Origin of the sequence: Streptomyces sp. NPDC090499 (assembly GCF_044769305.1) — a bacterium.
Classification (GTDB): domain Bacteria; phylum Actinomycetota; class Actinomycetes; order Streptomycetales; family Streptomycetaceae; genus Streptomyces.
Genome location: NZ_JBIVXP010000004.1, coordinates 444,154 through 500,234, shown reverse-complemented (window position 1 = coordinate 500,234; position 56,081 = coordinate 444,154). Strand labels below are relative to the sequence as shown.

The window sequence follows — 56,081 nt, the reverse complement described above, 5'->3', positions numbered from 1 at the left end:
CGCGACGAAGCCGAAGAACACCGAGAACATGATCATGTCGCCGAGGAGGAAGACCCACAGTCCGGCCTCGCCGGGGATGTGGCGGTCGCCCTGGGGCGCCGGGTGTTCGGTCCGGGCCGCCGTGGCGGTCATACCGCGGGTTCCAGGCCGGCCGGGGCCCGGTCGTCGTCCACCCGGTTCGCGGCCCGCACCATCAGGGGTGTCATGACGAGGAACCAGGCGCCGAAGGCGCCGGCCGCGACCCAGAACGAGAGGATGCCGTTCCAGGCGAAGGGGCCGGTCTTGAAGAAGGTCAGCAGGATGCTCGGCAGGAAGAGGAAGGCCATCCAGAAGTTCAGGTACGCGGCCCAGCGCGGCAGGAGCGGCGTGGGGCGCTTGTCGGCCAGGATCGCCACTCCGACCGCGACGGCCTGCCCGACGGCCGGGAAGGCGTTCATGACCAGGGTGATCCAGGCCGTGTCGTTGAGCGCCATCGTGATGTCGGGCGAGCGGTCCGGCCGGTAGGCCGTCGCGGTGAAGATCAGGACCGGTACGAAGATCGCGGCCACGTTGGCGGCACCGCAGACGAGTTGGGTGGCGGCCAGCGGCGCCAGCCGCGGGTCGATACGCCGGATCAGGCTCGACAGCGCCGCGACGAAGGGTGCGGTCGTCACCGCGCCGACGAGCATGACCACGAGCCCGGCACGGATCGAGTTGGCGTGGTCCGTGTAGAAGGCCGCGACCCGCCCCGCCGACCAGTTCGGCGCCATCGGCGGTATCCAGTGGGCGATCAGCAGGGCGGCGAAGAACAGCGCGATGAACAGGTAACCGAAGCTCGCGCAGGCGGTCAGGATTCGGCGGGACATGGGGGAATCTCCTGGTTCCGGAAGGGACGGGTACGGAGCGGGCTTCGCTGCTCGGACCTGAGGACGGGAGGATCAGAGGGTGGGAGTCCTGGTGGCGTCAGGCCGGTGCGCTCAGGTACGGGAACACGGCGCGCAGCGTCCCGGTGGCGTGGCCGGCGTCCAGGCCCATGGGGACGGGAGCGTTCAGCACGATCTCGAACATCGCCTCGGGCGTGGACTCGGTGAGCCCTCTGCCGTTGCGGGCCTCCGCACCGAAACAGGCTTCGGTGCCCACCTGGTAGCGCAGGACGTCCGGGAAGATGACGTCCCGCGTCGCGGCGCCGTAGCCCTGCGGGTCGGAGTGCGTGTCGTTGGCGGACACGAGACCCGCGACCTTCCGGCGTACGAGGTCTCCGTAGTTGTCGAGGTCAGCATGTGGATCAGTGGCGTTGTAGTCGTCGAAGCCGGCCTCGGTGACGTCGAACAACGTGCTGACGAGCGGTTTCGCGCACCGGTTGATCTGCAGCCAGCCGCCGTGGTGGTCGTCAAGGGCGGTGGTGGCCCACAGACCGATCGTCCCCGATCCGACGAGCTCGTCCGGAAGTTCGAGGACGAGGGCGGTGACGTTGGTGCCGGCGAACAGGTTCGAAGCCTGCTGCGGGTCGAACGCGGAGAGGTCCACCGCCGCACCGTTCCGCAGTGCGGTCAGGACCGCCGTGACGACGGTGCCGTCGAGGTAGAACGGGTCTCCGGCCCGGCCGACGAAGACGTTGACGCCGTCCGCCGTGGTGACGATCTCCTGCGTCCTGCCGGTCGCCACGAGGGCTCCCGAGGCGTTGCGGTCGGCGGCCTCGGCACCGGTGAGCCGGTCGAGCACCCATGCCTGCCGGCCGTCCGGTTCGGGGGCGAGGAATCTGAACCGGAACGTCAGATCCTGCACCGCGTCGTCGTCGGTGTCGATGTGGAACTCGTACAGCGCCTCGGGGTGGAAGCCCTTGTCGGCCGACACCGGGTTGGTGTTCATGACGAGGACCGTGCCGGTCCGTCCCCTGAACAGGTAGACATCGCTGATGTCCAGGCGGGGGTCCTGTTTCGCGGCAGCTGAATCCTGGTGGTGGGACATCGATCGGCCTTCCGTGAGGGCTGGGCAGGACAGGGCACGGCGATGCCTTGCCGACCCGGCAGTTGTTGTGTGTGCAGCAATCGAGAGGTCCGGTTCTGCGAACCCGGGGAAGCTGCTGCGGTACCGGCCGCCTCGATCGGTCGAGGGCGGCTCGTGGCGCGGTGTCCGTTCAGGGCCTGCGCCGAGGCGGTTGCCGCTTGACGCGGCCGCCGTTGACCCACTTGCCGCCTGAGCGCTCCGGCTCGACGATCGCCGCGCTCAGGTGCTCAAGGTCGTCGCCAGGCAGCGTGTTACCGCTGCCGAGCCGGGCAACCCGAGGTCGAAGTGGGTCACGTCGAACATCCTGGCCCAGGCCTGTCATGCGTCGCCAATGCCTGTCCGGGGGTCCGGCATGCCGGTTCGGCATCAGCCCTGCTGGTGCGAGGGGTGGCCGACGAGGTCACGGACAGATCAGGGAGCGACGTCCCGGTTGCGCCAGCTGAGCGAATAGGCGGCTCGGCGAGCGCGCATCAACTCTCCCAGCGGCCGATGCTCGGGTGCCGCGATCCACGGGTTGAAGCTGCTCTTCTCGACGGTCTCGGCCAGTGCCTCGTCCGGTGCTTGCCGAGGCAGGCGCAGTCGCCCCACGGTGAGCCACGGCGCGTCCCAGCGGACGGAGGAGTCTTCGATCGGCGTACGACTCTCGTCCTCGAAGAACTGGGCCTGGAAAAGGAACTCCAGGTCGTCGTCCGCGAGTCGCGTATGGATGTCGGCGGCCAGGTCCTTTCGGGCCGCCTTGTTGATCTTCGTTGAGGCGGCGCACAGCTTCAACCGGGCCGCGTAGTCGCCGAACGTGACGGGCATGATGCTGAAGAAGTCATGCGTGGCGAATCCGCTGAACGGCTTCGCCATGTCCCGGAAGTTCGCGACAGCGCTGCGGGTGAGCTGCGGCTTGGTTGCAGCCTTGCGCAGCGCGGCGCCGGGCGTACTCGTGGAGAGATCGACGATTCCGACGATGTCCGCGCTGCCGCCGACCTTCAGGGTCTCCTGACTGACCAGGGTGAAGTTCTGCTCGACAGCGACGGACGACGGCGTCGAGGCCCCGAGCACCTTGATCGCGAAACCACGGATATCAGGAGCCCGGTCGACGGAGAAATTCCCGTTGGACAGCCGAACATGTGCCTCAAGGACCGCAGGGGCGGCAAAGATTCCTTGCCTCGCATATTCAGGAAGGTCCTCTTCCACCGCGAGGACGGCCCTCAGGGCGGCCACTTGATTGCGGTGCAGCGCCCTCCCATGGCCTTGTTTTTTCAGGCGCTTACGCTGCAGTTCGTCGAAAACGTGCGCCTGTTCCACGTGCTGGGTGCTCTCGTCGGGCAGAAAGACTTCGTGCCATTGAGTGCTCGGCATGTGAATACCTTCTCGATGTTCGGGCCCTCTGTCGGACAGAAGACGGTTTACAGCCCGGCGCCGGTGTCCGCGCGCATGGAATTCAGCCCCGCCGTACGGGCGTTCGGGGTTGTGGTGTGTTCGCACGGACGACACCGGTACGAGGCAAGCCGCAGACCGTCGACACCGTGCACGTTCAGGTCCGGGGCGACGACAGCAAGCTCGTCCGTCCCGATCCGGCAGGTGCCGACAAACCTTCTCTGTCAGCTCACGTTCCTTCTGCCGATGAGCTTTGCGGGCCGCGGCTCGTCGCGCCAATGCCGATTAACCGAACCGTCATGCCGATCGGGCATCGGGACAGGACAGTGCGGTTCTGCTCGCCTGTGCGCGTGTCTCTATGCCGAACCGAGCGCCGCGATCACGATCCTGGCGAACTGGTCGATGGACGGCATCTTCCGGTTCTTGGCGTACGCCAGCGCCACCATGCGCGGGGCGACCCCTGCGAGCTGGACGTAGCGGATGTCGGGGCGACGGTAGAAACCGGCGAGGCCGGCCGGGACGACGATGAACCCGGTGCCGGACGCGACGGCTTCCAGGCTCTCCTCGATCGAGGTGGGCCGTTCGGTTTCCGGACGGTTGCGTGCCGCTGCCGCGTCGAAGTCGGTGCCGCGCCACTCCGGGACGTCGGCGGAGTCCTGCAGCAGGCGGTACGGCGTCAGCTCCGTGATGTGGACGGTCTGCGCCTGCGCCAGCGGATGTTCGTCGGAGAGCGCCGCGACCCGGGACTCGGGGAACAGAGGGACGATCTCGAAGGTGTCGACCGGCAGCGGCAGCCGGACGAAGCAGACATCGACGCGACCGTCGAGCAGATAGTCGACCTGGTCGGTGGGCGCCGTGTGCAGCACCTGCACATTGACCTCCGGCGCCAGCGCCCGGAACTGCCGGACGATCGGCGTGACTATGACCCCTGGCATGAAGCCGATGGTGAAGTGGTGTCCTTCACGGCTGGCGAGACGGACTCGCCGCTGCAGAGCCAGCGATGCCGCGAGCAGCGGCCGCGCGTCCTCCAGCAGCTGACCGCCGGCACGCGTGAGCGCCGTACCCAGCGGGCCGCGCTGGAGCAGCGACGCTCCGAGATCGTCCTCAAGAGCACGGATCTGTCGGCTCAGTGCGGGCTGCGTCATCTTCAGTCGTTCGGCGCCACGCACAAAACTGAGCTCTTCGGCAACCGTCACGAAATAGCGGAGACGCCGGAGGTCGATATCCATGGCGCCATGTTAGCCACGCCGCTTTTCCTGTCGAACTGCGATCCGGAAAAGCGTCTTGGGCTTTGGCGATGCCCAACCGGCATGACTTCTGCGCGAATCGGCATTGGCACCACCAGGCATCCATGACCATGATTGACCGGCATAAAGCGGCCCCCCGTCGGCGGATGGTTGCCCCGCCGTGCACGCAGCCATGCACGCAGCCCTGCCCGCATTCTCCGCCGCGCGCCGACGGTGCCGACCTGAAGGAGAACGGGCTCCCGTGCCGCTTCTGCCTGCGGTGAACCACGGCAGGCAGCCGGAATTCGGAACCGGCGTGCAAGAAATTCCGCTCCACCTCGGCGCAACAATCGGCAAACCCCCGACTTCTATGGTCCGGCCGCCCCTCGGTGAATCCACTGCGAGCCGATGTATTCCGGGAGGCGGGGCTGGGCGATTCGGCTCGGATCACCTGAGCCTGGTGGTCCGTCGCAGCGCCGCCTGAAGCAGACGATCCACCAGGTCGCCGTACCCGATGCCACTGGCCTGCCACATCTGCGGGTACATCGAGACGGGGGTGAAGCCGGGCATGGTGTTGATCTCGTTGATCACGAATTGCCCCTCCTCGGTGAGGAAGAAGTCCGCACGGACCAGCCCCTCGCAGGAGGCCGCCTCGAACGCCCTGAGGGCCAGTCGGCGCACCTCACCGGTCTGGCTCTCGGTCAGCGCCGCGGGCACCACTCCGGGGGTGGATGCGAGGTACTTCGCCTCGAAGTCGTAGTACGCGCGTGCCTCGGGCGCCGGGATCTCGGCCGGCACGCTGGCCCGCGGCCCCTCGGGGAACTCGAGCACGCCGCACTCGATCTCGCGGCCCCGCACGAGGGCCTCCACGATGATCTTCGCGTCATGCCGGTGCGCCTCCGCGATCGCGTCCTCAAGGCCCGGCGGCCCGTCGACCCTGGTGATGCCGATCGAGGAACCGGCGCGCGCCGGTTTCACGAACAGCGGCCAGCCGTACGCACCGGCGAAGCGGCTGATCCTCGCGCGGGCACCCGCCGCGTCGGACCGCCACTCACGGGGTCTGACCACCAGGTACGGCCCGACCGCCAGGCCGAACGAGCTGAATATCCGCTTCATGTACTCCTTGTCCTGGCCGACCGCCGAGGCGAGGACGCCCGCTCCGACGTAGGGGATGCCGGACAGCTCCAGCAGACCCTGCACGGTGCCGTCCTCGCCGTACGGTCCGTGCAGTACGGGGAAGACCACGTCCACTTCCCCGAGGACCTTGGGCTCCGTGCCGCGTTCGCTGCGGACGACGGTCCGGTCGGTCGGGTCGACGGAGACGACGATGTTGCCCCGGTCCGCATCCGTGAGCTGCTCGACCGTGGGCTGCCGTCCGTCGGCCATCGCCATGCGCCCGGGATCGTCCGCCGTCAGGATCCAGCGCCCGTCCCGGGTGATGCCGACCGGCAGGACGTCGTACTTCGTCCGGTCGATGGCCCGCAGCACGGCCCCCGCGGTCACGACGGAAATGCCGTGCTCCGAGCTCCGGCCACCGAAGAGGAGCACCACCAGCGGCCTGCGGCGCGATCCGGACGGAGGGGAGGTGGATGGTTCGGTCATGGTTTCTGCCTCCTTCGCTGTGCGGCGCCGGCCTTCCGCTCGGAGGGCCGGCGCCGCACACGGGTGGACCGAGGTCCTCGGTTGTCCGGTCAGCCGGCCAGCGAGGACCGGGAGACGGGGAAGTCGAAATAGGTGGACGGGTAGGGCTCGGCCGCGAAGGTGAAGTGCCACCATTCCTCGGCGAGGTTCACGAATCCGAGCGACTCGAGCTCGTTCTTGAGCAGCAGTCTGTTGCTGTGCTGGACTCCCACGATGCGCGGGTCGAGCGTGTGCGCGAGCGTGTCGAAGCAGTCGTACCCGGTGCCCATGTCGATCGAGTTGTCCGGGAATCTCTCCGCCGCGGGCGCGTAGCACGGCTCCAGCTTTTCCCCGGGAACGTAGGGACGCGTCGGGTGGACCGGCAGCTTCACGAGTGTGAGGTCGATCGTGCTGCCACGGCTGTGCCCCGACTTCGCCGCGATGTACCCGTCGGCGAAGAGGTCGGCCTTGTCCACCTGCGGGTAGAACTCGTCCTTCATCTTCAGGTCGGTCAGGTCCTGGGCCCACTCGACGAACTGGTCCACCGCGCGCTGCGGCCGGTAGCAGTCGTACACCTTCAGCGTGTAGCCCTGCGTCAGGAAGTAGCGCTCGGCCTTCGCCAGGGCCTGTGCCGTCGGCGCGGTGACGATGCACAGCGGTTCGGTGTAGCCGTTGATCGGCGTGCCGATGAAATTGTGGGGCGTGGCGTAACGGATCTCCTGCAGAATCGCGGGGGCCACGTCGTGGAGCGCCACGAAATCGGCGGGTGCCTTGCTTTCCGCGTCGGCGGCCTGGGCGGTGGCGGACGCGCTCGTCACCGTGACAAGGACGGCCGCCAGAAATGCCAGCAGCGTGGGGACACGCGTACGCGCATTGTCGATTATCACTATGCCCTACCCTTACTTGATACATGGGCGGAGAATTTCCCCAGGCCCGCGAACGGCGTCAGTGAGAGCGCCATGACGAAAATACCGAAGACCAAGGTGCAGTGCAGGAGACCGTATTCGCCGACGAGCAGACCCGTGACCAGTACCGGAATGCACATCGACGTATAAGTGATGGTGTAGACGGCGGCCATCAGGCCCGCCCGTTCCGTCGCGAGGACGTTCGCCGTCACCAGACGGACGCCGCCCTGGAACGCGGGGCCGAATCCCGCACCGGCCACCGCGGTCCCCACGTACAGGGCCGTGGAGGAGTCGCGGTGCGCGGCCAGCAGCGTGACGGCCACGCCCGTCGTCAGGAGCAGGGAGCCGCCCAAGGCCGTTCGGCCGGCGTCGGCATGCCGGGTCAGCAGCACGGCAGGGACCGCACTGGCGGTCAGCAGCGACACGATCAGGCCGTCGGCGGCCGACGATGCCGATCCTGTGATGCCCTCGACCAGATCGGGCCCGAGGGACAGATAGAAACCGCCCAGGGCCCAGACGGCCACGAACACGGGGGCGGTGACGAGGAGGGCTCGACGACTCGACCGGGGCGCGCGGATCCGTGGTCGCAGTGAAGGCCAGGCTCCCGGCCTCGGCGACCTCGACTCCGGAAGGAAGGCCAGACCGAGCGTCTGCACGGCCAGCGCACCGAACAACAGCATGTACACGCTGCCGAGGTGAGCCGGGATCAGGTCCATGAGCAGGCTCGTGCCGATCGTCCCCAACGCCATGCCGACGAGCGGAGCGATGCTGACGAACAGGGGGCCCCACCGTCTGGTCACGTCGAGCAGGGCAGCACCCAGTGCACTCGTCGCGGCACCCGTGGCCAGCCCCTGGAGCGTCCGGGCGAGGATCAGCGAGGTCACGCCGCCGGCCTGCAGGAAAAGCAGCATGGACAGTGCTTCGAGGGCGAGGGCGGCGCCGATGACCGGCCGTCGGCCGACATGGTCGGAGAGCGCGCCGACGGTCAGGAGCGCGACCAGGACGCTCAGGCAGTACACGCCGTAGACCACGGTGACCGTGCCGGAGGAGAGGTGCCAACTCGCCCGGTAGACGGGGTAGAGCGGAGTGGGCGCACTGGAGGCGACAAGGAAGGTGATGAGGACGGTGGACAGGAAGACAGCCGACCTCCGGCGGGTGACCGCGTCGTCGGCCCACCCGCTGGGCGGCCCGGCCCTTGCCTCGGACTTGGCATGAAGCTCTTCGAGCATCGTTGTTCGGCTCTCTCTACGGGAAGGGCGGAGTGGCTCACGCGAGCGGCACCCGCGGGGCGCACGTCACTTGGCCTGTCGGCGCATCGGGGAGTCATCGCCATGGCTCCGACGCGGCAGGCGACTCGGCAGGCATCGACGCGGCCTCCCGCCGAGGGGGACCGGGGGAGGCCGACGGGGAACCACGCTAGGGGTCGGGCTGGTGCGCGCACGGCCGCTGGAGCGCATCGGGTACCGACGGGACCTCGGGAGGGGCCGAACGGACACTCCGGCACGGCAGCTGCGGCGGACGGTGCGTCGGCAAGCTGGTGACATGCCGATCCGGCATCAGAACGGCCCTGGTCGGTATGGGCGGAATCGGCTGGACCCGACCGAGAATCGGCCTGCGGGTCGGGTCTGCCTCTGTCGCCCGGCGGCCCGCCGATGTCCGAGAAGGCCGGCCTTCGCCAACGCCTCCAGGCCCAGGTCCGGGCGTTGCAACCCCGGAGGACGAACACCGAACATGACTGACCTCAGCGTCGCCCAAGGTCCCGTCGGCCTCGTGGAAGAGGAGGACGTCACCTATCCGGTGAGCATCGTGCTCACCCTTCAGCGCGAGCAGACGGCGTCCCTGCTCCGCACCATGCGCAGCCAGCATGTGCTGCCCGCCCAGACGCACACCTGGGGCTCCGAACGGGCTTACGGCGCCCTGCTGCACGAGGCCGGCACTCGCCTCGCCGTCCTGGACGTACCCGGTTCGCAGTGGAGCGACGGTCTCGTGCAACGCGTGCGCGCGCTGAGCAACATCTCGTCCGTAGTGGTGCTCACGCCTGATCACACGGACTCGGTGGGGCTTCTGCTGGCGGGTGCCGCCAACGTCCTCCCCCGCGACGCGCCGCCCAGGGAACTCGCCAGCAGAATCGCCGCCGAGCGGCGATGGCTTGACATGCGGCGCTCGCCGCGGCGCCGGACCGCGGACGCGCCACCGTTTCGCGCTGTCCGCCCCCAGCAGCACTCCCAGCAGGTGCTGTTCGACATCCTCTGTTCCGCCTCGCGGCCCTGGTGCTGCCACGACCTGCGCCTCCTGCTCGGCACAGCAGGGGAACCGATGAGCCGCCGAGCGCTGCAGGGCAGAGTCGTACGGCTCAACGAGCGGCTCGCGCGTGACGGGCTGTCGGTCGACTGCACGACCCAATGGGGGCGCACGACGTTCCTGGGCCTCGTCGAGGAGGCCCGGGGAAAGCCTGGGCAGCGGGAGCGCGGCAGGCATCGCAGATGAACAGACCTACGGAGAGACGAACATGGACGAGCGAGCCGCGACACCTGGCGACGATGCGGAACGGGAGGAGCCGAAGGAACCGGAGGAATCCCAGGAGGCCGTGCGGGCCGCGCTTCTGAACGCCTGGACAGCGGGCTGGACGGCAGGGGGTGGCACGAGTGTGGCCGGCGGCCCCCGTCGGAGACTTCGGGGGGTTCCTCCGCAGGGCGGCTTACCGGGTGCCTGAGCACGTCTCCGGCAAGCCGCCCCCGCCGATGGGTCAGGCGGGGATGTTCCACCGCTGGTTGACGACGCCGGCGCAGGTGGAGATCCGGAGCTGGGTGAGCGCGGTGGCGTAGTCGGCGGTGCCGTCGAGGCACTTGCCGGACTGCGGGTTGTAGATCGTGCCGTCGGCACGCGCCTGCCAGTCCTGGCCGCCGGAGCCGTCGCAGTCGTACAGCTCCACTACGGTGCCGTCGGCCGTGCCCCCGTCCTTGACGGCCATGCACTTGCTCTCGGCCGTGATCGTGCCGTTGAGGTTCAGCGTCCACTGCTGCGAGTTCGTGTCGTTGCACCAGTACAGCTGGACCGGGTTGCCGTTCGCGGTGTTCCCCAAACGGCTGTCCACGCACATCCCGGCGGAGTTGCCGATGGGACCCGTCGGGTTCTTCTCGTTGGTCAACGAGAACCCGCTGTTCGGCGTCAGCACCGCGTAGGACAGGTCCGAGCAGCCGAGGTCGGACGACTTCACCGTGGTCGCCACGCTCGAGTTGGCCTCCGTGGCGGCCGTCCAGCCGCCGCCGTAGGAGGTCTGGTACTTGAGTCCCGTCGTCTGGAACACCGCGCCCTTGGTCTCCGCGCAGTACTGGCCCTCGCCGGTCGTGGGGTCGTAGTGCGTGTAGACCTCCATCATGTCCCAGCCGCCGCCGGAATTGCTCAGCTTGCCGGTGTTCGCGCTCTTGAAGAAGGTCTCCCAGTCGTGCGTGTCGTAGTTGTAGAGGTACGAAGTCCATTCGTTGGTGGCCGCATTGGTCTGAACGTCCTGGACCGAGTACGACGGCCGGCCGTTCACCTTCTTCGTGTAGGTGTCCAGGAAAGCGGAGTCGACGACCACGTACTTTCCCCAGCCCGGACTTGCCGCACACCAGTCCCACGCTCCGACCCAGATCGTGCCCCCGGAGTAGATCGTGGTCATCTCGATGCAGGTGGCGTTGCTCGGGTCCAGGGTCGGCGCATAGACGGTGTCGTCGCCGGTGACCGGGGTCGAGAGATTCACGCTGTGCGTGGCCTGCGCGCCGTGCACGGTCCCGCCGGTGGGAAAGACACCCCAGTAGGCGTGGTATTTCCCGGTCCAGGAGGACAGGGCGCCGGCGGTTGAATCCGTTGCGGACGGGGCGTCCTTGGCGACAGCGCCCGAACTGACGTGCCCGGAGGCGTTGAGTTCGTAGAACCGCCGGGAGACCTCGGCGGGCAGTCCCTTGCGAAGCGCCGCCCCCGTCATACCGGGGACCACGCGCTCGCTGTGCCGGGCACCGGGTGCGGGTGAGCCGGAGTCCGGACGAGCGGAAGCCGCCGCGTCGGAAGGCCGGGCGGAGGCCGCCGCTTCGGAAGCAGGTGTCCCGGCGGTCAGCGCCAGCACGGCGACGACCCCCACCAGGGCAGAGCTCAGCTTGTGTATGCGCACTCCGGCTCCAAGTCCGCGAGGAGAAGCAGGGGGTTCGCCCCCTGCCGGGGCAGATTTCGGCATGTTGGCGACGTCACGGCTTCACATCGTCGTCGTCCGGTCTCCGCGACGACGGCAGCCCAGTGGCGACCGTGCCCGTTCGTACCCGTCGCAGTGCCCCCACCACTGCGCAGGTGAGACAGATAACGGCAATCAACCGCGCTGGACAGCGCGCATCCCGCCCAATTGCCAACGACGCTCCCCGCCTTAGGCGTCAGAAATTCGGCACCGGAAATATCGAAGAACAGCGGGGCCGTCAACTGGCTCATGCCGGATCGACATGGAAAGAAGCAGAATTGGCATTAGCCCTCCGCCGATACAGCCGCCATAGTCGATTCTGCGAAGCGCCACCGGCCGCACCACATACGGTTTCCGTGTCCCTGCGGACCACGCCGCTTCCTCTGCCGATTCGGCTCGACAACCCGAGAGGAAAAACACCACATGAAGTCCACCGCTCGAATCAAAGCGCTGGCCACTGCCGGGCTCGTGAGTGGCGCGGTCGTGGCCTCGCTGGCCGTGACGAACGCGAGCGCCGTCACGCCCCGGGCGAACGGCCACGCCGTCGCCTCGCAGGCGGCGCACCGCGCGAAGCCGACGGTGGTCCTGGTCCACGGGGCGTTCGCCGACTCCTCCAGCTGGAGCAGCGAGATCGGCTACCTGCGACGCCACGGCTACCCGGTTCTCGCGGTCGACACCCCGCTGCGCGGCCTGGCCTTCGACAGCGCCTATGTCGAGGCTCAGCTCAAGACCGTCAAGGGCCCCGTGGTGCTGGTCGGCCACTCCTACGCGGGAGAGGTCGTCAGCCAGGTCGCCGCGAAGACGTCGAAGGTCAAGGCCCTCGTGTACGTGGCGGCTCTCATCCCCAAGGCCGGAGAAACCGCCGGCTCCCTGATCGGACAGTTCCCCGGGTCGCAGCTCGTTTCGGAGAACTTCCGCACCGTTCCCCTGCCCGGCGGCGACACCGACGTGTACCTGAAGGCCGACAAGTACGGGACCGTCTACGGAAACGGGCTGTCGAAGTCCGCCATCCGCACCGCCTCGGTGACCCAGGAACCGGTCGCCCTCTCCGCGTTCACCGACAAGGCCACCGTCAATCCGCCGGCGAGGACACCGAAGTGGGCGGTCATCGCGACCGCGGACCACGCCGTGCCGACGGCCGCCCAGAAGTTCGAGGCCGACCGAGTGGGCGCCCACATCGTCTACACCCGCTCCGGCCACGACGTTCCCTCGATCAGCCCGGGAGCGGTCGACCGCGCCATCGTCGCCGCCGCCGACTCCGTGCACTGATCAACCCCTGTAGCGGGGCGCCCGTTTGATCGACGCGGGGCTTCCGACGGCCATGTCACGGCCTTCCTCGCCGCGGTACAGGCACTGACGACGACTCTCTACTGCCGCGCCGGACAGTGCAGGACTCGCGACCGCAGGCGGCACAACGGACGGCTCCCGCAGGCCCGATGCCTGCGGGAGCCCTCCCCTTCTCTCAGCGGTGACCTCGTCCCCTTGCCGGGCAGCATGGACGGGCAAGAAGCGCCTGCGTTTCCTCGCCGACGTCACCGGTGACGTCGGCGTCGGCATCGTTCGACCCGGCGTTCGATAGAGGCATGTCGGGGCAGCGGCAGGTCAGCCCTGGCAGCCGCATCCCGATGCGGCCTTAACCACGACCACCGTGGTCGAGGCCGCCGTGGTCGAGGGGTCGCCGGCCTGCTCGTCCGAGGTACAGCACGCGGAGACCCCGCGGCACGAACCCGCTGTCGTAGCCGAACCGCTCTCTTCCGCAGCGCCGGACGGCTTGACCGCGCGGACGACGGCGGAGTGCAGGCCGTCGGCGACCGGATGCGTCGGGGTGATCTCGACCTCCGTGAAGCCGACGGCCTCCAGTCCCGCCCGGTACTCGGCGAAGGACAGGGCCCCGGCGATGCAGCCGACGTAGTCCCCGCGCTCGGCCCGCTGTCCGGGGGTGAGGGTGTCGTCGGCGACGACGTCCGAGACACCGATACGACCGCCGGGCCGCAGCACGCGGAAGGTCTCGGCGAAGACGGCGGGCTTGTCGACGGACAGGTTGATCACGCAGTTGGAGACGACCACGTCGATCGTGCTCGCGGGGAGCGGGATCGCCTCGATGGCGCCCTTGAGGAACTCCACGTTCGTCGCGCCCGCCCGCGCCGCGTTGGCCAGGGCCAGCGCGAGCATCTCCTCGGTCATGTCCAGCCCGTACGCCTTCCCCGTCGGACCGACCCGGCGGGCGGAGAGCAGGACGTCGATGCCGCCGCCGGAGCCGAGGTCCAGGACCCGTTCGCCCTCCCGGAGTTCGGCCACGGCGGTCGGGTTGCCGCAGCCCAGGGACGCGGCGACCGCCTCGGCGGGCAGGGCCGCCCGCTCGTCGGCGGCGTAGCGGGCGGCGCCGAAGTTCACGTCCGCCTCGACCGGCTGCGGCCCGCAACAGGCGCTGCCGCCGCCCTCGGTGACCTGCACGGCCGCGGCGGCGTACCGCTGCCGGACCGTTTCGCGCAGGTCGGTCGGCTGCTCGCTCATGGCATCACTCCCGGGTGAGACGGGGCACAGCGGCGCCCCGCAACGTCCTGTATCGATGTCCGTCGATACAACCTTGCGCCCTGCATCGAAGAACGTCAACATAGAGGCATGTCGAATCAAGAGCTTGAGGTGCTGGGCCAGGACACGGCCTGCTGCCCGGGGCTGACCGCCTCGCCGCTGGACGAGGACCAGGCGGCCGACCTGGCGAAGGTGTTCAAGGCCCTCGGGGATCCGGTCCGGCTCCGTCTGCTGTCGATGATCGCCTCCTCGCGCGGGGAGGGTGGCGAGGTCTGCGTCTGTGAGCTGACCCCGGCCTTCGACCTGTCCCAGCCGACCATCTCCCACCACCTCAAGCTCCTCCGGCAGGCCGGACTCATCGACTGCGAGCGCCGCGGCACCTGGGTCTACTACTGGGTACTCCCGAAGGCTCTCGACCGACTTTCCGCCTTCCTCACGACCCCGGCGACTCCGGCGACTCCGGCGGCCCCGGCGACCGCGAAGACTCCGGCGTGATGGGTGCCTCCCTGGGGCGCCGCGCCCTGGCCGAGGCCGTCGGCACCGCCGCCCTGGTCGCGGTCGTGGTCGGCTCGGGCATCCAGGCCACCGAACTGTCCCGGGACGCCGGCGTCCAACTGCTCGCCAACTCCCTGGCCACCGTCCTCGGACTCGGCGTCCTCATCGCGCTGCTCGGTCCCGTCTCGGGCGCCCACTTCAACCCCGTCGTCACGCTCGCGGCCTGGTTCACCGGTCGGCGCACCGACGACGAGGGGCTCAGCGGGCGGGACGTCGCCGCGTACGTCCCCGCCCAGATCGCGGGAGCGATCGCGGGCGCGGTCCTGGCCGACGCCATGTTCGGCAAACCGCTGGTGCGCTGGTCGACACACGACCGCTCGGCCGGTCACCTGCTGCTGGGCGAGACCGTGGCCACCACCGGCCTCGTCCTCCTGGTCTTCGGCCTGGCCCAAACCGCCCGCGCCCGCTTCGCCCCGGTGCTGGTGGCGTCGTACATCGGCGCCGCGTACTGGTTCACGTCGTCGACGTCGTTCGCGAACCCGGCGGTGACGATCGGCCGCACCTTCACCGACACCTTCGCCAGCATCGCACCCGGCTCGATCGCCCCGTTCACGGCCGCACAGGCCGGCGGCGCGGTACTCGGCCTGGCGCTCGTGGCAGCGGTCTTCGGCCGCCCTGCCCCCGCTGGGCCCCACACCCCAACGGTTCAGGGCGAGTCCGAACTCACCACCCCCACCCTCCCCTGACCCACCACCCAGGAAGACATCACCATGACCAGCGCTCCCGCCGCCGACCGCCCCTCCGTCCTCTTCGTCTGCGTCCACAACGCGGGCCGCTCCCAGATGGCCGCCGCCTTCCTCACGCACCTCGCCGGAGACGCGGTGGAGGTCCGCTCGGCCGGCTCCGCCCCGGCGGACGCGGTCAACCCCGCCGTCGTCGAGGCGATGAGCGAGGCAGGCATCGACATCTCCGCCGAGACCCCCAAGGTCCTGACCACGGCGGCCGTCCAGGCATCGGACGTGGTGATCACGATGGGCTGCGGCGACACCTGCCCCGTCTTCCCCGGCAAGACCTACCTGGACTGGAAGTTGGACGACCCGGACGGGCAGGGCGTCGACGCCGTACGCCCCATCCGCGACGAGATCGAACACCGCATCCGCACCCTGCTCGCCGACCTCGGTGCGCAGGCCAGGGCCTGACACACGCAGCGGCGGCCCCAGGAGCGTGCCGGACGGTGCTGAACAGGGGATGCAACCAGAGCTGGGGGGATGCAACCAGAGCTGGGGGGATGCAACCAGAACTGGAACCAGAGATCCGCTCGTCTCAGATGGTCAGCGACGTTCGCCGGTGTGGGACCAGTGGTGGCCGCGTACACGGGAGTGCGCTCCTCGCGCCCCCTGTCGGGGCGTCCGCGGGCTACTTGTCCTCGCCGTTCCCCCGGCCGCTGTTCGTCTTGCTGCTGCTCCCGGACGTGCTGTTGCCGGAGGCGCCGCTGTTGCCCCCCGTGCCGTTGGCGGATTTCGCGGCACCCTTGCCGGACCTGCCCGTCCCTGTCGACGCGCTCGGTGCGGCCGTCGCCCCGGCCAGTTGCTCCGAGCAGTAGGCGGCGACCTTTTCCTCGCCTCCGGCGGCCGCGATGAGCCGCTGCCAGGCTGTCGAGTCCAGCGCCTTGCCGTTGCCCTGAACCTTCTCGTAGGCGCGACAGTGGGATTCGATGTCCTGAGCAGTGGGGGGCCGACCCGTCGGGCGAGCGCTGCCGGAGGACGGTGACGAGGCCGCATCGCCCGGCCGGTTCGGGGCAACCGCGGACGGACGGGTGGTGCCCGGACCGTCACCGGTGCTGTCGGTGGAGGAGCCTGCGGAACCGATGGCCGCGACCGCGACGCCACCCAGGGTGAGGCTGGCGAACACGACGCCGAGCGTCATCTTCACCGGGCGCCGGGCCCGCCGCTGCTCCGCCGGCCGCCAGTCGTCCCGGCGCCGGGTACGTGCTCGGTGCGCGCCCCCGGCATGCGCGGCCCGGAAGGCGGCCACGGCCCGCTGCTCGGCCTCGGGGGCGAGACCGTCGGCCCGGATGGCGGCGGCGAGGACCGTCTCCAGCGCGTCGGCGTCATGCACGTTCGCGGGGCCGGGCAGGGCACCACCGGACTGTGCAGGTCGACGGCCCGGTACTCCTTCGCCGCTCAGCCGCTCGCCCATGTCCGTCTTCCGTTCCTGTCCGACCGTTGCGATTTCGTACGGTGTGCTGGGCCTCATGCCTTTGGGGTGGCCGCTGCCGGCATCGTCGTTCATGTCGACTCCCCCAGCGTGCGGGACGTCCCGTCCGTCACACTCTCTGCCGCCTCACCGCCGATGCCCAGCTGAGCGGCGAGGCGTTTCAGGCCCCGGTGGGCGGCCGTGCGCACCGCTCCCGGACGCTTGCCCAGGGCCCGTGCGGCGGCCGGACCGTCCAGGCCGACGACCACCCGTAGGAGCACGGCCTCGGCCTGGTCCTGTGGCAGTCCACGGACCAGTTCCAGGGCCCACTGGGTGGAGAGGGACTCAAGGGCCAGCTCCGGGGTGTTGTGCGGGCCGGCCAGGTCCAGTACGTCCTGGTCGGTCCAGTCCGCCTGGGGGCGTACCCTCCGGCGACGCAGATGGTCCAGCGCCCGGTGCCGGGCGATGGTGGCGGTCCAGCCCCGGAAGCCGGCCCCGTCGCCTCTGAAACGTCCGATGTCGCGTGCTATCTCCAGCCACGCGTCGGACGCCACGTCCTCCGCTTCATCACCGACGATGCCGCGGAGGTAGCCGAGCAGGCCCGGCTGCACGATCCGGTAGGCGACCGCGAAGGCGGCCTCGTCGCCCTCCTGGGCCCGCGCGACCGCAGCGCCCAGTTCCCCGTCGTACTCCTGTACGCGCCGGGGTTGCCGTACCTGGCCCAAGATTGCCCTCGTTCGCACCGATCACAGCCGAGTCCACGTCTTCCGCCGTGCTCCGGTCGCATCGACGGCCCCATGGTAACCAGCGCGCATCCTCACAGAAGTGTCACAACGTCCCGGGAGCCTCCCCACGTCGTCGCCGCCGGATCCGGTGTGCGGATGGCGGAGCCCGACCGGCTCCGACCAGGCCGGGTGACGTTTCCCTCGGGCCCTGCGCTGGGGGAGTAGCCGGGCGCAAAACCGTGCGGGCCGGCCCGCCGCCGACACCGCGGCCCGCTCCCCTGACCCCTCTCCGTGCCGTTCAGGTCTCCCCCCGTGAGCGGTACGGAAAGGGATGGGGTGGCCGGAATCCCGACCGCTGTGCGGGATTCCGGCCGCCCCGCGTGACCGTCCGGCGGCCTGACCGTCAACCGGCGCCACCCGTCCGCGTGATGCTTTGCCTCCCCCGTGCGCTCCTCCTGGCATGAGTGCGTACCTCCGTCTGCGAGCAGTGCCCGCCCCGGCGCTGCGCAACAGCCCGACCTGGCTGGAACAGCTCTTCGCAAGCGACTCGGAGACCGTCCCTCGCCGGGCCGGCCGGCCCGGCGAGGGGGTGCTGGACAAGCGCTGCCTGGACCAGGAGCGCCTCTACGCCGGTGCTCTCCCGCACGGTCCCGACGTGGTGCTCGGTGGCCGCCCCGTGTTCCGCGCCGACCGGCACAGACCGCCGCTGCTGGTGCTGACGGCCGCCCAGACCCGCCGGGTGGCCGGGTTCCTGACGGCGGCCGACTTCGACGCCCTGTGGGACACCGCCCGGGACACCCTGCTGCCTCGCTACGGCGGCGAGAGCGCGGAGCCCGAGACACGGCGGGTGTGTGCCGAGGCGCACAGGGAACTGACGGCGTTCTACGCGCACACGGCCGGGCACGGGGACGCGGTGGTGAAGTGGCTGGCCGAGGCGTGAAGGGCGGCCGTCCCCGGCGGGACACGTGAGTGTCCGAAGGGGGACGTGTGGCTGTCCGAGGTGGGAGGTGTAACAGTTTCGGCCTCTCGCGCTCTTTCCATGCAGGCGACCAGGTCGGTCGTCGGCCAGGGCAAGGGCGGGGCTCGTGCAGGTGACGGACGAAGGCGGCGGAGCGTACGGCGATGGGTCGTACGCCGACGAGTCGTACGGCGGCGAATCGTACGGCGATGCCCGGTACGGGCGTGCCCACAGCCACGCGAGCGGTGGCAGCACTGCCACCACCATCACGAAGGCCGGCGTGCCGGAGCCCTGGGGCACCGACACGCCGCTCCCCCGGACCGGGCCGGACCAGTTCGCCACGGCGGAGTGGGACTCTCCGCACGGTGACGTCATCACCGTGCTGCCCCCGGACCAGGGCACGCCGGAGGACGATTCGGTGCGGCCCGTCTTCGTGGACGCCTCGGGGCGCCGTCAGCGCCGCGTGCGGCGCGCCGCACGTCTGCTGGTGATTCCTGCCGTCGGCTATGTCGTCCTGCTGATCAGCACGGTCCTGGGCGGTCCCACCATCAGCTCCCCGTTCGTGCCGCTGCCGGACCCGACGCACCCGGCCGCGCCCCACGCGACCGCCCCCGGCTCCGGCTCCTCGTCCGGCAAGGGCCACGCGGCGGGGACCGCGGGCTCCGGCGCCGGGCACGGCAGTTCCCGCGGCACGGCGCCGGGGGCCACCTCCGGTGCGGCAGGCCGCCCGACCACCTTGGCCTCAGCTGCGGCCACGGCCGGGCCCACGGCGACGCCGACCGGCACCGCCTCCCCGACCGCCACGACCACCGCTACTCCCAGCGCCACCCCCACCACCGCACACTCCGCCAAGGGGCGCTCCATCGCCTCGTCCCACAAGCCCGTGAAGTGAGCCAAGGCCCTGACATGACCGATCGCCGGCGCCGCATCGCTCCGCCCCGCTTCCGCGCTCGTACCCGTATCCGTACGCGTCAGATCACCCCCCGCACGCACTGGCTGCTGCTGTGCGTGTTCGTGGTGACCCTTTCGACGGCCCTGCTGCTGCAGGGCTACACCCACCACATGTTCGGGATCACCTCGGACGACGAGACCGGTCCCCGCGGCCGGAACGACGCCGTGCCCACGCAGGTGTCCGACGGCGGCCCCGTGATCGCCGACGCCGCCGGCTCCCCGCACACCGCCCGTCCGAAGACCCGCACCATCGCCCTCACCTTCGACGACGGCCCCGACCCCACCTGGACGCCGCGCATCCTCGACGTGCTGCGCCGCAACCACGTCCACGCGACCTTCTTCGTCGTCGGCACCGAGGTCGTGGACCACCCCGAACTGGTCCGGCGGATCGTCGCCGACGGCCACCAGATCGGCATCCACACCTTCACCCACCCCGACCTGTCCCGCCTCGCCCCGTGGCAGCGCTCGCTGGAACTGCGCGAGAGCCAGCTCGCGGTGGCCGGCGCGGCCGGCGTCACCACCGCGCTGCTCAGACCCCCGTACTCGTCCGGGAACGACGCGCTGACCAACGCCGACTGGACTGTCCTGAAGCAGGCCGACGCGGCAGGCTACGTCACGGTCCTCTCCACCCAGGACGCCGAGGACTGGCAGCGCCCCGGCACGAACCGCATCCTCGCGAACGCGACCCCGCACGGCCGCGCCGGACAGATCCTGCTCATGCACGACAGCGGCGGCGACCGCGCCCAGACCGTCGCCGCGCTGAACACCCTGATACCCCGGCTCAAGACGCAGGGCTACCGGTTCGCGACGGTCGGCGCCGCGGTCGGCATGGCCGGCCCCGTCCAGCCCGCCGGGCTGGGCGACCGCCTCCAGGGAATGGCCCTCATCGGCCTCTTGCAGGGGGGCGACTGGGTGGTACGGCTGCTGGGCTGGCTGATGTACGCGGCCGGGGCGCTCAGCGTGCTGCGCGCGGCGGTCGTGCTGGCCGCGGCCCACCGCCACCGGCGGCAGCGCACAGGGCGCCGCGGCAGGGCCTGGGGGCCTGCGGTGACCGAACGGGTCAGCGTGATCGTCCCCGCCTACAACGAGAGCGCCGGAATCGAGGCGGCCGTGCGCTCACTGCTCGCCTCGGACCATCCGGTCGAGATCATCGTGGTGGACGACGGCTCGACCGACGGCACCGCCGATCTGGTGGAGTCGCTCCGGCTGCCCCGGGTGCGGGTGATCCGGCAGCCGAACGCGGGAAAGCCCGCCGCGCTCAACACGGGACTCGCCGCGGCCACCTGCGACCTGGTGGTCATGGTCGACGGCGACACGGTCTTCGAACCCGACGCCGTCCGCATGATCGTGCAGCCCTTCGCCGACCCCCGGGTGGGTGCCGTCTCCGGCAACGCGAAGGTCGTCAACCGCGGCGGTCTGCTGGGCCGTTGGCAGCACATCGAGTACGTGGTCGGCTTCAACCTCGACCGTCGCCTGTTCGACCTCGCCGAATGCATGCCGACCGTGCCCGGCGCCGTCGGTGCCTTCCGCCGCCGGGCACTGCTCGCCCTCGGCGGTGTCAGCGACGTCACCCTCGCCGAGGACACCGACCTCACCATGGCGCTGTGCCGCGCCGGCTGGCGCGTGGTCTACGAGGAGCGCGCGGTGGCCTGGACCGAGGCACCCGCCTCCCTGAACGCCCTGTGGCGGCAGCGCTACCGCTGGTGCTACGGCACCCTTCAGGCGATGTGGAAACACCGAGGCGCACTCGCGCAGCGCGGCGCCGCCGGCAAGCTCGGCCGGCGCGGCCTGGGCTACCTCCTCCTCTTCCAGGTCCTGCTGCCCCTGCTCGCCCCCGTCGTCGACGTCTTCGCCGTCTACGGCCTGCTCTTCCTCGACCCACTGCGGATCACCGCCCTGTGGCTCGCCTTCCTGCTCCTGCAACTGCTGATGGGCCTGTACGCGTTCCGCCTGGACGGCGAGCGGCCCGGCCCGCTGTGGAGCCTGCCGCTGCAGCAGTTCGTGTACCGCCAGCTCATGTACCTGGTGGTCATCCAGTCCGTCTTCACCGCCGTATCCGGCTCACGACTGCGGTGGCAGCGCATGGAGCGTTACGGCAGCCTCCGGGCCCCGGCGGGCGGACAGACCCCCGCCCCGGAGCCGGTACCGCACGAGTCCGTCCAGCAGCCGACGTCCTACGAGGCCCGTCCACCGGCCCAGACCGGCGCTGTTCACGGGTTCACACCCGGAGAACGGCACAGCCGGCAGTGAAGCGTGCGCTCCCGCCCCGGCCCGGCGCCCCCCTCAAGGACACGATGGTCCACGCCGGCCAGCCCTCCGAGAGGGCGGCGATGATCGACCGGCACTCCGACGACAAACGCCAACGGGAGGTCGCCGCAGGGCTGGACGACATGGTGCGCTCCGAGCGTGCGAAGCACCACAACGCCGGCGGCCCGCGCCACCAGCAGGAGCCGTCAGCGGCCCCATGGCGCACAAGCGGCGCGCCACCCGCCCACCGGTCCGAACAACAAAGAACCCCCGGGTCCACGACCTGGGGGTTTCCACTGGAGCGGCTGACGAGAATCGAACTCGCGCTCTCAGCTTGCGAAGCGACGGCGCTTGGGGAGTTGGGTAGCTTCTGACCTGGCCATATGCACTCCGACCTGGCACTCGAAGACAGCGGATCGCACCGCTGTTGACCGTGACCGACCGGTCTTATGGGCACGCCGTCCGGCCGAAGGCAGCGGGAGCCCCCGCACGGCAACCGAAAGGCGCCCCGGGCCGAGTGCGAGCGCCGTTCGACAGAAGCCATTGCCCCGGCGGCAGTGGGCCGGCCGGCCTCGCCGCAGTGCTGGATCCCGCTGACCGCTCCCACCGTAGGAGCGGTCCGTGTGCGGAGGTGTCATGGCTTGGCTTGTTCCTCGGGCTTCGGCCCGAGGAACAACTCAGTGCACGTGGACGTACGTCTCCGGGCCGCTGGAGTCGATGTGGTGGCTGTCGGAGGTGAACCACACGACAGTCCAGGTGCCGCCGCGAGTTGCCTTGCCGCTCAGGTGGTAGGTGCCCTTGGTGTCGGTCTTCACGCGGGTGACGTAGTGCCACGTCTTGCTTCCCGCGGCCCGGAACTCCAGGTACGCGTAGGTATGGGAGATGCCGGACCAGGCGCCGGAAGAACTGCGCTGCTGAAGATGGCCGCCGAACGTCACGTACGTGTTCTTGCGCACCGTGGTGTGGCTGGGTTTGCCGCCGGTGACGCGGGTGGGGGTGCGGTAGGTCTTGACCGCCGCGCTGTAGGAGGGCGAGTAGTCCGGGGTGCCCGGGAAGTACGCCCGCCAGTAGCCGTTCGCCTGGCCGTCGTAGGTCGCGTAGGTCATGAACTCATCGCCGGCGAGACCCGATCGGCCGATCCGGGTGCTGCCGACGGTGTGCCACGTCTTGCCGTTGGACGAGTACTGGATCGTCATGGAGTGCGTGCCGCTGGCGAACTCCGCCCCGTGCAGGTCCAGATGGCCGTCGATCACCGCCTCGCCGTACTCGTCCTCGCTGACATGGAACGGGGTGACGCGACTGGGTGACGGAACGTGCACATAGACCGGTGTCGCGTCACTGTCGGTGCTCAGGAGGAAGGGATCGTAGTCCCAGTAGTTGTTGAAATAGTACGCACCGGCGGTGCCGGTGCTGACGGCGAAGGTGCCGGTCGCGGTGGTCTTGACCGTGGCGGAGAAGGAGGCCGGGCCCATGGTGTAGATCTTCTGGTCCGGCGTGCCTGTCCAGGTGGACCCGACCTTCCGTTCGAGCACCCCGGTGATCGTGGTGTGGCCGCCCTTGGGAACGTCGACGTCGGTCTTGCTCAGGATGCGGATCCGGGTGGTCTCCGCCGTCGCCGGCACGGTGAGCGATGTCTGATCGCCGGTGTCGAGGAAATACGGGTATCCCGCGGTGGCGGTGCCGTCGGCGCCGGCCGTCCGGTAGGTGACACGATCCTTCACCGTGACCGCTGCGGCCACCCGTCCGTCCGCCCGCGCGGTGGCGACCGCGACCGTGTCCGACGGGACCCCGGCCTCCGGGTCGGCGAGGGCAACCGACACACCGGCCGGGTCGAGTACCGCGCCGGTGCTGGGGTCGGTGACGGTGATCGGGGCGGAGACGGTGTACGAGCGGTGCTCGTAGTCCACGGAAGTCCGGTCGGACACCAGCTTTCCGACGGACACCTGCGCCGCGTAGGTGAACTCGCCGGCGTCGGGGAAGTGCTCGACGTTTCCCGAGCTGTCCGTCACGTCCACGGAGACGTCGTAGACGCCCAGGGCGGGAAGATCGGGCCGGTCGGCCGAGACCTGACCGCCGTAGTAGGGATTGGGCACGAAGTCCGACGTCGTGGCGGCGTCGGGCGCGTCCGCGGGTGCCCCGTGCAGCCGGTAGCGGGCGGTGACGCCCGTGACCGTCGCGGTGTCGCTGTAGACGGACAGCGAGAGTTTCCAGTGGTCCGGCCAGGAGTTGCCGACTCCGTACACCTCGAACCGGTGCGGGTCCGGGCTGCTCTCGGTCGGGGCGGACGTCGTGGTCCCGGACGGGACCGGGCCGGCGGTGTCGGTCGGTGTGGCGGCCCCGGGGCTCGTCGGTGTGTCCGTCGGCCCCGGGCTCGCAGCGACGGACGGGCTCGCGGTGGCACCCGACTCCGAGTCGTGCGGCACAGATGTCGCGGAGTCGGCGGCGGTTGCCGGAAGGGCCAGTACGGCTGTCAGCAGTGCACCGGCTGTCAGAGCAGGCAGAACAACGCGAAGTCTCACTCGATGAATCCCCCCAAGAAAACCAAATGCCCCGCCACCCACGCCATTTCAGCGCCGCTCCCAGAGCGCTACGGGTCGGCCAATCCTAGAGCCGGCCTCCGACGCGACCGCGCACAGGGCCCGGACGGAGAGCCCGGGACTTCTCCGGCCGCCCGCCGGTCTCGGGCTTCGACCGGGGTGACGAGGGCGACGCCGCAGGATTACCCGGCATGCGGCCCGTCGCCGGCGAGGAGAAGTTCGTCGAGGCGTTCACGGCAGTCTGTACCGACGACGGCGAGTCCTGCCGACTCGCGCGCTCACGCACCGTCGTCGGGGACTGTCCATCGGCTTCGACCCGCTCCGGCGCCACGCGCGAGGACACCATGGTCCGGGCCGGGCCGTCCCTGGACAGCAAAAAGGCCCGGGTCTGTGACCTGGGCATACGCACTCTGCCGTGGCGGCCGGGAGCGCACGACCGCACCGTAGTCGACCGTGGTTCACCGGTTTTACGGGCACGCTTCGGGCACGGCGCTCGCCGGCGGGTAGGTGCCGTGCTGAAGTGGTCCACTTTTTGTGTGGGCCGTCCATGCCAAGGCCGACTGCGCGGAACTTGCAGGCAGGAACCCTCCATGGCACCCCGGCCCGAATCCGGTACGGAATCCCGTTGACCCTGCGGTGGCCGCCGCGCAGCCCAGCCTTCGACAGATGCGCAGGGCCCTGGAGGTGCTCCAGGGGCACCCCCGGCCCGAGCTCGCCTGCCGACGCGGCGGGGATCGGCTGACCCTTGAGCTTGCGCAGGGAAACCGATCGGTTTACTCTTCTTGAAAACGATCGGTTTCCCATTTCTCCGGAGGTAGTCATGACCGCTCTGAAGGGCGCCAACGTCTTCGTCACCGGCGGCAGCCGCGGCATCGGCAAGGCCCTGGTGGAGGAGCTGTACGCGCGCGGCGCCGGCAAGGTCTACGCCACCGCCCGCGACCCGCGCACCGTGACGCACCCCGACGCGGTCCCGGTGGCGCTGGAGGTCACCGACCCGGCCTCGGTGGCCTCGGCCGCCGCGCGGGCGGGGGACGTCACCGTGCTGATCAACAACGCCGGTGCCTCGGTCGGCGCGTCCTTCCTCGACTCCCCGGTCGACGACGTACGCCGGGAGTTCGAGACCAACTTCTACGGCCCGCTCCTCATCGCCCGGGCCTTCGTGCCGGTCATCGAGCGCAACGGCGGCGGCCACCTCCTCAACGTGCACTCCGTGCTCTCCTGGATCGCGCTCGGCGGCTCCTACAGCGCCTCCAAGGCCGCCCTGTGGTCGCAGACCAACTCCCTGCGTCTGGAGCTGCAGCCGCGCGGCATCGCCGTCACCGGACTGCACGTCGGCTACGTCGACACCGACCTGACGACAGGCGTCGACGCCCCCAAGTCCGACCCCCGTGACGTGGCCGCACTCGCCCTCGACGGCATCGAGGCCGGCGCCCACGAGGTCCTCGCCGACGACATCTCCCGGCAGGTCAAGGCGGGCCTGGCCGGTGACCTGGCCGGGCTGTACCCCCAGCTCGCCAAGTAGACCGGGCCCGCGGCGGGACCCACCGCCACCACAATTCATCGGAGCGGATATCGGCAATGAGCGCGAATTCAGAGAATAAGAAGTTTTATGCCCTGAACATGTTCGACGTGGTCGACCTGGAGAAATACCTCGCATATTTCAGCCGCTTGCCCGAAGCCGCTCCGCAGTACGGTGGCCGAATGGTGGCGTTTGGTCGATTCCGAGACAACGTGGCCGGTGACCTCGCGCCACGGCAGGTCCTGTTCCTCGTTGAATGGGAGTCCGAAGAGGCGTTCAACAGCTTCCGGGACGATCCGGAATTGGCTGACCTGCATCCGTTGCGGGAGAGTGGGACGGCGTCCTATATCTGGCAGACTTTCGATGGTTCCGACATGAGTGACCCCGCCGATGTCTCGCTCGACGATGTGCTGGCGGTGCTCAAGCCCTAGCCTCGATCATTCGCGAGGGTCCACCGACGAGTCGGTGGACCCTTTCGCTTTCCGGCGCTGATGGTGCGCGGCAGTGACCTCGCCGGTCCACGGCCAGCGCTGCGGCCAGCGCCGGCGCGGCCGTTCGGAACTCGCCGCCACCAGCGTGTCGCAGCAAATCGATCGGTTTCCATGCGCAAGTTCCAGCAGAGGGCGGGGTCATGGGCGGAGTAAGTGCGCGGGCGCGGCGCGAGAACGTCATTCGCGCGGCGATCGCCGAGTTCGCGATCGCCGGGCACCACGGCACCACCACGGCCGCGATCGCCGAGCGGGTCGGCGTCACACAGCCGTATCTCTTCCGGCTTTTCCGGGACAAGAGGGCGATCTTCGTCGCCGCTCTGGTGCGGAGTGCGGAAGACACTCGCCTGGCTTTCGAAAGGGCGGCCGACGGGGTGGAGGGAAGCGAGCGAGCCCTGCAGGTGATGGCGGACGCCTATGCGCGGCTGATCTCGACGCAGCCCGAGACGCTCCTGATGCAGATGCAGGGATACCTCGCCGTGGCGGCCGCCGAGGCGCAGGGCGACGACCTGATCGGTGAGGTCGTCCGGGCCGGCTGGACGAGTACCTGGGAAGCCGTGCACGTGGCGCTGGGTGCTGATGGCGAGAAGACCGCAGGTTTCTTCGCCTGCGGCATGCTCGGCAACACGCTCACAGCCATCGGGCTTCCCGTGAACGCCTGGAGGTGAGGAAATCTTCCGAACAGGGATGCGTCAGTGCACGCCTGCCGCGTCGAGCAGGGTGGTCACGGTGGGTGCGACGAGGCCGGTCAGGTTGTCGGCCTGAATTCCCGCGCGGGCGCTCGCACCGTCGAAGACAAGGCTGAGCTGCCGGGCCAGCAGATCGGGATCTCCCGCCCCGCCCTGCTCGGCCTCGCCGCGGAAGAAGGCCGTCAGATTCGCCTTGACCTGGTGAGCCACGCGGCTCGCCGGGTGACTCTGGTCCTTGAGCTCGACCTGCACCGCCAGATACCGGCAGCCCCGGAACTCGGGCGCTCCTGCCTGCGATTCCACCTGCTCGAAGACGTGCAGGATCCGCTCGCGGGGCGACCGGCCGTCGTCCGCCGCAGGGAGGAGAGTTGCCGCGTAGGCGGAGGCACGCTCCTTCAGGCTCACCGCCAGGAGCTCGTCCTTGCTCTCGAACAGCTGGTACATGGATCGCTTCGACACCCCCGCCGCCTTGCACAGCGCCTCGACTCCGATGCTGACGCCGTCTCGGTAGGTGAGCGTGGCCGCTGCCTCCAGCAGGCGCTCCCTGGGGCTCAGTTTCACTTCGGTGCTCATACCGTGAGGTTAACCCGAAGCGGACGAAATGAAAACCGATCGGTTTCCTGAGGCTCTCGGGGCCCTGAAAGGGGGACTGCCGCTCATGACGTACGGGTCTCTCGTCCGGTGGGCGCGGAACGCTTCGCCGGGGGATGCCAGCCGCCGGTGACCTCCTTGGCGGGCTTGTGGGGGAAGCGGCGCCGGGCGTACTCCTGCGCGTGGGAGCCCGGCAGGACGTACAGGGTTTCCTTCTTGTCCTGGAGCGGACGCAGCACGGTGTCCATGAACGCCTTGCGGTCGTCCAGGTAGGGACCGAGGACGTCCTCGCCGGCGGGGCAGACGGCGAGGCAGTAGCCGGACTTGTAGCCGGGGGGTGAGCTCAGGCTCTGCCACATGGAGGCGCTCTCGGAATCGCTGACCCGGGAGCGGTAGTCGGCGGCGTCCTCGCTGTCGGCCACGGTCTGCGCCCAGTCGGTGAACCCGCTCATGAACTCGCGGTAGTTGTGCGTGGTGCAGGCCAGTGCATCGAAGGCGCCGTCCTTGGCGATGGCGCCGACCGGGCAGGCCGCGACGCACAACTTGCAGTCGATGCAGGGGCTGTAGTCCAGCGCCTGCCCGTACTCGCTCACCTCCGCGTCCACGAGCACGGTGACCAGGAGGACGAAGCTGCCGAACTTCGGGTGGATGACGTTGCGATGCAGGCCCATCACACCGAGTCCGGCGGCCACCGCGACCGTCTTGTGTGCCACCACCCAGATCCGCTCGCCGGGGAAGCGGTCCATCTCCTGGGGGAAGCCGACCGAGGGATTGAGTGCGCGGTAGCCGGCGTCCTGGAGTGCCCGGGTGACGCTGCGGGCGGCGTGGTTGGCCTGTTCGTCGGCCTGGTGGAACTCCTGGTTGGCCACGCTGCGGGCGGGCGAGCGACAGTTGTCGCGGTTCATCCGGACCGCCATCGCGATCAGGGTGCGGGTGCCGGGCAGCGCGGACCGCGCGTACTCACGCTCGCCGGCCAGGTCGGGGTGGTCCAGGCTGACCGCCGCCGCGTCGTCCGCACCGGCCGCCAGGCACAGCTCACGCAGCCAGGCCGCATCGATCACCGCGGGCGGGCGACCCGAGGCGCCGGTCCTGCGCCGAGCGAGTACGGCCTGTACCGACGGGTGGGCCGCCAGCTTCGGCGGAAGCGGAGGTTGAGTGGGGTGTTCCTCGGCGTCGCGCGCGGCAGTCATCGGTGCTCCTGGGGATGCGGGTACGAGGCTCGCCACGGTCGGCGGGAAACCGATCGGTTTCATCACCGTAAACCGATCGGTTTCGCCGTGCAAGCCCAAGCGGCGAGCCTCTCCTTCGGACCGGCGATCAGGTTCCTCGGGGGCACCGGCGACCGATCGTCAGGCGATCGGGACCCAGCCCGCGGGTCAGGCCGGAGGCAGGCCCCTGCCCCCCGGCCCCGGCCCCGGCCCCGGCCCCGGCCCCGGCCCCGGCCCCGGCCGGCAACGGGCGCGGGGCCCATGGGTGTTGCCCAGTCGCCGGAGGGCGGCCACGACTCGTCGAGCGATGCACTCGCCGCGGCTGTCGTCGAGCGATGCGCTCGCCGCAGACGCTCGTCACGCGATACGTCAGCGCATGTTCGCGGCGTCGAGCAGGGCGACCACGGTGGGGATGATGAGCCCTGCCTGCGTGTCGGCCTTGATTCCCGCACGGGCACTGGCGCCGTCGAAGACCAGGATCAGCTGGCGGGCCAGCAGGTCCGGGTCGCCCGCGCCGCCCCGTTCGGCCTCGGCACGGAAGAAGGCGGTCAGACTCTCCTTGACCCGATGGGCCACCCGGCTCGCGGGGTGGCTCGGGTCCTTGAGCTCGATCTGCACGACGAGGTACCGGCAGCCCTGGAAGTCGGGCGTACCCGCCTGCGCCTCGGCCTGTTCGAAGACGTGCAGGATCCGCTCGCGGGGCGGACGGTCGTCGTCCGCCGCGGGAAGAAGTGCCGTCACATAGCCGGAGGCCCGTTCCTCCAGGCTCGCCGCCAGCAGTTCGCCCTTGCTATCGAACAGCTGGTACATGGAGCGCTTGGACACCCCCGCCGCCTTGCACAGCGCGTCGACGCCGATGTTGACGCCGTCCCGGTAGGTGAGTGTGGCCGCTGCCTCCAGCAGTCGCTCTCGGGAGCTCGGCATTGCTTCGGTGGTCATATTCCGAGGTTAACTCGATTCCGGCCTCATGGAAACCGATCGGTTTACGGGTGCGTGTTGCGAGGAAGCGGTGGAAGCCGGGCAGCACCTTGACGGTGGTGGCGTCCGGATGTCGGCACCCCCGTCGCGGTCTGCAGAATCGGCGCGCTCACCCTCCGCGCCCGCGCTCGGCGCGCCCGGCTTTTCTCGGCACGGCGGGTTCAGGCTCAGTGGGCGATCACAGGCTCGCCCTCCGACGCCGCCAGAGCCGCATTCGGCATCAGAAAGGCCGCGAGCACCGCGCCGACCACGAAGATCCCGGCGCCCCAGGCCAGCGTCGCCGTGTAGCTCTCGACCCCGGCCTGGGCCATGGTCAGAGCGTCGGGCTTGTGCGAGGACAGGTAGTCGGTCGCGGCCGACGAGGCGACGGTGGTCAGCAGTGCGGTGCTGATCGAGCCGCCCACCTGCTGACTGGTGTTGATCAGCGCCGAGGCGACGCCCGCGTCCTCGTGGTGCACGCCCGCGGTCGCACCCTGGAACGCGGTGGTCATCACCGCGCCGATACCGAGACCCAAAAGGATCATGCCCGGCATGATGTCGGCGACGTAGGCGCTGTTCAGCGTGAGCCGCGTCAGCAGGGCCATGCCGGACGCGGACACCAGGAAGCCGGCGCTGACCACGACCTTCGGACCGACCTTGGGCAGCAGCAGCGAAGGCACCGTGGTCGACGAGGCGACGATGGCCGTGACCATCGGCAGGAAGGACAGGCCGGCCTCGATCGGCGAGTAGCCGATGCTGGCCTCCAGGTAGTAGGTCAGGAACAGGAAGATCGAGAACATCCCCATGCCCAGGACGAACACCGCCAGGAACGAACCACCTCGGGTCCGGTCCAGCACGACTCGCAGCGGCAGCAGCGGATGCGCGACCCTGGACTCCAGCCAGGCGAACACCGCGAGCAGCACCACGCCGCTGATCATGGAGCCGAGGGCCACCGGATCGGTCCAGCTGGTGGATTCGACGTGCGCGAAGCCGTAGACGATGCCGAACAGCGCCGCGCTCACCACGACGGTGCCGGGAATGTCGAGCCTGGGCCGCTCGGTGACCGCCGGCCTGGCCAGCAACAGCAGCGCACCGGCCAACGCGACGGCCGCGAAGACGACGTTCACGTACATCACCCAGCGCCACGACGCCCATTCGGTGAGCATGCCGCCGAGCAGCAGCCCGACGGCGGCGCCCGCACCGGACAACGCACTGAAGATGCCGAACGCCTTCGGCCTCTCGGCCGGGTCGGTGAAGGTCACGCTGAGCAGCGAGAGCGCCGCGGGCGCCAGCAGCGCGGCGAAGAGGCCCTGGGCCACGCGGGCCGCGACGAGTATGTCGAAGCTGGTGGCCGCGCCGCCGACGACGGATGCAGCCGCGAAACCGACCAGGCCGGTCACGAAGGTCGTACGCCGGCCGAACAGGTCACCGAGGCGGCCCCCGAGCAGCAGCAGGCTGCCGAACGCCAGGGCGTACCCCGTGATGACCCACTGCCGGCTGCCGTCACTGAAACCGAGGGCGTGCTGCGCCTCGGGCAGCGCGATGTTCACGACGGTCGCATCGAGCGTGACCATGAGCTGCGCCACGCCCAGCACGACCAGCACCCACCAGCGCACGGCATGTGAGCCGCGGCGGCCCGACTCTGTCTTCCCGGAGGCGGGCGCTCCGCGGTCGAAGGTGGTACTCACTTTTCTCCTCAGTCGCTGGGCATGGGTCGACCGCCGGCTGGAAACCGATCGGTTTCCACTTAGGAAAACAGATCGGTTTCCTCGATGCAAGCGAACGGGTCGGTTCTGACCCGGGGGCTGCCGCACCACCCGGCGGCGCGGTGGCCGCGGACACGGCGGCCAAGCCCAGGGATCCATGGGTGCGGAACTCCCCCGCGCAGCCGGAGCGGGCCGGGCTTGCGCTGCAAAACCGATCGGTTTACCTTGATGGAAACCGATCGGTTTCCGATTCTCCGGAGAGAGTCATGACCGTTTGGTTACTCCCTCATACCCAAGGAGCCGGCGAGATGCCCAGCCAGGAGTCACGTCCCACCATTCACATCCCGGGGACCACCAGCCACACCATCGCCCCGCGTGCAGGCCTCGACGGCCGTGAGGGAACCCTGCGCTACCTCAAGGCCGGCACCGGCGCCCCCCTCGTCCTGCTGCACACCGTGCGCACCCAGGCCGAGCACTTCCGCCTCCTCATCCCACTGGTCGCGCAGCGGTACACCGTGTATGCCCTCGACCTGCCGGGGATGGGCTACTCCGAGATCGTGCCCGGGGCGTCCTACGACGAGCCCGCGATGCGTGCGGGCGTCGAGTGGCTGCTGACCGAACTCGACCTGCACGACGTCACGTTGGTCGGTGAGTCCATGGGTGCGGTACTCGCCCTGACCGCCGCGGCCGAGCTACCGGAGCGGGTACGACGCGTCGTCGCGGTCAACGCCTACGACTTCCGCGACGGAATCGCGCGGTCCAGCCTCCTCGCCCGCGTGGTGGTCAGCGGTGCCCTCGCCCCGGTGGTGGGCCCGGTGATCGCCGGGGTGGAACCCAAGTCCGCCCTCCGCAAGATCCTTCAGGGCGGCCTCGGCGACAAGAGCGCACTGCGCGAGGACTACGTGGACGAACTCCTCCGGGTGGGCAGCCGCCCCGGCTACCCGACCGTCGCCCGGGCCGTGTACCAGGCCCTGCCCAGCCTCATCGCGGCCCGCTCGCACTACCCCGAGATCAAGGCGCCCGTCCACCTCGTCTACGGCGAGAAGGACTGGTCCCGCCCGTCGGACCGGGAAGCCAACAGGCAACTGCTTCCGGCCGCCGACTTCACACAGGTCCCGAAGGCAGGACACTTCATCGCCCTGGAACGGCCCGACGTGCTGGCCGACCTGCTGAACGCGGTGGTCTGACCGCCGCGGCCACCGACCTGAGGAGCAGCGCATGACGCAGGTCCAGATCGAGGTCGACGTTCCGGCGTGAATGCGTGACGGCACGGTGCCGCGCGCGGATGTCCGCGGCCATCTCCGTCGCCTGGCTCAAGAGGGCCGGCGCCGCGGAGGAGGAGTCGCTGGACCGCGTTCGCGCGCTCATCGCCGCCGGTTACCGCGAACGGAACACCGAGGCGTAAGCCCCTGTCGACCGATCACCGGAGCATCCGGGGTCTCTGGACTTCGGGCGGTCCCGCGCGCCTCCATTCCACCGTTCACAGTTCCACAGTGCTCACATCGTGCCGCCCTGGGCTGGTGCGTCTCATGGAAGGACACATCATGGAAATCTCTGTTATCGGCGCCGGAGCAATCGGTGGCAACCTCGCGCGCAGGCTCGGTGCAGCCGGTCACGACGTCCAGGTGGCCGACGCCCGCGGGACCGAGGCCGTCGCACCCGGCGTACTGGAGACCGGCGCCCGCACCGTGGCCCTCGACGACGCCGTCAAGGACAGGGACGCCGTCATTCTGGCCATCCCCTTCGGGGCGGCGGGACAGCTGGCCGATCTGTTCGCCTCCGTCCCCGCCGGGACGGTGGTCATCGACACCTCCAACTACTACCCGCACCTCAGCGGACGGGTCGAGGCGGTGGAGGCCGGCGCCGTCGAGAGCGTGTACACCTCCGAACTCCTCGGACGCCCCGTGATCAAGGCATGGAACGCGGCCCTCGCCGAAACCCAGCGAACGAAGGGTGTCCCGGCGGGCACTCCGGGCCGCATCGCCATCCCGGTGGCCGGCGATGCCGAGGAAGCGAAGCGGGTGGCCATGCGTCTGGTGGACGACACCGGTTTCGACCCCTACGACGCGGGAGCACTGGCCGACTCCTGGCGTCAGCAGCCGATGGGCCCGGCCTACTGCACCGAACTGACCCTGGACGAGTTGCCGGCAGCCCTGGCCGCTGCCGACCGTGTCAAGGACGCGGCCGTCCGGGAGAGCATGGCGGAACGCTTCGCCGCCCTCGGTGCCGATCCCACCCTGGAGGACGTCGTCGAGATGAACCGCGCCGCCCACAGGTGACCGCGCCTGTCGTCGGCCCGCGGCAGAGGTCCCTGCCCAGGTCATGACTGCCACCCCGTGTCCGACACCTCCGCCCGGCCTGCATTCCGCGACGCCATGACCGCCACCGCCTCCCCGGACGCCGTGGTCACCACTCTGGACGGCAGGCGCCCGCACGGCACCACGGACAGCGCCTTCGGCTCTCCGCACCTGACGCCCCCGATGGTGCTGGTGTCGCCGGACAACCGGTCGCGGGCCAGAGCAGAGCGATCTCGACGGCGAGGGCGCCGAGGGCTTCCTTCTCAGTTGGGTAGATGGCGCGGATGTCTGCCAGTTGCTGGTCGCGAGTGCCGGTCGGGTCGACGTTGGCCGTCCCCTCACCGTCCAGCAGGGCCGCGAAGTCGGCGTACTCGGTGGCCCGGACGATTCTGACCTCGCAGGTCTCGTCTGTGCCCTTGGTACGGAACCGGATGGTGCCACCTGCCGCGAGGCCGGCGAGGTGCGGGCACTTCACGCGCACCTCGACGGTCTCTGTGCCGACGGCGAGGAGGTCGAAGTACCGGCGACAGAGGTTGAGTTCGCGGGCGTGGGTCTCGGTCATGGGGCGGGAAGGCTCCTGGGCGCTGGTGCGGTGATCAGGCGGCCGATCTCGGCTGCGGAGCACAGGCGGAAGCAGCGCCGGTCATGACCAGCAGTCGGTCGGCGTATTCGGTGACGCTGTGACGCTGCCGGGCCATTGCCGCGCGGCGAGCATCCCATCCGCCGCGTCGGTGGCGCGGCGGCGCGGCCTTCGCGGACCAGGGGATCGAGCACCGCATCCGGATCCACGACGTGGCCTGAGCCGCGTGGTCGCCCGACAGGTTGCGGACAGGGACGGGCTGCGAACACCTGGCCTTTGTTCCGTGGCCGGCTGACCGGCGGCGTGAGACCAGCAGCGGCCTTGATTGCCGCCGAGCCCCGGTCGGTTCTGGTGACATGCGAGATGAAAGGCGGCTGGGCGGTTGTTCCCCCGTGACGCCTCAGCATGCTGGAGGCGACGGACGACGCACTCTGAGAATTGGGTTCCATGCGAACCAGCCGATAAGGGCCGGGCCGGCTGACCTCGCGTTCGCACACGAGGCGAGTTCGTGGGTCCGCTCGTGATGTGATCGTCGCCACAGAGATGACCGGTGCCGAGCGGACAGGGCTGGTTGTGGAACTTTCCCTGCGTGACCGGATACGCGCCGGCGATCCGGAAGCCTTCGCCGAACTGTTCGGAGCGCATGCCCGGGCCGTCTACGGTCATGCTGCCCGGCTGTCGGCAGACCGGAGCACTGCAGAGGACGTGGTGTCCCTGACCTTCCTGGAGGCCTGGCGGCTCAGGGAGAAGCTGAGACCCGAAGCCGCGGCTTTGGACGAAGACGCCGACGTGCCCGAAGGCGATGGACTGCGCCCCTGGCTGTATGGCATCGCCACCAACGTTCTGCGCAACACGCGCCGCGCCGCCCGTCGGCACAGTGCCGCGCTCGCCCGGCTCCCCGACCGCTCGGCGGACCGTGACACCCTGCCGGACTTCACCGACGATCTCGTCGGTCGCATGGAGAACGCCGAGCGGCTCGCTGCCGCGCACACCGCGCTCGGCCGACTGCGCAAAGCAGAGCGCGAGGTGTTCGCACTGTGCGTCTGGTCAGGACTGAGCTACGCGGCCGCAGGCGAGGCCCTCGGCGTGCCGCCGAGCACCGTACGGTCGCGGCTCGCCCGGGCAAGGCGGCGTCTACGAACGTTGTCGGAGGCGGAGTTGGCCCGGCGCACGTCCGCCGGGCGGCCGACCGAGTACCCGGCGGAGCAAAGTACCGCGGCGGCACCGGACCTTCCGGCTCGGCAGGCGAGGCCGGGACTCGGTCGGCGCACCGGACAGGTATCGGGTGGCCGTCCCGAAACGGCCCGGTCGACACAGGAGAAGCACGGATGAACCCCGAAGAGCGCGAGGAACTGGCCAGGCTGCTGCCGAGCCCGGGTGACCCGGTCCTGACGAGCGGCCGCCACGACCTGCTGAAGGACCATCTGATGAAAGAGCTCACCGCGCAAGCCCCGGACCTCCCCGAAACCGCGACGGCACCCGGCCGACGAGCGCGTACCCCCCGCCGCCGGATCGCCGCCATCGCCGTACCCCTCGCCACGGCGGCAGCGGTCGTCGCCACGATCCTTGCCGGCACCGCCGGGTCCAACACCGTCACGACCGATGCGGACGCGGTCGACCTCCTCAATCGCATCGCCGAGGTCGCCGCCGCGAAGAAGACCGTGCCCGTCAGGGACGACCAGTACATCTATGTCCGCACGCAGGGCTCCATGAAGTTCTCGGACCACGATGTCCGGATCCTGCGCGAAGCGAGTTGGACCGCCGTGGACGGCAAGCGCGCGGGACTGCGCCGGGTCACGGTGCTGGTGGGTCCGCCGTTCCGGCCCCGGGACCCGTTCTCCTCGTACTCCAAGGGCACTCACGACATGAGGCTGAGCCCCGACTCGAACGTCACCACGTTCCGTGAGCTTCAGGCGCTGCCCACCGACCCCGATGCGCTGCTGGAGAAGATCTACGCCGACACCAAGGGGCAGGGGCGGACCAGGCAGAGCGCGGCGCTGGAGAAGATCGGCGACATGCTGCCCGACGCCACGCTGCTACCCGAACTGGACGCCGCGCTCTATCGCGCGGCCGCGAAGATCCCGGGCGTCTCGGTCGTCGCCGACGCCAAGGACCACACCGGACGCGCCGGCATCGGTCTGAGTTTCAAGGAGCGCGACAGCCGCACGGTCTGGGTCTTCGACAAGAAGTCCCTCGGCTTCCTGGGCTCGCCGGACGAGGCACTGCTGGACGTCGGGGTCACGGACAAATCGGGCGAGGCTCCGGCCGCGTGAATGCCTGTTCCTGGAGACCGGCCCCGTCCCGCAATTGAAGGCGAGGAACGGATCGGGCTGGACGACAGACAAACCCCAGGCGACTGACCTGGGGTTTCATACGGGACGGAGCTGAATGGGGCCGACTGCTGGAGTCGACCCGACCCGACCCGAACTCGGCGCGATCCGTTCGGCCCTGCCCGGATCGGCGCCCTGGCAGGGGTGCCGGATGACACACTCGAACCGGGTCGTCACAAATGGCGGCAGAAGGAGGCCGTACCTTGCTGACATTGGATTTGCACCCGATCTTCCGGAACAACCGCGACATCGAACTCGCGCTGCGGCAGATCGTCTTCCAGGCGAACCGCACGGGAGAGCCCGTCGTGGAGATCATTCACGGAAAGGGCACCGGGCAGCTCAAGGGCCGCGTCCTCGCGTTCCTCGGCCAGAAGCACATCAGGAAGCTGTACGACCGCGTGGAGATCGACACGGCCAACACGGGCCGGGTCCTGGTCCACTTCACGCCCCGCCCCTGATCCTTCTCCCGGCTCGGTTCAGGCCGCCGAGGCCCGCGTTCCGGGGCCCGCCCATCCGGTCCGGCGTCTCGGTCCATACGCCGGTTCTCAGGGCGCGCGGACTCCAGCAGCCGCTTGGTCAGCTGCTGCAACAGCCCGCCCTCGCCGGTCAGCTGCAGGCCCTCCGCCTGGGCGCCAGCCCACCGGCTCGTCGATCAACTGGTCGCCCACGGCCCTCACCGGCACAGCCTCCGTCGACTCAACGGACCCGTGCTCAGCCACGTTCTCACTGGTCACCGATTCATCCTCCATGATCGGGAGTTACGCCGAGCGATTTACCCGACCTGGGCCTTCTCCATGGAGCGGGTGACGAGAATCGAACTCGCGCTCTCAGCTTGGGAAGCGACGGCGCTTGGGCGGTCTCCATGGCCTTGACCTGCTTAGATGTCTTGCATGTGCGGCGCCGCGAGGCCCGTCTCGCGCCCCTGTCGACCGTGGTTGTCCTCCCTTACGGGCACGGATTGGGCACGGCTTCGGGCCAGGCGGTTCGGCAGTGCCGTCACGCCCTCGGAAGGACGCCCCAAGCGGAGGTCCGGTACGGCGAGTGCGGCCGCTGTTGCGTGCGCAACCGGTGGCGCAGTCCCCGCGAGAGCCCCCACGCATGCTCAGCGCCAGAACGCGGTCTTCCGCGCCTACCGCTCTGGGCCGGAGCACATGTTCTGCTTACGTCGGGAACGGGGCTGACGGGCTCAGCTGAGGAGACGTCACCGGTCGAGATCCTCGTACTCCGTCTCGGGCACGCCGATGTCCGAGAAGATGGCCCGCGCCTGCCGCCCCATCAGTTCGGCGGCGCCCCCGTCGGTCTTCCGGTGGGGCGCGGGCAAGTGCCATGAGGGTGCGGGCTTCGCCGAGTCGGTGGCTGGTCTCGCGGTGTACGGCGAGGGCATCCTGGCCGAGCGACGGCTGCGCCGTGTGCTTCCTCGGCCTCCGCCGTCGCGCACAGGGCGGTCAGGGCCTGGCCCTCCACCACGCGGAACGAGTGGTCGCGGGCCAGGGCCAGCGCCTGTTCGGCATGGGCGCGGGCCTCGTCGTACCGTCCCGTTTCCTTGTAGGTGAGGGAGAGGCACAGGTGGCTGTCCGCCTCGGCCCGTCGGAATCGCGCCTCGCGGGCCAGGGCGAGAGCCTTGCTCGCCGGTCCGAAGAGCCGGGTCCAGCTGTCCCAGTTGTCGGCGCGCGGCGGTGGAGCTACCTCTCTTCTCCGGCGCGGTGATCGTCGCGGACACCGCGTTCCTTCCCGACCGCTACTACACCTTCCTGCCCCACCTCTGCCGACGCGCGATGCGGCGGACGGACAGCCGGCTTCCGGCCCCCGGACGGCGGCAGGAGCCGGAACCGTACCTGCGCAAGGCGGGTCCGGCGTACTCGACGCGAAGCCTCGAGTGTCGCCGACGCAGGTCGAGCTGATTGGCAACGCCGCGGCGCTGGGCGATCGCTACACAATGACGTTGAGGCCGCTGACGCCTCCTGCGTACCGCCAGGCGGCGGAGGACGGGGGGACTTCTGGGCGCCGTTGAATTGGACGAGGTGATCGGCTACACGCTGTCGATGCCGAGGATCTCGCGGTGGCCGTCGGCATTGACGCCGACCGCGATGAGGGCATGGACGTTGATGACACGCCCGCCCTCGCGGACCTTCTGCGTGAGCGCGTCGACCCAGACGAACGCAGATGACCCGGCGTCCAGGGGCCGGTTACGGAAGGCGGCGACCTGCTCGTCCAGGTGCCTGGCCATCACGCTGACCGGGGACTTCGGCAACTGGGTGACGCCGAGGCTCTCGGCGAGCTGCTCGACATGGCGGGTGGACACACCCAGCAGGTAGGCGGTGGCGACCACACTGATGAGGGCCTGCTCGGCCCGCCGCCGGCGTTCCAGGAGCCAGTACGGGAAGTAGCTGCCGGACCGGAGCTTGGGGATGGCCAGTTCGACGTGCCGGCCCTCGTGTCCCACTCGCGCGGGCGATATAGATCAGCCGGTGGCCGTTCGTCTATGCGGGCATCATCCCGACGCCGGAGTAAACCTTCGGATCAGGTTCGCACCCGTACACCACTTCTCAGGACGCAACCTCGTCGCGTTGTCAGGCAGTTGGACACTCACCACCGCTGCCGCCTCCTGGAGGCGTTTGCGGGAGAGCAGCATCTGATCCGTAGGGCTGCCTGCCCTGCCCCGTGCCGTCTTCACCTCCGACCTCTTCGCGACCGGAAACGACAGCGCCAACCGTGCCGCTGTCCGGGCCGTGCCGACGGAGAAGCTGGACCTGATGGGGCTGGCGGTGTACGGGCCGCGGAACGCGGTGAACAAGGTACTGAAGGGCGCACGGATGCATACGTGGCCGAATCTCCACAGCGAATGCGCAACTGCGGCATGGGTGCGTTCGATTGGTGCGGAGTTGTCCTGGTCGGAACTGCCGTGGCAATAGCTGTCGGTTTCCTATGCGGGGCTCCATGTAGAGAAGCTGCCCTCAATTCGTGTGCATGCGCGCATGGATGAGTAGTCGACTGCTTCAACTGCCCCGCTGGGAGCAGTGAGCGACTGGATGCCGGGCACGCTCCGTGATTTGATCCTGCGCACCGCCGGGATCGCGCCAAGGCGTCCGGAAACGGATGGCGCGGGCCTGCGGTCGCGGCCCACCGGCTATCCCCAGCTTGGCCGCTCCCCCTTGTGGAACATCCATACGAAGGGCAGTTTCATCATGAACTCCGCTCCCCAGGTTCAGACCCTTGAAATCTCTGACGCCGAACTCGACACCGTTTCCGGCGGTCTGAGCCCGCAGGTCGGCATCGCCGCCGGCCCCACGGCGATCAGCAGCTCGGACCTCGTGGCTCAGCTCGGCGCGGTCAAGGACGGGGTCCTGGACACCGTCAGCCAGTACCACCAGGTCGGCGTCACCGTCTCCTTCTGATCGTCAGATCGCGGGACTTCCCCATCGCGGGATCGCCGATACCGGCAGCCTGACCGCCGATCAGCGTCCACGGCGACAAGCCCCCTACCCGCGGGTCTTCGCTGGTAGGGGGCTTGATCGGAGGCCGCCGCCGCGACCCGGCGTACGTCGGCGCCGAGCCGCCGGGTGTCGATCCGGCCGCGCCGCCCACACCGCCCACCTCCCGTTGATATCAGCAAAGCCATCACTGATATCTCACGCGATGCATGACCAGGTGGTCGACCTGGACAGAACGATCAGCCGCACCTGACAGTGTGCTCCTGCACCGCACCGCCCTGATTCACCTGGTCGGCGGGGTGCCGACCGAGCAGAACGACGAGTGGACCGAGGCCCGCCGCTACATGGGCCGCGAACTCCTCGCCAGGGCCCGCCTCCACCCGATCGAGTCAGAAACCGACGACACGGCCGTGCCCACCGAACTCACCGCATAGCCTCAAGGACGAGATCACCGAGTGGCCGTGGATACACCACTCCCGCGGACGTGACCCTGGATGATCCACATCTGGAGCTAACTGCCGCTCGCGGGTCCGGGCAGCAGTCGCTGGATGGCGTCGATCCGCGCGGCGATCAGACGTTTGCCCATGGCTGTACCGGGGATCATGTGCGCCAGGTGGAAGGCTCCGCTGTAGTGGTGCAACTCCGTGGGCACGCCTGCCTGGATCAACAGGTGCGCGTAGTCGAGACCCTCGTCGCGTGTGGGGTCGATCTGATAGGCGGCCACCCAGGCGGGCGGCAGACCGACCAGGTCGTTGAGCTCCGCGCGGGCTGGAGCCGCGTACAGGGGTACGTCCGGACTGCCGGGCTGTGCGATGTCGCCGAGGTAGTACCTCCAGCTGTAGGGCGAGTTGGAAGCACTCCAGGTGGGGGTGTCAGGGAGGTTCCGCATGGAGTGAGTCCGCAGCCGGTCGTCCACGGTCGGGGCGTCCAGGAGTTGCGCGGTCAGAACCGGCCCACCGCGGTCCCTGGCGGCAAGAGCCAGGGCGGCCGCCAGACCGCCTCCCGCGCTCTCTCCCAGGACACCGATGCGTGTGCCGTCGACACCGTGGTCACGGGCCGCGTGGCCGGCCGTCCAGACGAGGGCCGCGTAACAGTCGTCGAGCCCGGCAGGATAAGGGTGTTCAGGAGCCAGCCGGTAGTCCACGCTCACCACGGCGACGCCTGCCCGGTCGGCGATCAGGCGGGCCTGATGGTCCACACCGTCCAGTTCACCCATGACAAATGCGCCGCCGTGCAGGTAGAGCAGTCCGGGGACGGGGTCGGTCCGTTCGGCTGGCGCGTAGAGACGCACCCCGACGTCCGGCCCTCCCTGGTACCCCGGAATCGCGATGTCCTCGACACGCAACACCCGGGCTGACTCGTACCGGGGGGCAGACCCGAGATACTGCCTGGCCAGAGCACGCATGCGCGGCACATCGGATAGGTCGAGAGCTGGGATCATCGGTGCTGCCGCAGCCAGCTCGGGATCGAGAACGTAATCCATCTCAGTGTCCTCCAGTGTCTCCACATCACCCACCGGTGAAGTAGTGGCCTTTCTTGATGTCAGCGATGAGCCCGGGTTGCACGGGCTGCCGTCCCAGTAGCCGCCGGGTCTGTGTGCTTGAGGCCGGGTTGTCCCGCGCGAGGACGGCGCCGAGGAAGCCGAAACGGCCGTCGGCTTCGTCCCGGGACAGCACACCTAGCTCGCGGGCGTGAACTGGGGCAGGCGGGCCATGATGGCCCGTATCTCGGCGTCGTCGGAGACACCCTGGAAGTCGTGGCGGGGCGTGTAGGGCGCCTCGAGTGCGCGGATCTCCTCGCCGGTCAGCTCGATGGCCAGCGAGGAGACCGCGTCGTCGATCTGCTGGGTCGTGCTCGCGCCGACGAGCGGGGCGACGACGACCGGCTTGCTGTGCAGCCAGGCGAGGGCGACCTGCGCCCGTCCGACGCCGTGCGTCTCCGCGATGCGGCCGACGGTGTCCACGACGGCGTGGTCGGACTCTTCGGTCCGCGGTGTGTACAGCATCTCGGCGAACCCGTCGTTGCCGCCTCGCGCGGTCGACCTCGCGTCGCTCCATGCGCGGGCGAGGCGTCCGCGAGCCAGCGGACTCCAGACGATCGTGCCGACGCCCTCGTCGAGACAGAGCGGGATCATCTCGCGCTCCTCCTCGCGGGCGAGCAGGTTGTAGTGGTCCTGCATCGACACGAACCGTGCCCAGCCGTGCTCGCTCTGGAGGTGCAGCGCCTTCGCGAACTCCCAGGCCGGCATCGAGGACGCGCCGAGGTAGCGGACCTTGCCGGCCTTGACCAGGTCGTGCAGCGCCTCGAGGGTCTCCTCGAGCGGGGTCGTGTGGTCGTTCCGGTGGATCTGGTAGAGGTCGATGTAGTCCGTGCCGAGGCGCCTGAGCGAGTGGTCGACCTCGGTCATGATCGCCTTGCGGCTCAGGCCCTTGCCGTTGGGGCCCGAGCGCATCGGGTTGCGCAGCTTGGTCGCGATCACGACGTCGTCGCGGTCCGCGAAGTCCCGCAGCGCGCGGCCGAGGATCTCCTCACTGGAGCCCTGCGAGTACACGTTCGCCGTGTCGAAGAAGTTGATGCCCTGGTCGAGGGCGTGCTTGATGAGCAGCCGGCTCTCCTGCTCGCCGAGCGACCAGACCGGATGGCCGCGGTCGGGCTCGCCGTAGCTCATCGCGCCGATCGCGATCGGCGAGACATCAAGGCCCGTGCTGCCGAGCTTGACGTAGTCCACGATGGTCTCTTCCTTCCGTCTCGAAGATCAGATCCGTACGACCGTCTTGCCGCGCGCGCCGCCCGCTCGCGCCAGCACATCCGGAAGCTCCTGTGGCGTGACGGCCCGCTGGACGGGGACCGTGATCCTGCCCGACGCGGCCTCCGCGGTGATCCGGGCGAGCAGGTCCGGCTTGTCCCGCATCTCGAAGTTGTGCACGGCGATCCGGTCGGAGCCGAGCAGTTCCGGCGGCGCGGTGAAGGTCACGGACGCGGCCGCGCCGCCGTCGCGGACGAGTGCGGCATGGGTACCGAACCGGGCCGTGTCGCGGGTGAGGTCGAGGAAGGCGTCGATCCCGTCGGGGTGCGTCTTGCGCACGTGCTCCGCTGTGTCACCGGCCGTGTAGTCGACGGTCTGCGCGGCGCCGAGCTGCCGGATCCACCGGTCGGCGTCCGGCCGTGCGGTCGCGATCACCTCCGCGCCCAGAGCGGCCGCGAGCTGGACGGCGCACACGCCCACCCCGCCGGTGGCGCCCACGATCAGGAGCGACTGCCCGGCCCGCAGGCCCATGGCCTCCAGCACGCCGAGCGCGGTCATACCCGCGGTCGGCAGCGCCGCCGCGATCTCGGCGGTCATGCCGTCCGGGACGCGCTGGAGCGCCCCGTGGTTCGGGAACTCCGTGACGACCGTGTACTCGGCGAAGGTGCCGTGACCCAGAGGCGAGCGGAAGAACTGGCCGTGCACCAGGTCGCCGGGCTTCAGTCCGCACACGCCTTCTCCTGCCTCTGTCACCCGGCCCACGCCGTCCACGCCCAGGACGAGTGGGTACACATGCGGCATACGACCCTCGAACGTCCCCGCGGCGATGCCCATGTCGATTGGGTTCACCGACGCCGCCTCCATCTCCACCAGAACCTCTCCTGGCGCCGGGGCGGGGACGGGAAGCTCCATCAGCTCGGGCGTCCCACCGATCCCGCGCACCGCGACTGCACGCATGGCTCATCTCCTCTTCCTCGGCGTTCGATCCGCCGTCGCTGCCAGCCAACGCTGTGGAGCGGCGGGACTGAAGGACCGATTCGGGCGCTGTTGATACCCTGGAGGTATGAGTGAGCTGGAGACGCGACAGCTCCGGTACTTCGTCGCGGTCGCGGAAGAACTCCACTTCGGGCGCGCGGCTGAGCGGCTGGGCATGGCACAACCTCCGCTGTCCCGTGCGATCCGGGAGCTGGAGCGCCAGCTCGGCGTGACGCTGCTCCGGCGCACCACGCGCCAGGTCGAGCTCACGGCCGCCGGGGAGACCCTGCTGCGGGACGCCCGGACCGCGCTGGACGTGATCAGCGCGGCCGGCCGACGGGCCCAGCACGCCGGCGAGCCCACCCCTCGGCTGCGGCTAGCGCTCAAGCCCGACATCGACGGCGGCCTGCTGCCGCAGATCCTCGACGCGTACGCAGGGCAGGAGGCGGCCCTGCCGGTCGCGCTGGTGCTCGGCCGGTTCGGCGAGCAGGCGCAGGCAGTACGCGACGGCCGCGCCGACGCCGCGCTGCTGCTCGCCCCCTTCGACGACCGTGGCCTGGACTTCGAGCAGCTGGCCACCGAGCCGTTCCTGCTCGCCCTGGCCGCCGCCGACCCGCTGGCCGCCCGGCCGTCCCTGTGTCTGGCCGACCTGGCAGGGCTCAGCCTTCCCGACGGATCTCCTGCAGACCGAGGGCCTGTGTCCGGCCGGCGCCGCCCGATCGGCGCACACGACAACCGGCCCGGCCCGGACGGGACCGACACCCTCACGGAGAGCGCCGAGCACAACGCCTCGGACCTGCCGCAGATCTTCAGGCTCGTCGAACTCGGCAGTGTCGTCTGCTTCTTCCCCGCCTCGCTCACCCGACGGTATCCGCGACCCGAGATCACCTTCCTGCCGGTCGACGACCTGGAACCCGCCACCTTGGCCGTGGCGTGGCCGCAAACCTCCCACTCGACGGCGGTCGCCGCGTTCGTCCGTGCGGCCACCACGGTCGCTGCGGCCGCCTCACCCTGGAAGCAGGAAAGACCACGGACAGCGGCTACCTGACACCGTCGCGAGCAGGCCGCACAAGGGCGCTGAAGAGGCCCTGCTGCACCGGGTTCTCATGTGCGGTGTCGTCGCCCTTCGCCAAGGGGACGACAGGCCGATGGCTTTGGCTCGTGTCGTGCCATGGCCTCGTGCGCCAAGGGGCGTGCCAGGCGGCGCAGTTGAGGAGAGGGTAGGTGGCGGCCAAATACGCCGAGGGGCCCCGCGCCCTCCGCGTGCCCTATCTCGAGCCGTGTCCGGAGCGCGAGGGGCGATAAGAGGTCTGGACAACAAGAAAGCCCCAGGCCACTGACCTGGGGGTTTCACATGGAGCGGGTGACGAGAATCGAACTCGCGCTCTCAGCTTGGGAAGCTGATGTTCTACCATTAAACTACACCCGCGTAAGACGCCGATCACGTCGGTGCCTGAACGCTCGCTCACTGTACCTCATGACGGACCCCCGGTGCTCGGACCGTGGGGTTCGTGTGCGTTTCGAGGGGTGGTGCGGGGGTGGGATCCGGGTGCGGGAGGCCGGAGTTGGGGCGTACGGTGGAGGTGTGGGAGAGGGGCCCGGCAGGCCGGAGTGCCGCCTGGAGAGCCGTCCCTTTGATCCCGTAATGTGGCTTTCCGTCGTCACGGCAGTAAGCCCGACGCGGCTCCTGGGGAAGGGACTTAAGGGACTTGATGGAACGCACCGTCGTCCGCTGTGCCGAAGGGCACGTGTTCAGCACCGCTTCGTTCCCGATGCAGCAGGCCGAGCGGCTCGGCCCCGGCCGGCTCGTGCGGTGTCCCAAGTGCGCCCGGCTGCGCAGCGTCGTGCCGGTCGCACTGGAGAAGCAGCAGTAGCGGAAGAAGAACAGAAACAGCAGCAGCACGGGCGCGCGGACTCGTCACGATTGTCGTGGGTCCGCGCGCCTTGCGTATCCTCGGGGCGTGCTTCTCTCAGACAAGGACATCCGGGCCGAGATCGACGCCGGGCGGGTACGGATCGATCCCTACGACGAATCCATGGTGCAGCCGTCGAGCATCGACGTGCGGCTGGACCGCTTCTTCCGGGTGTTCGAGAACCACCGGTACCCGCACATCGACCCCTCCGTCGAGCAGCCGGACCTCACCCGGCTCGTGGAGCCCGAGGGCGACGAACCCTTCATCCTCCACCCCGGTGAGTTCGTGCTCGCCTCGACGTACGAAGTCATCAGCCTGCCCGACGATCTTGCGTCCAGGCTGGAGGGGAAGTCCTCGCTCGGGCGGCTCGGGCTGGTCACGCACTCCACCGCCGGGTTCATCGACCCCGGCTTCAGCGGGCACGTGACCCTTGAGCTGTCCAATCTCGCGACCCTCCCCATCAAGTTGTGGCCGGGCATGAAGATCGGGCAGCTGTGCATGTTCCGGCTCTCCTCCCCCGCCGAGCACTCCTACGGCAGTGAGCGCTACGGCTCCCGTTACCAGGGGCAGCGCGGGCCCACCGCCTCCCGCTCCTACCTCAATTTCCACCGGACACAGGTGTGAGGGGCCGGTCATGAGCAGCGACAGTCCCGTGCGGGAGAACCTCACCTACGAGCAGTTCGGCGTCGCCGTGCGCGAGCTCGCGCAGACCATCGCCGACGACGGGTTCGAGCCCGACATAGTGCTCAGCATCGCGCGCGGCGGCGTCTTCGTCGCCGGCGGGCTCGCCTACGCCCTCGACTGCAAGAACCTGCATCTGGTGAACGTCGAGTTCTACACCGGCGTGGGGACGACTCTCGAGATGCCGGTCATGCTCGCCCCCGTCCCCAACGTCATCGACTTCAGCGACAAGAAGGTCCTGATCACGGACGACGTCGCCGACACCGGCAGGACGCTGAAGCTGGTCCGCGACTTCTGCCTCGAAACGGTCGCCGAGGTGCGGTCCGCCGTGATCTACGAGAAGTCCCACTCGCTCGTGAAGTGCGAGTACGTGTGGAAGCGGACCGATGACTGGATCAACTTCCCGTGGTCCGTGCTGCCTCCCGTCGTGAAGCGGGCCGGGCAGGTTCTGGACGCCTGAGGGCGGACGAGCGCACGGACGAAGGGCCCCGGCAGTGCCGGGGCCCTTTTTCGTCTGTGCTCTGTGCTCGGTGCCAGAACCGCGCCGTGCTCGGTGCTAGAACGTGCCCAGTTTCACGATCGACAGCAGGGCGATCAGCTGGATCGCCGACGCGCCGAGGGCCTTCGGCCACGGCAGGTCGTGGGACTTGCCGACCATGAGGGTGAGCAGAACGCCCGCCGCGACCCAGGTGGCCCAGCCGAGGAGCTGGACGAAGCCTGCGTTGCCGCCGAAGAACATGGCGAAGAGCAGGCGGGGAGCGTCGGTGATGGACATGATCAGCATGGAGAGGCCGACCGTCGGCTGCCAGGCTCCGTCGCCGCCGAGCTGGCGGGCCAGGGTATGGGTCACCACGCCCAGGACGAAGGACGAGAGCACCATCGCGATGGCCGTCACCAGGACGATCGGGACCGCGTTGGTGAGGGTGGCGTTTATCGCGTCCGCGCGGGCGCCGTCGAAGCCGAAGACGGCGAGCAGGCCGTAGAGGAAGGTCACGATGAGGGCGGGGCCCCACATCGCGTAGTCCCGCATCTGGAGGAAGGTCTGGTTCGGGGCGAGGACGATCCCCTTCAGCAGGTCCTTCCAGTGCAGGCGCGGGCCGATCGGGCCGGACGGCGCCGCCGAGCCCGCGTGGTAGGTCGCGCCCTGCGTGTAGCCCTCGGCCTCGTCGACGGAGAAGGCCTGGGTGCTGCCCGGGTGGTTCGCCGCGTACGGGTCGGGGGCTCCTGTGCCGTAGCCGCCGTAGCCGTTGTCGTCGCCGAAGTACTCCGGGCCGTCGCCGCCGGGCTGCGTCCGGCCGGGGTGGCCGCCGCGCGCCTGGCCCTGCGGCCAGCCGGAGCCGGACCCGCCGCCGTGCTGCGGGTACGGCTGCGGGGCCGACGGGTATCCGTACGACGGCCCCGGCTGCCCACCGTAGCTCTGGGGCGGCGCCTGCTGCCCGTACGCGGGTTGTTGCGGTCGCGCTTGCGGGGCGCGGTCGTCCCGGCCGCCGCGTCCGTTCCTGAATCCAGCCACGTCATCGAACGTACCTGGTCCCGGAGAACCGTGTGCGGGCTCGGGCGGCGGAGCCCGCCATTGCGGCAGAGCTGTGACATCCCCTAGGGGGCCCCAGGGGCCCCGGGAAACCGCTGGGGGCCGCCGCGAGGTCAGTCCCCGCTGAGCCCGGCGAGGGCGGCTCGCATGGCCTCGGTGAAGCGCCGGCCGGCCGGGAGGAGCTCGCCGCTGCGGAGGAGCGTGTCGACGGCACCGCAGGTGTACCCGTACCAGGTGGCGTGTTCCCGCTCGGCCCGGAGAGACGGCGCGGCAGTGCTCCGCTCGGTGTGCCAGAAGTCGCAGACGCCCAGGTGGGCGTAGGTGCCCTGGAGGAGCGCGTCCAGTGGCCGGGGGTCGGGGCGCCAGGGGGCGTGGTAGCGGGCCGGTGACGCCGGACCGTACAGGGGGACCAGGTCGAGCAGGGCCCCGAGCTGGACGTGCAGGAACTCGTGGACCAGGGTGAGGGCGAAGAGCACGGGATCGGCGGGCGGGGAGAGGGCGACGGCGCCGTAGGCCCGGCGGGCCGCGGAGCTCACCGCCGTGCCGCCCGGTCCGGGGCGGAGCGGCACCAGGGTGGACAGGCAGGCGGCGACGGCCTGAGCGTGCCAGGGATGCCGGCGGACCAGGACCTGCCAGGCGCCGTCCAGGGCGCGCTGCCACTGCCCGGCCTCGGCGGTGCTCTGCGGCCCGGCGAGGGGATGGCCGTGGACGTCGCGGAAGGGGCCGCGGTCGGCCAGCCGCAGGCTCAGCACCAGGCCGTCGCACTCGGTGGCCAGCAGGTGCGGTCCGGACAGGGCGGCCGGTCCGCCGTCGGTCAGCTCGCCGAACCAGGAGAGGTCGGGCCGGTCGCCGTCGGCGCACCCGGCCAGCGCGCGGGCCAGGCCCTCGTCGAGGTAGGGGTGGAGCAGCACCGCCCGCCAGCGGTCCGGATCGTCGCGGTGCAGGGCGGCCAGCCGCCGGTAGGGCTCGTCGAATCCCGAGCCCGGGGGCAGTGCCCGGCGGACGGCGGCCATCAGCAGCCTGCGCTTGCTGAGCTGACCGCGTCTCAGCCCGGCGACGGCCGCGGTGCCGCCGCGGGCGCGGGCGACGGCGTGGAACAGGTCCGGGTCGACGTCGTGCATAGCGAGGGTGCCGGGGGCGGACGGGGCGGGGCGCGGGTCGGAGTGCGGGACGGGCACGGGGCGCGGGTCGGGAACGAGGCGCGGGTCGGAGTGCGGGACGGGCACGGGGCGCGGGTCGGGAACGGGGCGCGGGTCGGAGTGCGGGACGGGCACGGGGCGCGGGTCGGGAACGGGGCGCGGGTCGGAGTGCGGGACGGGCACGGGGCGCGGGTCGGAGTGCGGGACGGGCACGGGGCGCGGGTCGGGCACGGGGCGCGGGTCGGGAGGTGGGACGGGCACGGGGGCTTGCTCCTCGCGGGCGGGCCGGGTGCGGGGCGCCGTCATCTCGCGGCCGGCTCTGCCGCCGCACGCAGCGCCGTGACGTCCCGGCGCAGCCGTTCGGCGATGTGGTCGACGAGGACGGCGAGGTCCTGGCAGTAGACGGACGGGGCGGCGAAGGGGGTCGGGGTCGCCCCGGGGTGGTAGCGGTGGGCGTACAGGCCGCCGCCGCACACCGTCGCGCGGGGGCAGGCGGCGCAGACGGGGGCGAGGCCGGCCAGTCCGCGCTGGCGGGCCCGGAAGGCCTCGTGGCAGGCGGCGTCGGCGAAGGTGTGGTGGAAGACGTCCAGACCGGTGCCCGGGGCCCCGGGGTAGGTGACCTTCAGGGAGTCGGCCTGTTCGATCGTGCCGTCGGTCTCGACGACCACGAGGTCGACCGGGGTCAGTCCGACGGTCTCGCTGCGGGCGGTGCCGCCGAGCAGCAGCGCCAGGATCTCCTCGAAGAGCCGGACGCCGGTCTCCCGGTGCGGTGCGTCGTACCAGCGGTCGAAGACCGCGCACAGCCACCGCGCGTACGGCGCCGGTCCGTCGGGGGCGGCTCCGGGCGCCGTGCGCGGCGGGCTGGTCCGGTCGGCGAGGCCGGGCGGCGGGCTGTCCCAGGTGCCGTGCGGCAGCAGGAGGTTGAGCCGGGGCGGGGCGAACTCCAGCAGCGCCTCGTAGGTCTCGACCGGGTCGGCGGCCAGGTCGACGGTGCACAGCAGCCCGGCGTAGAGGGCGCGGTAGGGGCCGTCGGCGAGGAGCCGCAGCGCCCGCGCCACGTCGGCGTGGCTGCCGCGGCCGTCGGGGCGGCGGCGGTGCCGGTCGTGGGTGGCGGCGGTGCCGTCGACGCTGACCCCGACCCGGACGCCGTGCCGGGCCAGGACCGGCAGCAGTGCCGGGTCCTCGACCAGCCGCAGGCCGTTGGTCTGCAGCGTGAGCCGCAGCTCCGCCACCCCGTGCAGGGCGTCGGCGAGTTCGCGCAGTACGGCGTCCAGCCGCACCGGCCCCACCAGCAGCGGCTCGCCGCCGTGCAGGACGACGTGCACCTCGCCCAGGCGGTGCCGGCGGGCGTGCTCGGCGATCAGTGCGGCCGTCCTGCGCACGGTGCCGGGGGCCATGACGCGGGGGCGGTCGCGCCAGCTCTGGTCCACCGACTCGTAGACGTAGCAGTAGTCGCAGGCGAGATTGCAGCGACTGTGGATCTTCAACAGGAACTGCCGGAACGGGACCATGGGCCAGCCTCGCTGGGGCGCACCGGAGCCGCTCCCGCCGACGGCCGGGTCGACACGGAACGGGTGCTGGCGGGTGGCCGCATCCTACCGCCCGCCAGGTCGCCCGGACCGCGCTGCGCTCACGTGGTCGGCGGCTCGATGTCGGAGTCCAGCCGGACCCCGCGTGCGATCGCCAGCGTCGTCGGGTGCTGTTCTCCCAGGGTGTGTCGGGCGCGCGCCAGGGCGTCCTCCAGCAGGGCGTCCGCCTCCGCCGTGCGGCCCAGCTCGCGCAGGCTCAGCGAGAGGTTGGAGCCGCTGCCGACGGCGTCGTAGTGGTCGGGCCCGAACGCGGCCAGCAGCCCCTCCCGCGCCCTGGCCTCGATGGCGGCGGCCTCCTGGACGCGGCCGGCCGCCACCAGGTCGTTGGCGTGGTTGAGCATGCAGCAGTAGGTGTACGGGTGGTTCTCCCCGAGGACGGTGCGCAGGTGTGCCGTGGTGCGTCCGGAGAGCGCGAGTGCCTCCTCCAGGCGGCCCTGCAGCCGCAGGTACACCGCCATGTTGTTGGCGCAGACCAGGGTGACGGGGTGTTCCTCGCCCAGGTAGTCCTTGTAGCGGCCGAGGGCGCGTTCGGTGAGCTCCAGTGCCTGCGTGGTGTCGCCGAGCGCGGCCAGGTCGCCGGCCAGGCTGCAGGCGACGGCGAGGGTGTCGTAGTGGTCGGGGCCGTGGGCCTGCAGGTAGCGGTTGTAGATGTCCTGGTCGATGTCGCGGGCCTCGGCGTACCTGCCGTCCCGGCACAGCGCCACGGCCAGGTTCTTGCGCGCCCGCAGGGTGTCGCTGTGTCCGTCGCCGAGCAGCTGCTGGTAGAGGCGGGTGGTCGTCTCCAGCAGGCTCAGGGCCTGCTGGAGCTCGCCGGTCTCGCGCAGGTCGCGCGCGTAGTTGTTGGCCAGGTTCAGGGTGCGCGGCTTCATGCTGCCCTGGTTCTGCCGCTGCCGTTCGTAGGCGCTGCGGTGCAGTTCCAGGGCGGCCCGGCGGTCGCCCGCCAGGTACTCGGACATGCCGAGGTTGTTGGCGTACATCAGGGTGCGCTGGTGGTCCTCGCCGAATTCGGCGTACGCCGCCTCGTAGGTGTTGCGGTCCAGCTCGCGGGCCTCCTGGTAGCGGCCGAGGGCCCGCAGGTCGGCGCCGACGTTGCCGGCCGCGGCGAGGGTGGCCGGGTACTCGGCGCCCCGGGTGCGGGTGAACCGGTGCAGGACGTCGGCGTCGAGTTCGTACGCCTCCACCAGCCGCCCCTGCGAGCGGAGCACGTTGCCCAGCTGGGTACGGAGCAGCAGGGTGTGCGTGTCGTCGGGGCCGCCCGGGAAGTCCCGGCGCCCCCAGCGTTCCAGGGTGCGTACGGCGAGGTCGTGCGCGGTGCTGTACAGGCTGCGCTTCCACAGGTAGCGCACCGAGTCGGTGATCAGCTTGCGGACCTCGGGGTTGGGGTCGGCGGAGGCGCGGGAGGGTTCCAGGTGGGGCAGGAGCTCGTCGTACTCGTCCCAGTCGGCGGTGGCCTCCGGGTTGCCCGGGTTGGCGTCCGCGAGTGCGGTGTGCACCACCCTGCGCAGCTCCGCCCAGCGCTGTTCGCCGACCCCGTCCCGGATGACCGCCTGGACCAGCCGGTGCACGCTGAGGGTCTCGCTGCCCTGGTCGCTGCGGGCCAGCCCGTACCGGTTGAGGAGGCGCAGCAGCTGGGCGACGGCCATCTCGTCGCGGGGTTCGTCCGTGTCCGAGGTGAGCGCCCGGGTGACCGCCCGGCCGTAGAGCAGCCGCATGGGGATGGGGTCGGGGCCGAAGAAGGAGCAGATCTCCAGCATCTCGGCGGCCGCCCGGTCGCGCCTGCGCAGGTCCTCCACCGCGATCTGCCAGGTCCTGGCGGCGGAGTTGGGGTACTCCCGGGGCGGCAGCTGGGTGTGGTCGAGGATGTCGGCGGGGCGGTCCCGCAGCTGGGCGAGATAGCGGTCGACCGGCATGTTGCTCTCGCTCAGCCAGGTCGCGGTCTGCCCCACCGCGAGGGGCAGGTCGCCGAGTTCGCGGGCGATCTGCTCCGCGTCCTCGGCGGAGAGCAACGGGCTGAACCTGTGCAGCAGTTCGACGCTCTCCGCCCGGGTGAAGACCTCCACCTCGGCCCGGCCCGCGCTGTTGACCCAGGCCCGGTCCCGCGAGGTGATCAGCACGTGCCCGCCGGGCGGTCCGGAGGGCAGGAGTCCGTCGAGTTCCTTGGGGCTGCCGGCGTTGTCGTAGACGAGGAGCCAGCGGTCGTAGGGCTGTCCCTGTCCGAGGACGCGCAGGACGGCCTCCGCGGTGCTGCCCACGTCCTCGCCCTCCTCCAGGTCGAGGTAGGGGGCGAGGTCGGCGAGGGCGGAGCGGATCAGGCCGGGCTGGGCGGCGTTCATCCACCAGACCACGTCGTAGGAGGACTTGTGCCGGTGCGCGTACTCGAGCGCGGTCTGTGTCTTTCCCATGCCGCCGAGCCCGTACAGCGCCTGGCTGGGCACGGTGGCGGTGGGCCCGGCGGTGAAGTGGTCACGGAGCCGTTCCAGCAGCGGGCCGCGGCCGGTGAAGGAGAGGTTGCGCGACGGCAGGCGCTGGGCCGCCGGGATCGAGCCGGGGAAGCCGGGCAGGGCCGCGGCCGCGGCCGCCGCGGTTCCGTCCGGGAGGCGCCGGCCGGCGGGCGGTCCGAGGACCGCCAGGAGCTGGTCGACGGCCTCGGCCGGACCGCACCGGCTGAGGTCGGCGGCCGTGCTGTCGAGGTACGGGCCGGCGGCCGCCGGGTCGAGGTCCTGGAGCCGGACGGCGACCAGGCCGGGACCGCCGAGCGTCTCGTGCCCGGCCAGCTGGAGGCGGATCGCGGCGGCCCGCGACTGGGTCGCGTACTCGGGCGACAGCAGGGCGAGCACCCGGCCCTGGCCGCTCAGGGTGCCGGCCACCTCGGGCAGGACGATGCCGTCCGGGGCGACCGTGCTGTGCAGCGAGACCTGGTAGCCGACCGACTCCAGGGCCTCCGCCGTCCACTCCGCCCAGACCCGGCCGAGCGGCGCGTAGCTGATGTAGATCTGGGTGGGCAGGGTACGGGGGGTGCGCAGATAGGCGGCGCGCAGTTCGGCCCGCCGGTCCACGGGCAGCGGGGCGAGCCGGCGTACCCGGCCCTCCGAGATCCATTCGGTGAGCCGCTCGAACGCGGTGAGCAGCGAGCGCTCCTGGCGCGGCCGGTCGGCGATCGTGGCGGGGATCTCCTCGTACGCGTAGAACGCCTTGTACGGGATCTCTATCTCGCCCCAGTAGCGGCTGCGGTCCTCCTCCGGGAGCCAGCTCAGGAAGGGTTCGAACTCGGAGCGGGAGAAGTCCCGGCCGGCCTCCAGCCGTTCGGTCTCGGCCTCCTCGACCCGCATGGGGACCGGCAGCACCTTGATGTCACGGGGTGCGGAGCGCCGCACGGCGGCCGCCGCGTCCACCCCGCCGCGGATGCTCTGGGCGCTCATCGTGAAGCAGTCGACGAGGACGTCGGGCAGGATGATGGTGCAGATGCCGGAGGTGTCGCTCACGCCCGTACGGCTGTCGATCAGCACGTAGTCGTAGGTGGCGACCATCTCCTCGCGCAGGGCCTGGAGGAAGTACCCGCCGCCGTGCCGGTCGTAGAAACTGTGCCAGTTGAAGCTGGTCACGGCGGCGGAGTAGGCGGCCGTCTGGCGTCCGGCGGGCAGGAAGTCGAGCCGGCCGCCGGAGGGGAACTCCAGCAGCAGCCCGACGGTGTACGGGGTCAGGTCCGCGGCTTCCCGCAGCCAGCCGTCGTCGCCGGCGCCGGCGGTCGCGGCCGGACGCGGCCCGGGGCCGCCGACGGTCTCGCGGACCGGGGGCGGCTCGGGGCTCAGCACCGTGCGCACATAGGCCTGCACCATGTTGATCAGGCCGTCGGAGGAGCGCAGTTCGGGGTCGACCAGCAGGGGGTGCAGATAGCGGTGCAGGCCGGGGGCCTCCAGGTCCCAGTCGACCAGCAGCACCCGGTGGCCGCCGCTGGCGAGGATCCAGCCGACGTTGGCGAGCGCCATGGTGCGCCCGGTGCCGCCCTTGTACGAGTAGAACGTGACGATCTTGCCCGGTCCGCCGGTGCTACTGGTCATCGTCTGGGTCCTTCGGAACGGATCGTCCGCCGTGCGGCTGCGGTGGGGGCGGGGCAGCGTCCGGGCGGGGCGTCGGGGCGCCGCCGAGGAACGGGAACCGCGGCGGCATGTCGGCGGGTATGGGCGGGCCCGGGATGGTGAGCCCCGTCATCGGGGGCGGGGTCGGACCCGTGGGAACCCGCAAGGGTGTGGTGCTCTCCATCTCCATCAGCCGGTTCTGGGCCACCACCAGCATCACGGAGAGCCGTTCGTCGAACTCCTCCCCGCCCACCCGGACCCGGAACAGGGGATCGTGCGGGTCGTTCTGCCGACGCCAGTTGCGCCAGAACACATGGCTCAGGTCCTCCCAGATCGACTCGCCGCCGGACTCCTCGTCGGCGTCGTGACAGGGCACGAGAACGCCGGTGGCCGGGCGGTTCTGGCCGTCGTAGTCCGCGAGCACGTCCCGGTAGGCCGGGCTGCGCGCGGCCCACGGATCGACCAGCAGGATGCTCGTCTGGTTGTTGGCCATCGACTCGTCGAGCCGGCTGCTCAGCCCGGCGTCGACCACCTCGACGCTGCTGGTGTAGGGGCCCGACTCCATGATCACCCGCTGGGCCCGCCGGGCGACCGTGGGGTCCTTGGGCGGGTGGTACGGCGTCCATTCCCGCGGCGAGCGCCCGTAGTACTCCGACCGGTGCCGCCCTTCGGGCAGCGCGTCCGCGACGCCGGCGGCCAGGAAGATCTCCACGTGCCCGGCACCGGGTGCGGAGGCCCGCGGGTGCCCGCCCGCGGGGAAGAGGCCGCGGACCTCGCCGAGGTCGAGACCGGAGGTGAAAGGCAGCCGGAAGCGGTCCGCGGCCATCCGCACCCGGGCGGCGACCTTCCGGACGACCCTGCGGTACGCCAGGCCCATCGGGTCGGTGCGCAGGATCTGCAGCAGTCCCTGCGTGACGTACTCCTGGCCCATGTCGGCCTCGTGGTACTGGAACCGGGCGATCTCGTCCGGCAGGTCCCCCTCCATGGGCGCCCAGAGGACCGGGACCAGCGCCGGCACGTCGATCTCGGTCTCCCGGCGGTACTCGCGCAGCCTGTCCCGGAAGGCCGTCCACTCCTTGCCGCAGTACTCGCTGTTCAGGTACGCCGGGGAGTACAGCGCGACGAAGGCGCGGCAGTGCCCGACCGCGGCGCCGAGCACCCGCGCCCAGTCGTCGCCCAGGCCCAGCCCCTCGACGTCCCGGAACGGTGGCTGAGCCGCGGGATCGGCGCCGATCTGACGGAGTTCCAGCACCAGATCGTCGTAGAACCGCTTCACGAACTCGTCAGGATTGTCCTTCCGCGCATAGCTGAGGAAGAAATACGGCTCCTGAACCAAGGCGCCCCCCGAGTGCTCTCCGGCCGACCTGACAGTGTGCCACCTGAATGCCAGAGCATGTCCGGGTCATACCCCGAGGGGTGAGACCTCAAGCTGCCGCGTCCTGACCGCCTGTCAAGTGTGCCCAGGGGGGCGGGGAGAGGCGGGAATACGGGGCGGGGAAGGGCGGGCGGGGAGACCGGGCGGGAGGGTCTCGCGGGTAGGCCGGGCGGGACGGCCGCGCGGGGAGAGCGGGCGGGACTGCCACGCGGGAAGACCGGGCGGGACTGCCACGCGGGAAGAGCAGGCGGGACTGCCACGCGGGAAGAGCAGGCGGGACTGCCACGCGGGAAGACCGGGCGGGACT

General features: G+C 70.3%; 47 protein-coding genes, 1 tRNA gene and 5 pseudogenes (1 of these 53 running past the window's edge). 23 read left to right on the top strand and 30 right to left on the bottom strand.

The window, feature by feature from the left end:
• From ACIQVL_RS17935 to ACIQVL_RS17890, 10 genes and pseudogenes are all read right to left on the bottom strand, one after another.
• On the bottom strand, positions 1-132 hold the 5' end (the start) of the coding sequence (locus ACIQVL_RS17935) for a cytochrome c oxidase subunit 3 (RefSeq protein WP_403428986.1). Its footprint begins 459 nt before the window's first position; only the first 132 of its 591 coding nucleotides appear in the window; the start codon lies at positions 130-132; its stop codon lies beyond the left edge, outside the window.
• On the bottom strand, positions 129-845 hold the full coding sequence (locus tag ACIQVL_RS17930; RefSeq protein ID WP_403428985.1) for a hypothetical protein: 717 nt from the start codon (positions 843-845) through the stop codon (positions 129-131). Before ACIQVL_RS17930 ends, ACIQVL_RS17935 begins: the two co-directional genes overlap by 4 nt.
• A gap of 97 nt (positions 846-942) precedes the next feature.
• Complete coding sequence (locus tag ACIQVL_RS17925) at positions 943-1,947, bottom strand: DUF4331 family protein (protein WP_403428984.1); 1,005 nt, start codon at positions 1,945-1,947, stop codon at positions 943-945.
• Between the two features lie 450 nt (positions 1,948-2,397).
• Positions 2,398-3,336: a hypothetical protein gene (locus ACIQVL_RS17920; protein ID WP_403428983.1), complete on the bottom strand. Its 939-nt coding sequence runs from the start codon at positions 3,334-3,336 to the stop codon at positions 2,398-2,400.
• A gap of 47 nt (positions 3,337-3,383) precedes the next feature.
• Positions 3,384-3,554: pseudogene (locus tag ACIQVL_RS17915) on the bottom strand (choline dehydrogenase); the annotation flags it as partial.
• 156 nt (positions 3,555-3,710) lie between these two features.
• The gene (locus ACIQVL_RS17910) at positions 3,711-4,289 is read right to left on the bottom strand and encodes a LysR family transcriptional regulator substrate-binding protein (protein ID WP_403475917.1); all 579 of its coding nucleotides are present in this window, start codon (positions 4,287-4,289) and stop codon (positions 3,711-3,713) included.
• Positions 4,290-4,454: 165 nt separating this feature from the next.
• Positions 4,455-4,583: pseudogene (locus ACIQVL_RS17905) on the bottom strand (LysR family transcriptional regulator); the annotation flags it as partial.
• Positions 4,584-5,027: 444 nt separating this feature from the next.
• Positions 5,028-6,182: a D-alanine--D-alanine ligase family protein gene (locus ACIQVL_RS17900; RefSeq protein WP_403428981.1), complete on the bottom strand. Its 1,155-nt coding sequence runs from the start codon at positions 6,180-6,182 to the stop codon at positions 5,028-5,030.
• A gap of 89 nt (positions 6,183-6,271) precedes the next feature.
• Positions 6,272-7,018 carry a M15 family metallopeptidase gene (locus ACIQVL_RS17895; protein ID WP_403428980.1) on the bottom strand — a complete coding sequence of 249 codons (747 nt, stop codon included), beginning with the start codon at positions 7,016-7,018 and terminating at the stop codon, positions 6,272-6,274.
• Between the two features lie 68 nt (positions 7,019-7,086).
• Complete coding sequence (locus ACIQVL_RS17890) at positions 7,087-8,334, bottom strand: MFS transporter (RefSeq protein WP_403475753.1); 1,248 nt, start codon at positions 8,332-8,334, stop codon at positions 7,087-7,089.
• A 502-nt stretch (positions 8,335-8,836) separates the two neighbouring features.
• Here ACIQVL_RS17890 and ACIQVL_RS17885 point away from each other — a divergent pair.
• Complete coding sequence (locus tag ACIQVL_RS17885) at positions 8,837-9,592, top strand: hypothetical protein (protein ID WP_403475752.1); 756 nt, start codon at positions 8,837-8,839, stop codon at positions 9,590-9,592.
• A gap of 259 nt (positions 9,593-9,851) precedes the next feature.
• Here ACIQVL_RS17885 and ACIQVL_RS17880 read toward each other — a convergent pair whose 3' ends face one another.
• The gene (locus ACIQVL_RS17880; RefSeq protein ID WP_403475751.1) at positions 9,852-11,255 is read right to left on the bottom strand and encodes a ricin-type beta-trefoil lectin domain protein; all 1,404 of its coding nucleotides are present in this window, start codon (positions 11,253-11,255) and stop codon (positions 9,852-9,854) included.
• A 480-nt stretch (positions 11,256-11,735) separates the two neighbouring features.
• On the opposite strand from ACIQVL_RS17880, the gene ACIQVL_RS17875 reads away from it, so the two are divergent.
• On the top strand, positions 11,736-12,581 hold the full coding sequence (locus ACIQVL_RS17875; protein ID WP_403475750.1) for an alpha/beta fold hydrolase: 846 nt from the start codon (positions 11,736-11,738) through the stop codon (positions 12,579-12,581).
• A 333-nt stretch (positions 12,582-12,914) separates the two neighbouring features.
• Here ACIQVL_RS17875 and arsM read toward each other — a convergent pair whose 3' ends face one another.
• On the bottom strand, positions 12,915-13,826 hold the full coding sequence (arsM, locus tag ACIQVL_RS17870; RefSeq protein WP_403475749.1) for an arsenite methyltransferase: 912 nt from the start codon (positions 13,824-13,826) through the stop codon (positions 12,915-12,917).
• A 108-nt stretch (positions 13,827-13,934) separates the two neighbouring features.
• Between arsM and ACIQVL_RS17865 the strand changes: the two genes are divergently transcribed.
• From ACIQVL_RS17865 to ACIQVL_RS17855, 3 genes are read left to right on the top strand one after another with little or no spacing between them, the layout of a single operon-like run.
• Positions 13,935-14,339, top strand: coding sequence for an ArsR/SmtB family transcription factor (locus ACIQVL_RS17865; protein ID WP_403475748.1), 405 nt, complete (start codon positions 13,935-13,937; stop codon positions 14,337-14,339).
• Positions 14,339-15,085: an aquaporin gene (locus ACIQVL_RS17860; RefSeq protein WP_403475747.1), complete on the top strand. Its 747-nt coding sequence runs from the start codon at positions 14,339-14,341 to the stop codon at positions 15,083-15,085. Before ACIQVL_RS17865 ends, ACIQVL_RS17860 begins: the two co-directional genes overlap by 1 nt.
• Positions 15,086-15,109: 24 nt before the next feature.
• Complete coding sequence (locus ACIQVL_RS17855; protein WP_403475746.1) at positions 15,110-15,538, top strand: arsenate reductase ArsC; 429 nt, start codon at positions 15,110-15,112, stop codon at positions 15,536-15,538.
• Between the two features lie 217 nt (positions 15,539-15,755).
• Here the strand turns inward: ACIQVL_RS17855 and ACIQVL_RS17850 are convergent, their stop codons facing one another.
• Positions 15,756-16,631, bottom strand: coding sequence for a hypothetical protein (locus ACIQVL_RS17850; RefSeq protein WP_403428965.1), 876 nt, complete (start codon positions 16,629-16,631; stop codon positions 15,756-15,758).
• Complete coding sequence (locus ACIQVL_RS17845; RefSeq protein ID WP_403475745.1) at positions 16,628-17,260, bottom strand: RNA polymerase sigma factor; 633 nt, start codon at positions 17,258-17,260, stop codon at positions 16,628-16,630. The genes ACIQVL_RS17850 and ACIQVL_RS17845 overlap by 4 nt, the downstream gene beginning before the upstream one ends.
• 460 nt (positions 17,261-17,720) lie before the next feature.
• Here ACIQVL_RS17845 and ACIQVL_RS17840 point away from each other — a divergent pair, with 460 nt between their 5' ends.
• The 3 genes from ACIQVL_RS17840 to ACIQVL_RS17830 all read left to right on the top strand — a co-directional run bounded on the left by ACIQVL_RS17840 (position 17,721) and on the right by ACIQVL_RS17830 (position 21,419).
• Positions 17,721-18,200 carry a DUF1877 family protein gene (locus ACIQVL_RS17840; protein WP_403428963.1) on the top strand — a complete coding sequence of 160 codons (480 nt, stop codon included), beginning with the start codon at positions 17,721-17,723 and terminating at the stop codon, positions 18,198-18,200.
• 145 nt (positions 18,201-18,345) lie between these two features.
• Entirely contained in the window at positions 18,346-19,110 is a 765-nt protein-coding gene (locus ACIQVL_RS17835) for a hypothetical protein (protein WP_403475744.1), read from the top strand.
• A gap of 14 nt (positions 19,111-19,124) precedes the next feature.
• Positions 19,125-21,419 carry a bifunctional polysaccharide deacetylase/glycosyltransferase family 2 protein gene (locus tag ACIQVL_RS17830; RefSeq protein ID WP_403475743.1) on the top strand — a complete coding sequence of 765 codons (2,295 nt, stop codon included), beginning with the start codon at positions 19,125-19,127 and terminating at the stop codon, positions 21,417-21,419.
• 674 nt (positions 21,420-22,093) lie between these two features.
• Here the strand turns inward: ACIQVL_RS17830 and ACIQVL_RS17825 are convergent.
• Complete coding sequence (locus ACIQVL_RS17825) at positions 22,094-23,839, bottom strand: hypothetical protein (RefSeq protein ID WP_403475742.1); 1,746 nt, start codon at positions 23,837-23,839, stop codon at positions 22,094-22,096.
• A gap of 934 nt (positions 23,840-24,773) precedes the next feature.
• On the opposite strand from ACIQVL_RS17825, the gene ACIQVL_RS17820 reads away from it, so the two are divergent.
• The 3 genes from ACIQVL_RS17820 (at position 24,774) to ACIQVL_RS17810 (ending at position 26,628) form a co-directional block, all read left to right on the top strand.
• A complete protein-coding gene (locus tag ACIQVL_RS17820) occupies positions 24,774-25,475 on the top strand; it encodes an SDR family oxidoreductase (RefSeq protein ID WP_403428955.1) in 702 nt (233 codons plus the stop codon).
• 56 nt (positions 25,476-25,531) lie between these two features.
• A complete protein-coding gene (locus tag ACIQVL_RS17815) occupies positions 25,532-25,903 on the top strand; it encodes a DUF1330 domain-containing protein (RefSeq protein ID WP_403475741.1) in 372 nt (123 codons plus the stop codon).
• Positions 25,904-26,103: 200 nt separating this feature from the next.
• A complete protein-coding gene (locus tag ACIQVL_RS17810; protein ID WP_403475740.1) occupies positions 26,104-26,628 on the top strand; it encodes a TetR/AcrR family transcriptional regulator in 525 nt (174 codons plus the stop codon).
• Between the two features lie 24 nt (positions 26,629-26,652).
• Here the strand turns inward: ACIQVL_RS17810 and ACIQVL_RS17805 are convergent, their stop codons facing one another.
• From ACIQVL_RS17805 to ACIQVL_RS17790, 4 genes are all read right to left on the bottom strand, one after another.
• Entirely contained in the window at positions 26,653-27,222 is a 570-nt protein-coding gene (locus ACIQVL_RS17805; protein ID WP_403428950.1) for a TetR/AcrR family transcriptional regulator, read from the bottom strand.
• Positions 27,223-27,305: 83 nt separating this feature from the next.
• Positions 27,306-28,430, bottom strand: a complete 1,125-nt coding sequence (locus ACIQVL_RS17800) for a 4Fe-4S binding protein (RefSeq protein ID WP_403428949.1) — start codon at positions 28,428-28,430, stop codon at positions 27,306-27,308.
• 387 nt (positions 28,431-28,817) lie between these two features.
• Positions 28,818-29,387: a TetR/AcrR family transcriptional regulator gene (locus ACIQVL_RS17795; RefSeq protein ID WP_403475739.1), complete on the bottom strand. Its 570-nt coding sequence runs from the start codon at positions 29,385-29,387 to the stop codon at positions 28,818-28,820.
• Between the two features lie 206 nt (positions 29,388-29,593).
• A complete protein-coding gene (locus tag ACIQVL_RS17790) occupies positions 29,594-31,093 on the bottom strand; it encodes an MFS transporter (RefSeq protein ID WP_403428945.1) in 1,500 nt (499 codons plus the stop codon).
• A 326-nt stretch (positions 31,094-31,419) separates the two neighbouring features.
• Here ACIQVL_RS17790 and ACIQVL_RS17785 point away from each other — a divergent pair, with 326 nt between their 5' ends.
• The gene (locus tag ACIQVL_RS17785; RefSeq protein ID WP_403475738.1) at positions 31,420-32,298 is read left to right on the top strand and encodes an alpha/beta fold hydrolase; all 879 of its coding nucleotides are present in this window, start codon (positions 31,420-31,422) and stop codon (positions 32,296-32,298) included.
• Positions 32,299-32,655: 357 nt separating this feature from the next.
• On the top strand, positions 32,656-33,390 hold the full coding sequence (locus ACIQVL_RS17780; RefSeq protein ID WP_403475737.1) for an NADPH-dependent F420 reductase: 735 nt from the start codon (positions 32,656-32,658) through the stop codon (positions 33,388-33,390).
• Positions 33,391-33,637: 247 nt separating this feature from the next.
• Here the strand turns inward: ACIQVL_RS17780 and ACIQVL_RS17775 are convergent.
• Positions 33,638-33,970: pseudogene (locus ACIQVL_RS17775) on the bottom strand (ASCH domain-containing protein); the annotation flags it as partial.
• A gap of 561 nt (positions 33,971-34,531) precedes the next feature.
• On the opposite strand from ACIQVL_RS17775, the gene ACIQVL_RS17770 reads away from it, so the two are divergent.
• The 3 genes from ACIQVL_RS17770 (at position 34,532) to ACIQVL_RS17760 (ending at position 36,776) form a co-directional block, all read left to right on the top strand.
• Positions 34,532-35,320, top strand: coding sequence for an RNA polymerase sigma factor (locus ACIQVL_RS17770; protein ID WP_403475916.1), 789 nt, complete (start codon positions 34,532-34,534; stop codon positions 35,318-35,320).
• Positions 35,317-36,261: a CU044_5270 family protein gene (locus ACIQVL_RS17765; RefSeq protein WP_403475736.1), complete on the top strand. Its 945-nt coding sequence runs from the start codon at positions 35,317-35,319 to the stop codon at positions 36,259-36,261. The genes ACIQVL_RS17770 and ACIQVL_RS17765 overlap by 4 nt, the downstream gene beginning before the upstream one ends.
• A gap of 260 nt (positions 36,262-36,521) precedes the next feature.
• Positions 36,522-36,776, top strand: a complete 255-nt coding sequence (locus ACIQVL_RS17760) for a Smr/MutS family protein (RefSeq protein WP_403428937.1) — start codon at positions 36,522-36,524, stop codon at positions 36,774-36,776.
• 1,583 nt (positions 36,777-38,359) lie between these two features.
• Here the strand turns inward: ACIQVL_RS17760 and ACIQVL_RS17755 are convergent.
• Positions 38,360-38,775: pseudogene (locus ACIQVL_RS17755) on the bottom strand (transposase); the annotation flags it as partial.
• A 194-nt stretch (positions 38,776-38,969) separates the two neighbouring features.
• Here ACIQVL_RS17755 and ACIQVL_RS17750 point away from each other — a divergent pair.
• The 3 genes and pseudogenes from ACIQVL_RS17750 to ACIQVL_RS17740 form a co-directional block, all read left to right on the top strand.
• Positions 38,970-39,137 (top strand): annotated as a pseudogene (locus ACIQVL_RS17750) (DUF2000 family protein); the annotation flags it as partial.
• A gap of 366 nt (positions 39,138-39,503) precedes the next feature.
• Positions 39,504-39,713 carry a hypothetical protein gene (locus ACIQVL_RS17745; RefSeq protein WP_403475915.1) on the top strand — a complete coding sequence of 70 codons (210 nt, stop codon included), beginning with the start codon at positions 39,504-39,506 and terminating at the stop codon, positions 39,711-39,713.
• 293 nt (positions 39,714-40,006) lie between these two features.
• Complete coding sequence (locus ACIQVL_RS17740) at positions 40,007-40,183, top strand: hypothetical protein (RefSeq protein ID WP_403475735.1); 177 nt, start codon at positions 40,007-40,009, stop codon at positions 40,181-40,183.
• Between the two features lie 77 nt (positions 40,184-40,260).
• Here ACIQVL_RS17740 and ACIQVL_RS17735 read toward each other — a convergent pair whose 3' ends face one another.
• From ACIQVL_RS17735 to ACIQVL_RS17725, 3 genes are all read right to left on the bottom strand, one after another.
• Positions 40,261-41,040 carry an alpha/beta hydrolase gene (locus tag ACIQVL_RS17735; RefSeq protein WP_403475734.1) on the bottom strand — a complete coding sequence of 260 codons (780 nt, stop codon included), beginning with the start codon at positions 41,038-41,040 and terminating at the stop codon, positions 40,261-40,263.
• Between the two features lie 387 nt (positions 41,041-41,427).
• Positions 41,428-42,477 (bottom strand): aldo/keto reductase, encoded by a 1,050-nt coding sequence (locus tag ACIQVL_RS17730; RefSeq protein WP_403475733.1) that lies wholly within the window; start codon positions 42,475-42,477, stop codon positions 41,428-41,430.
• 27 nt (positions 42,478-42,504) lie between these two features.
• Entirely contained in the window at positions 42,505-43,452 is a 948-nt protein-coding gene (locus ACIQVL_RS17725; RefSeq protein WP_403475732.1) for an NADP-dependent oxidoreductase, read from the bottom strand.
• Between the two features lie 106 nt (positions 43,453-43,558).
• Here ACIQVL_RS17725 and ACIQVL_RS17720 point away from each other — a divergent pair, with 106 nt between their 5' ends.
• Positions 43,559-44,518, top strand: a complete 960-nt coding sequence (locus ACIQVL_RS17720; RefSeq protein ID WP_403475731.1) for a LysR family transcriptional regulator — start codon at positions 43,559-43,561, stop codon at positions 44,516-44,518.
• A gap of 307 nt (positions 44,519-44,825) precedes the next feature.
• On the opposite strand, the gene ACIQVL_RS17715 is transcribed toward ACIQVL_RS17720, so the two are convergent.
• Positions 44,826-44,899, bottom strand: a tRNA-Gly gene (locus ACIQVL_RS17715).
• Positions 44,900-45,182: 283 nt separating this feature from the next.
• Between ACIQVL_RS17715 and ACIQVL_RS17710 the strand changes: the two genes are divergently transcribed.
• The 3 genes from ACIQVL_RS17710 (at position 45,183) to ACIQVL_RS17700 (ending at position 46,524) form a co-directional block, all read left to right on the top strand.
• On the top strand, positions 45,183-45,344 hold the full coding sequence (locus ACIQVL_RS17710) for a hypothetical protein (RefSeq protein WP_177233016.1): 162 nt from the start codon (positions 45,183-45,185) through the stop codon (positions 45,342-45,344).
• A gap of 87 nt (positions 45,345-45,431) precedes the next feature.
• Positions 45,432-46,007, top strand: coding sequence for a dCTP deaminase (gene dcd, locus ACIQVL_RS17705; protein ID WP_133023558.1), 576 nt, complete (start codon positions 45,432-45,434; stop codon positions 46,005-46,007).
• A 10-nt stretch (positions 46,008-46,017) separates the two neighbouring features.
• Complete coding sequence (locus ACIQVL_RS17700) at positions 46,018-46,524, top strand: phosphoribosyltransferase (RefSeq protein ID WP_403475730.1); 507 nt, start codon at positions 46,018-46,020, stop codon at positions 46,522-46,524.
• A 96-nt stretch (positions 46,525-46,620) separates the two neighbouring features.
• Here the strand turns inward: ACIQVL_RS17700 and ACIQVL_RS17695 are convergent, their stop codons facing one another.
• The 5 genes from ACIQVL_RS17695 to fsxC all read right to left on the bottom strand — a co-directional run bounded on the left by ACIQVL_RS17695 (position 46,621) and on the right by fsxC (position 55,735).
• Complete coding sequence (locus ACIQVL_RS17695) at positions 46,621-47,577, bottom strand: YIP1 family protein (protein ID WP_403428903.1); 957 nt, start codon at positions 47,575-47,577, stop codon at positions 46,621-46,623.
• Positions 47,578-47,708: 131 nt separating this feature from the next.
• Positions 47,709-48,995, bottom strand: coding sequence for an aKG-HExxH-type peptide beta-hydroxylase (locus tag ACIQVL_RS17690; protein WP_403475729.1), 1,287 nt, complete (start codon positions 48,993-48,995; stop codon positions 47,709-47,711).
• 41 nt (positions 48,996-49,036) lie between these two features.
• Positions 49,037-50,245 carry an FxsB family cyclophane-forming radical SAM/SPASM peptide maturase gene (locus tag ACIQVL_RS17685; RefSeq protein ID WP_403475728.1) on the bottom strand — a complete coding sequence of 403 codons (1,209 nt, stop codon included), beginning with the start codon at positions 50,243-50,245 and terminating at the stop codon, positions 49,037-49,039.
• A 119-nt stretch (positions 50,246-50,364) separates the two neighbouring features.
• Positions 50,365-54,381, bottom strand: a complete 4,017-nt coding sequence (fxsT, locus tag ACIQVL_RS17680; protein WP_403475727.1) for an FxSxx-COOH system tetratricopeptide repeat protein — start codon at positions 54,379-54,381, stop codon at positions 50,365-50,367.
• Positions 54,371-55,735, bottom strand: a complete 1,365-nt coding sequence (gene fsxC, locus ACIQVL_RS17675) for an FxsC protein (RefSeq protein WP_403428895.1) — start codon at positions 55,733-55,735, stop codon at positions 54,371-54,373. Before fsxC ends, fxsT begins: the two co-directional genes overlap by 11 nt.
• Positions 55,736-56,081: the final 346 nt, after the last annotated feature.

Excerpts from the sequence above, each read along its gene's own strand:
- ACIQVL_RS17930 (WP_403428985.1), bottom strand. The coding sequence starts at position 845 with ATGTCCCGCCGAATCCTGACCGCCTGCGCGAGCTTCGGTTACCTGTTC.
- ACIQVL_RS17925 (WP_403428984.1), bottom strand. The coding sequence starts at position 1,947 with ATGTCCCACCACCAGGATTCAGCTGCCGCGAAACAGGACCCCCGCCTG.
- ACIQVL_RS17920 (WP_403428983.1), bottom strand. The coding sequence starts at position 3,336 with ATGCCGAGCACTCAATGGCACGAAGTCTTTCTGCCCGACGAGAGCACC.
- ACIQVL_RS17910 (WP_403475917.1), bottom strand. The coding sequence starts at position 4,289 with ATGCCAGGGGTCATAGTCACGCCGATCGTCCGGCAGTTCCGGGCGCTG.
- ACIQVL_RS17900 (WP_403428981.1), bottom strand. The coding sequence starts at position 6,182 with ATGACCGAACCATCCACCTCCCCTCCGTCCGGATCGCGCCGCAGGCCG.
- ACIQVL_RS17890 (WP_403475753.1), bottom strand. The coding sequence starts at position 8,334 with ATGCTCGAAGAGCTTCATGCCAAGTCCGAGGCAAGGGCCGGGCCGCCC.
- ACIQVL_RS17885 (WP_403475752.1), top strand. The coding sequence starts at position 8,837 with ATGACTGACCTCAGCGTCGCCCAAGGTCCCGTCGGCCTCGTGGAAGAG.
- ACIQVL_RS17875 (WP_403475750.1), top strand. The coding sequence starts at position 11,736 with ATGAAGTCCACCGCTCGAATCAAAGCGCTGGCCACTGCCGGGCTCGTG.
- arsM (WP_403475749.1), bottom strand. The coding sequence starts at position 13,826 with ATGAGCGAGCAGCCGACCGACCTGCGCGAAACGGTCCGGCAGCGGTAC.
- ACIQVL_RS17865 (WP_403475748.1), top strand. The coding sequence starts at position 13,935 with ATGTCGAATCAAGAGCTTGAGGTGCTGGGCCAGGACACGGCCTGCTGC.
- ACIQVL_RS17860 (WP_403475747.1), top strand. The coding sequence starts at position 14,339 with ATGGGTGCCTCCCTGGGGCGCCGCGCCCTGGCCGAGGCCGTCGGCACC.
- ACIQVL_RS17855 (WP_403475746.1), top strand. The coding sequence starts at position 15,110 with ATGACCAGCGCTCCCGCCGCCGACCGCCCCTCCGTCCTCTTCGTCTGC.
- ACIQVL_RS17850 (WP_403428965.1), bottom strand. The coding sequence starts at position 16,631 with ATGAACGACGATGCCGGCAGCGGCCACCCCAAAGGCATGAGGCCCAGC.
- ACIQVL_RS17840 (WP_403428963.1), top strand. The coding sequence starts at position 17,721 with ATGAGTGCGTACCTCCGTCTGCGAGCAGTGCCCGCCCCGGCGCTGCGC.
- ACIQVL_RS17830 (WP_403475743.1), top strand. The coding sequence starts at position 19,125 with ATGACCGATCGCCGGCGCCGCATCGCTCCGCCCCGCTTCCGCGCTCGT.
- ACIQVL_RS17820 (WP_403428955.1), top strand. The coding sequence starts at position 24,774 with ATGACCGCTCTGAAGGGCGCCAACGTCTTCGTCACCGGCGGCAGCCGC.
- ACIQVL_RS17815 (WP_403475741.1), top strand. The coding sequence starts at position 25,532 with ATGAGCGCGAATTCAGAGAATAAGAAGTTTTATGCCCTGAACATGTTC.
- ACIQVL_RS17810 (WP_403475740.1), top strand. The coding sequence starts at position 26,104 with ATGGGCGGAGTAAGTGCGCGGGCGCGGCGCGAGAACGTCATTCGCGCG.
- ACIQVL_RS17805 (WP_403428950.1), bottom strand. The coding sequence starts at position 27,222 with ATGAGCACCGAAGTGAAACTGAGCCCCAGGGAGCGCCTGCTGGAGGCA.
- ACIQVL_RS17800 (WP_403428949.1), bottom strand. The coding sequence starts at position 28,430 with ATGACTGCCGCGCGCGACGCCGAGGAACACCCCACTCAACCTCCGCTT.
- ACIQVL_RS17795 (WP_403475739.1), bottom strand. The coding sequence starts at position 29,387 with ATGACCACCGAAGCAATGCCGAGCTCCCGAGAGCGACTGCTGGAGGCA.
- ACIQVL_RS17785 (WP_403475738.1), top strand. The coding sequence starts at position 31,420 with ATGCCCAGCCAGGAGTCACGTCCCACCATTCACATCCCGGGGACCACC.
- ACIQVL_RS17780 (WP_403475737.1), top strand. The coding sequence starts at position 32,656 with ATGGAAATCTCTGTTATCGGCGCCGGAGCAATCGGTGGCAACCTCGCG.
- ACIQVL_RS17770 (WP_403475916.1), top strand. The coding sequence starts at position 34,532 with ATGACCGGTGCCGAGCGGACAGGGCTGGTTGTGGAACTTTCCCTGCGT.
- ACIQVL_RS17765 (WP_403475736.1), top strand. The coding sequence starts at position 35,317 with ATGAACCCCGAAGAGCGCGAGGAACTGGCCAGGCTGCTGCCGAGCCCG.
- ACIQVL_RS17745 (WP_403475915.1), top strand. The coding sequence starts at position 39,504 with ATGAACTCCGCTCCCCAGGTTCAGACCCTTGAAATCTCTGACGCCGAA.
- ACIQVL_RS17725 (WP_403475732.1), bottom strand. The coding sequence starts at position 43,452 with ATGCGTGCAGTCGCGGTGCGCGGGATCGGTGGGACGCCCGAGCTGATG.
- ACIQVL_RS17720 (WP_403475731.1), top strand. The coding sequence starts at position 43,559 with ATGAGTGAGCTGGAGACGCGACAGCTCCGGTACTTCGTCGCGGTCGCG.
- ACIQVL_RS17710 (WP_177233016.1), top strand. The coding sequence starts at position 45,183 with ATGGAACGCACCGTCGTCCGCTGTGCCGAAGGGCACGTGTTCAGCACC.
- ACIQVL_RS17700 (WP_403475730.1), top strand. The coding sequence starts at position 46,018 with ATGAGCAGCGACAGTCCCGTGCGGGAGAACCTCACCTACGAGCAGTTC.
- ACIQVL_RS17685 (WP_403475728.1), bottom strand. The coding sequence starts at position 50,245 with ATGGTCCCGTTCCGGCAGTTCCTGTTGAAGATCCACAGTCGCTGCAAT.
- fxsT (WP_403475727.1), bottom strand. The coding sequence starts at position 54,381 with ATGACCAGTAGCACCGGCGGACCGGGCAAGATCGTCACGTTCTACTCG.